General features: G+C 38.8%; 36 protein-coding genes and 1 tRNA gene. 22 read left to right on the plus strand and 15 right to left on the minus strand.

Annotation, left to right across the window (positions count from 1 at the left end; all coding sequences use genetic code 11):
* Nucleotides 1-89 precede the first annotated feature (89 nt).
* On the minus strand, nt 90-1,760 hold the full coding sequence (locus NEOC95_RS02250) for a SulP family inorganic anion transporter (protein ID WP_213151233.1): 1,671 nt from the start codon (nt 1,758-1,760) through the stop codon (nt 90-92).
* 554 nt (nt 1,761-2,314) lie between these two features.
* Nucleotides 2,315-3,799 (minus strand): RNA polymerase factor sigma-54, encoded by a 1,485-nt coding sequence (rpoN, locus tag NEOC95_RS02255; RefSeq protein ID WP_213151235.1) that lies wholly within the window; start codon nt 3,797-3,799, stop codon nt 2,315-2,317.
* Between the two features lie 407 nt (nt 3,800-4,206).
* Between rpoN and dnaB the strand changes: the two genes are divergently transcribed.
* Entirely contained in the window at nt 4,207-5,652 is a 1,446-nt protein-coding gene (gene dnaB / locus NEOC95_RS02260; protein WP_166158154.1) for a replicative DNA helicase, read from the plus strand.
* A 362-nt stretch (nt 5,653-6,014) separates the two neighbouring features.
* Here dnaB and NEOC95_RS02265 read toward each other — a convergent pair whose 3' ends face one another.
* The 4 genes from NEOC95_RS02265 to NEOC95_RS02280 form a co-directional block, all read right to left on the minus strand.
* Nucleotides 6,015-9,956, minus strand: a complete 3,942-nt coding sequence (locus tag NEOC95_RS02265; RefSeq protein WP_213151237.1) for a leucine-rich repeat domain-containing protein — start codon at nt 9,954-9,956, stop codon at nt 6,015-6,017.
* Nucleotides 9,931-12,138 carry a GTPase gene (locus NEOC95_RS02270; protein ID WP_213151239.1) on the minus strand — a complete coding sequence of 736 codons (2,208 nt, stop codon included), beginning with the start codon at nt 12,136-12,138 and terminating at the stop codon, nt 9,931-9,933. The genes NEOC95_RS02265 and NEOC95_RS02270 overlap by 26 nt, the downstream gene beginning before the upstream one ends.
* A 68-nt stretch (nt 12,139-12,206) precedes the next feature.
* Nucleotides 12,207-13,055, minus strand: coding sequence for a hypothetical protein (locus NEOC95_RS02275; RefSeq protein WP_213151241.1), 849 nt, complete (start codon nt 13,053-13,055; stop codon nt 12,207-12,209).
* Between the two features lie 101 nt (nt 13,056-13,156).
* Nucleotides 13,157-14,479, minus strand: coding sequence for a hypothetical protein (locus NEOC95_RS02280; RefSeq protein ID WP_213151243.1), 1,323 nt, complete (start codon nt 14,477-14,479; stop codon nt 13,157-13,159).
* Nucleotides 14,480-15,315: 836 nt separating this feature from the next.
* Here NEOC95_RS02280 and NEOC95_RS09580 point away from each other — a divergent pair.
* The 3 genes from NEOC95_RS09580 to NEOC95_RS02295 all read left to right on the plus strand — a co-directional run bounded on the left by NEOC95_RS09580 (nt 15,316) and on the right by NEOC95_RS02295 (nt 18,107).
* The gene (locus tag NEOC95_RS09580; protein ID WP_079979849.1) at nt 15,316-15,402 is read left to right on the plus strand and encodes an AURKAIP1/COX24 domain-containing protein; all 87 of its coding nucleotides are present in this window, start codon (nt 15,316-15,318) and stop codon (nt 15,400-15,402) included.
* A gap of 85 nt (nt 15,403-15,487) precedes the next feature.
* Nucleotides 15,488-17,383 (plus strand): tRNA uridine-5-carboxymethylaminomethyl(34) synthesis enzyme MnmG, encoded by a 1,896-nt coding sequence (gene mnmG, locus NEOC95_RS02290; protein ID WP_213151245.1) that lies wholly within the window; start codon nt 15,488-15,490, stop codon nt 17,381-17,383.
* Nucleotides 17,376-18,107, plus strand: coding sequence for a lipoate--protein ligase family protein (locus NEOC95_RS02295; protein ID WP_213151246.1), 732 nt, complete (start codon nt 17,376-17,378; stop codon nt 18,105-18,107). The genes mnmG and NEOC95_RS02295 overlap by 8 nt, the downstream gene beginning before the upstream one ends.
* A 455-nt stretch (nt 18,108-18,562) precedes the next feature.
* Here NEOC95_RS02295 and NEOC95_RS02300 read toward each other — a convergent pair whose 3' ends face one another.
* From NEOC95_RS02300 to pseB, 3 genes are all read right to left on the minus strand, one after another.
* Complete coding sequence (locus NEOC95_RS02300) at nt 18,563-20,047, minus strand: ArnT family glycosyltransferase (RefSeq protein ID WP_213151248.1); 1,485 nt, start codon at nt 20,045-20,047, stop codon at nt 18,563-18,565.
* A 180-nt stretch (nt 20,048-20,227) separates the two neighbouring features.
* Complete coding sequence (locus tag NEOC95_RS02305) at nt 20,228-21,256, minus strand: glutamyl-tRNA reductase (RefSeq protein ID WP_166158142.1); 1,029 nt, start codon at nt 21,254-21,256, stop codon at nt 20,228-20,230.
* A gap of 54 nt (nt 21,257-21,310) precedes the next feature.
* Nucleotides 21,311-22,330: a UDP-N-acetylglucosamine 4,6-dehydratase (inverting) gene (gene pseB / locus NEOC95_RS02310; protein WP_166158139.1), complete on the minus strand. Its 1,020-nt coding sequence runs from the start codon at nt 22,328-22,330 to the stop codon at nt 21,311-21,313.
* Between the two features lie 101 nt (nt 22,331-22,431).
* Here pseB and NEOC95_RS02315 point away from each other — a divergent pair, with 101 nt between their 5' ends.
* The 3 genes from NEOC95_RS02315 (at nt 22,432) to NEOC95_RS02325 (ending at nt 27,006) form a co-directional block, all read left to right on the plus strand.
* Nucleotides 22,432-24,318 carry a DNA topoisomerase IV subunit B gene (locus NEOC95_RS02315; RefSeq protein ID WP_213151250.1) on the plus strand — a complete coding sequence of 629 codons (1,887 nt, stop codon included), beginning with the start codon at nt 22,432-22,434 and terminating at the stop codon, nt 24,316-24,318.
* 164 nt (nt 24,319-24,482) lie between these two features.
* Nucleotides 24,483-26,384, plus strand: coding sequence for a DNA topoisomerase IV subunit A (locus NEOC95_RS02320; protein ID WP_213151252.1), 1,902 nt, complete (start codon nt 24,483-24,485; stop codon nt 26,382-26,384).
* Nucleotides 26,385-26,397: 13 nt separating this feature from the next.
* Entirely contained in the window at nt 26,398-27,006 is a 609-nt protein-coding gene (locus NEOC95_RS02325; RefSeq protein WP_213151254.1) for a regulatory protein RecX, read from the plus strand.
* Nucleotides 27,007-27,399: 393 nt separating this feature from the next.
* Here NEOC95_RS02325 and NEOC95_RS02330 read toward each other — a convergent pair.
* A protein-coding gene (locus tag NEOC95_RS02330; protein ID WP_249270139.1) for an IS5 family transposase occupies nt 27,400-28,253 on the minus strand; the annotation gives its coding sequence in 2 pieces (ribosomal slippage) (nt 27,400-27,848 and nt 27,848-28,253; 855 coding nt in all).
* Nucleotides 28,254-28,902: 649 nt separating this feature from the next.
* Between NEOC95_RS02330 and NEOC95_RS02335 the strand changes: the two genes are divergently transcribed.
* From NEOC95_RS02335 to NEOC95_RS02360, 6 genes are all read left to right on the plus strand, one after another.
* Complete coding sequence (locus NEOC95_RS02335) at nt 28,903-29,175, plus strand: hypothetical protein (protein WP_166158128.1); 273 nt, start codon at nt 28,903-28,905, stop codon at nt 29,173-29,175.
* A 188-nt stretch (nt 29,176-29,363) separates the two neighbouring features.
* Complete coding sequence (locus NEOC95_RS02340; RefSeq protein ID WP_213151256.1) at nt 29,364-29,633, plus strand: hypothetical protein; 270 nt, start codon at nt 29,364-29,366, stop codon at nt 29,631-29,633.
* A gap of 6 nt (nt 29,634-29,639) precedes the next feature.
* Nucleotides 29,640-29,984 (plus strand): hypothetical protein, encoded by a 345-nt coding sequence (locus NEOC95_RS02345; RefSeq protein WP_166156412.1) that lies wholly within the window; start codon nt 29,640-29,642, stop codon nt 29,982-29,984.
* 65 nt (nt 29,985-30,049) lie between these two features.
* Nucleotides 30,050-30,982: an RluA family pseudouridine synthase gene (locus NEOC95_RS02350; RefSeq protein ID WP_213151258.1), complete on the plus strand. Its 933-nt coding sequence runs from the start codon at nt 30,050-30,052 to the stop codon at nt 30,980-30,982.
* Complete coding sequence (locus tag NEOC95_RS02355; RefSeq protein WP_213151260.1) at nt 30,958-31,185, plus strand: hypothetical protein; 228 nt, start codon at nt 30,958-30,960, stop codon at nt 31,183-31,185. Before NEOC95_RS02350 ends, NEOC95_RS02355 begins: the two co-directional genes overlap by 25 nt.
* A gap of 413 nt (nt 31,186-31,598) precedes the next feature.
* Nucleotides 31,599-31,856: a KH domain-containing protein gene (locus NEOC95_RS02360; protein WP_039386287.1), complete on the plus strand. Its 258-nt coding sequence runs from the start codon at nt 31,599-31,601 to the stop codon at nt 31,854-31,856.
* A 573-nt stretch (nt 31,857-32,429) separates the two neighbouring features.
* Here the strand turns inward: NEOC95_RS02360 and NEOC95_RS02365 are convergent.
* A tRNA-Arg gene (locus tag NEOC95_RS02365) sits at nt 32,430-32,502 on the minus strand.
* Between the two features lie 667 nt (nt 32,503-33,169).
* Here NEOC95_RS02365 and NEOC95_RS02370 point away from each other — a divergent pair.
* The 6 genes from NEOC95_RS02370 to lptB all read left to right on the plus strand — a co-directional run bounded on the left by NEOC95_RS02370 (nt 33,170) and on the right by lptB (nt 39,638).
* Nucleotides 33,170-34,570 (plus strand): ATP-binding protein, encoded by a 1,401-nt coding sequence (locus NEOC95_RS02370; RefSeq protein WP_213151262.1) that lies wholly within the window; start codon nt 33,170-33,172, stop codon nt 34,568-34,570.
* A 586-nt stretch (nt 34,571-35,156) separates the two neighbouring features.
* Complete coding sequence (folK, locus tag NEOC95_RS02375; RefSeq protein WP_249270140.1) at nt 35,157-35,744, plus strand: 2-amino-4-hydroxy-6-hydroxymethyldihydropteridine diphosphokinase; 588 nt, start codon at nt 35,157-35,159, stop codon at nt 35,742-35,744.
* Nucleotides 35,693-36,514, plus strand: coding sequence for a 3-deoxy-8-phosphooctulonate synthase (gene kdsA / locus NEOC95_RS02380; protein ID WP_213151264.1), 822 nt, complete (start codon nt 35,693-35,695; stop codon nt 36,512-36,514). Before folK ends, kdsA begins: the two co-directional genes overlap by 52 nt.
* Before the next feature lie 64 nt (nt 36,515-36,578).
* Nucleotides 36,579-37,364: a hypothetical protein gene (locus NEOC95_RS02385; protein WP_213151266.1), complete on the plus strand. Its 786-nt coding sequence runs from the start codon at nt 36,579-36,581 to the stop codon at nt 37,362-37,364.
* Nucleotides 37,361-38,905 (plus strand): hypothetical protein, encoded by a 1,545-nt coding sequence (locus NEOC95_RS02390; RefSeq protein WP_213151268.1) that lies wholly within the window; start codon nt 37,361-37,363, stop codon nt 38,903-38,905. The genes NEOC95_RS02385 and NEOC95_RS02390 overlap by 4 nt, the downstream gene beginning before the upstream one ends.
* Nucleotides 38,898-39,638: an LPS export ABC transporter ATP-binding protein gene (lptB, locus tag NEOC95_RS02395; protein WP_213151270.1), complete on the plus strand. Its 741-nt coding sequence runs from the start codon at nt 38,898-38,900 to the stop codon at nt 39,636-39,638. The genes NEOC95_RS02390 and lptB overlap by 8 nt, the downstream gene beginning before the upstream one ends.
* Nucleotides 39,639-39,768: 130 nt before the next feature.
* Here lptB and ndk (NEOC95_RS02400) read toward each other — a convergent pair whose 3' ends face one another.
* Together ndk (NEOC95_RS02400) and ndk (NEOC95_RS02405) are read right to left on the minus strand one after the other, a co-directional pair.
* The gene (gene ndk, locus NEOC95_RS02400; RefSeq protein ID WP_213151280.1) at nt 39,769-40,218 is read right to left on the minus strand and encodes a nucleoside-diphosphate kinase; all 450 of its coding nucleotides are present in this window, start codon (nt 40,216-40,218) and stop codon (nt 39,769-39,771) included.
* A gap of 73 nt (nt 40,219-40,291) precedes the next feature.
* A complete protein-coding gene (ndk, locus tag NEOC95_RS02405; protein WP_166156392.1) occupies nt 40,292-40,726 on the minus strand; it encodes a nucleoside-diphosphate kinase in 435 nt (144 codons plus the stop codon).
* 97 nt (nt 40,727-40,823) lie between these two features.
* Here ndk (NEOC95_RS02405) and NEOC95_RS02410 point away from each other — a divergent pair, with 97 nt between their 5' ends.
* The 3 genes from NEOC95_RS02410 to NEOC95_RS02420 all read left to right on the plus strand — a co-directional run bounded on the left by NEOC95_RS02410 (nt 40,824) and on the right by NEOC95_RS02420 (nt 43,842).
* Complete coding sequence (locus NEOC95_RS02410) at nt 40,824-42,068, plus strand: aminopeptidase (protein ID WP_213151272.1); 1,245 nt, start codon at nt 40,824-40,826, stop codon at nt 42,066-42,068.
* 647 nt (nt 42,069-42,715) lie between these two features.
* Entirely contained in the window at nt 42,716-43,315 is a 600-nt protein-coding gene (locus NEOC95_RS02415; protein ID WP_213151274.1) for a hypothetical protein, read from the plus strand.
* 149 nt (nt 43,316-43,464) lie between these two features.
* Nucleotides 43,465-43,842 (plus strand): hypothetical protein, encoded by a 378-nt coding sequence (locus NEOC95_RS02420; RefSeq protein ID WP_166158474.1) that lies wholly within the window; start codon nt 43,465-43,467, stop codon nt 43,840-43,842.
* A 312-nt stretch (nt 43,843-44,154) separates the two neighbouring features.
* Here the strand turns inward: NEOC95_RS02420 and NEOC95_RS02425 are convergent, their stop codons facing one another.
* Nucleotides 44,155-45,678: an Ig domain-containing protein gene (locus tag NEOC95_RS02425; RefSeq protein ID WP_213151276.1), complete on the minus strand. Its 1,524-nt coding sequence runs from the start codon at nt 45,676-45,678 to the stop codon at nt 44,155-44,157.
* Between the two features lie 187 nt (nt 45,679-45,865).
* Nucleotides 45,866-46,000 carry a transposase gene (locus tag NEOC95_RS09775; protein WP_502710269.1) on the minus strand — a complete coding sequence of 45 codons (135 nt, stop codon included), beginning with the start codon at nt 45,998-46,000 and terminating at the stop codon, nt 45,866-45,868.
* Between the last annotated feature and the right edge of the window lie 723 nt (nt 46,001-46,723).

The raw sequence follows: 46,723 nt of genomic DNA on the forward strand, positions 1-46,723 counted from the left end.
CTAGAAACGAAGTTTTCTATCTACCATTAAATTTCATGGGGGCAGAGAATAATAAACGCTAAAAAATTAGGTGTAAACCATGACATTAACTATTTGCAATAAGTAAGGGCAACTTCAATGTCTTTAAATATAAGGTCTTTTCCTATGGCTTCTACTATTCCTGAGTTAATAAATAAATCATAGTTTTTATCATCGACATCAGCGAGCATAAATATTATGCCTTTCTTTTTACACTTCAGCCCAAATTGTTTAATAGCTCGTAAGCCAGTCGCGTCAATTAAGGGAGTTTTATGAAGACGTAAAATAAAAACCCGGGGGTGATAGTTTAATTGAAAAAGAACCTCATCGAGTAGATCAGCCACGCTATAGAAAAATGGCCCTCTAATCTCAAAAACTGTCACATCAGAAGGGATATCTTTTCGAAAAAGGAGCTCACCATCCGGGGGTTCTGCTATTTCATTTTTATTCTCATTCACCAAATTTTGGCAAATTTCTACGGTAGTTTTATCAGTCATGCGTTTTAGAAATAGAAGAGCTGCCAAGATAATACCGACTTGTACAGCAACTGTAAGATCTATCAACACGGTTAGCAAAAATGTGATGAGTAAAATAATTGCGTCACTCTGATGTCCTTTCAGAATTTCTATAACATGCGGCAGCTCGCTCATATTCCAAGCAACAAATGTTAGGACACCTGCAAGAGCCGCTAAGGGAATTTTGCCTGCTAGAGGAGCCAAAAAAAGCATAAGCAGAAGAAGGGTAATGGCGTGAATCATCCCGGCTACAGGCGTTTTGGCCCCCATTTTTATGTTAGCGGAGGTACGGGCAAGGGCCCCCGTTGCTGGAATGCCTCCAAAGATTACTGATCCTATATTAGCTAATCCTTGAGCCACTAGCTCCCCATTTGATTTATGTTTGGTTCCTATCATTCCGTCAGCCACAACAGCGGATAATAAAGACTCTATAGCCCCTAATAAAGCTATTGTAATGGCGTCAGGGAGCACCGCTTTAAAAAGATCATAGGAAAAGTGGGGAAGAGAGGGGCTGGGAAGCGTTCTAGGGATTCCTCCAAATTTGGATTCAATAGTTTCAATAGGAAGATCAAAAAAATAGGCAGCAGCCGTAGCTAGAGTGATTGCAATGATTGCACCTGGCCATCTAGGATGATAATGCCTTAATACAAATATTAAGGTGAGCGTCGAAAAGGCAATTAAAAAGGCCCATAGGTTCCAGGTAGGTGCGATTTCATAATAGAATTTATACTTCTCAAGGAACTCAGAAGGAACTTTATCTGCCTCTAGTCCAAAAAAATCTTTAATTTGCGAAGAAAAAATAATCAGTGCAATGCCTGTGGTAAACCCTGTGATTACAGGGTAGGGAATAAATTTAAGAAGCACACCCAAGCGTGCCAACCCCATCAATACGATCAGGATACCAGCTATGAGGGTGGCCAAAGCTAACCCTTCATATCCGTGCTTTTGTATGACCGCATCTACGATGATAACAAAAGCTCCCGTTGGACCCCCAATTTGCACACGGCTACCACCAAGCAAAGAAATGAGAAAACCGGCGATAATTGCTGTAAATAATCCTCTCTCTGGTGACACCCCTGAAGCAATGGCGAAAGCCAGAGCTAATGGAAGGGCAATGACACCTACGCTGATTCCTGCAAAAAGATCATTTAAAAAGTATTGCCTTGAATAACCTTCACGAAAACATACAAGGCTTTTGGGAATAAAATCCGTATATTTAGATTGCATAACTTGTCCTACATAATTAAATAATTCACTATACCAGCACAATAGCTTGCATGGATCAGGAAATAATTTTTTTGGCTATAAGAAAAGGTCTCTTTTTCCATGCTTCATCCATATCATACCTGCTGCTAAATCAATCCTCTAAGTTTACTGATTTGAGTCCATCATAATAGCTTATTAGCTGCTAGCAGCTTACACCGATAGGAAACGGTAAAAGGAGATGTTTTTAAAGCAAAATTATAAGCAGCGATTTCATCCTTTTCTATCTAGTGTAGCTTAAAGTGTAAGCTCATTCATGCTAAAAATAAAGCTTTGCTCTTAATTTTATAAAGTAACCAAATATTAGGTTTAATTTACCATTCCTGCTAGACGGCGTAAATTTTTTAGCTAAATCATCTTTTCTTTGTTTTTTAAGCAGTTTTTTTAGTCAGCAGGATCTCTTTCTCCCAAGTTTATCGATTGCATCAGATCTCTATTAAACTCGCTTCAAGGGTTGAAAATTGAGTAAGGATAAAAAGTAAGTCGTTAACTTTTACATATTTTTCGAAAAAAAAGCTTTAATATTGGCGCCTTTGCTGAGCATTGCCTAGCTTGAGTTCTGCTCGATATTTGGCTATTGTACGTCTAGCGCAGTCCATTCCTTTTTCCGTTAATAGCTTAGATAAATTGGCATCGGATAAAGGATGTTTTTTATCTTCTTGGCTAATTACTTCCTTTAGTAAGTTTTTTATAGTATTAGAAGAAATGCCTTCTCCTTTTTCTGATTGTAAAGCATTTGTAAAAAAAGAGCGCAAAGGCAGGATCCCGCGGGGAGTATCGATATATTTATTAGCAACTGCGCGGGCAATAGTAGATTCATGCAAGTTCAATTGTTCGGCTATTGATTTCATGGTTAAAGGCATAAGCTTGCCACCATCATCCAAAAAAAATTCCTTTTGCTGATTGGTAAGTAGTTCTAAGATTTTTAAAAGAGTGTCATTACGCTGATGTACATTTTTAAAGAGCCATTTAGCCGAGGATAACTTAGTACGAATAAACTCTTTGGCATCTGCAGAAAGGGATTCGTCCTCTAGCATCTGTAAATAACGTCTGTTAATCCGCATGGAGGGTAGAAAATCATTGTTTATGCGTACAGCTAAGTTATCATTACTTATTTCAATAGTGGCATCCGGAGTAATATATTGGACAAAATGTTTAAAATGTCCTGTTCCAGGATGCAGATCCAAGCGAGAAATATCTTTTTGCAAAGCCTTTGAGATTTCTTCCGAGGAGCATGCAAGCTTTTTGTTAATAGAAGGAATGCGATTATGAATAAGGTCCTCATAATGTTCTTCAAGAATTTTGTAGGCGAGAGTATGATGCTTTTGGCGACAACGTAATTGAATCAGCAAAGATTCTTGCATATTAGCTGCTCCAACCCCATAGGGCTCGAAAGCTTGTATTGTTTTCAAAAGGTTTTTAATTTTTTCTATAGGAAAATTATAAAGCAAAGCGATTTCTTGGACAGGGGTTTGCAAAAATCCATTCTCATCGAAGTTACCAATGATTGCTTCAGCTATTGCTCTATCTTCTTCGCAATCAAAGGATTCTTTTGCCTGTTGCATTAAATGTTCAAAAAGAGAACTTTCCGCATAAATGGAGCTTTCCTGAAATGTTTTAAGCTTCTCTTCTTCTCGTGTGCGATGGTTAGAGGGAGGAAGATCATATAGATAGTCCCGAAACTCTTCATCGAGTTTTTTCATAATCTCAAAATCATTCTCATTAAAAGTTAATTCTTTTTCAGGTTGTTGCTCGCCCTCTTCAGGAATTTCCGCATTTTCTTCTTCTAACTTTTTTAAACTAGAATGCTCTTCTTCATCCTCGATAAAGTCGAGCAAAGGGTTTTGTTGAAGTTCTTGCTCCACTGTGGCTGAAAGCTCTAGCACAGGCATTTGCAGTAAATGAATAGCCTGTTGCATTTGCGGCGACATCATCAGGCGCTGGGTTTGCTTAAGGCTTGTGGCTTGGCGAGCTAATAGGTTTAAAGAAATTGGATCACTCATACCCCCTTTATTTAAAAGATTTTTATAGAATTGACAAGAATTTTTTTAACATAGCGTCAGCTGTTGGATGAATGTCATTTTGATTTTTAATAGGTTGCAAGACAGCTTAAAAAATTAAGGCAAAGCCTGCCATTAATTCAGTACTTAAGCTACTTTCATTCCTCTTGTTTTTGCTAATAGCCGATAAATCTTAACTTATAGCATTTCTTTAATGGTGGGCTTTGATCTATGTAAATAAATATTTACTAAACTATAGATTAAATAATTTTAAGTCTTTCATATTAAAAAACTTAAGTTAAGAAAATTAAGGAGGATTAAGGGCTAAAGCTAACGAAATGAACGGCAATTTCTTGGGATAAACTAGAGGTTTATAGTATAGTTTTATCCAAATTTAATGAGATGTGGGTATGTCAGATAATCCTTCTAAAGTTCGTGTTGCTCCTAACTCTAAAGAATCAGAAATGATGGTTCTAGGGTGCATGCTTACCAGTGTCAACGGCCTTAACATTGCGGCGGATGGCCTAGATGAAGCCGATTTTTATTACACCGAGCATAAAATAATCTTCGAGGTTCTTAAGACTTCTTATAAAAATGATAAGCCTGCTGACGTGCATCTTGTTTGTGAAGAGTTAAAGCGTTTAGGTAAGCTAAAAGCTGCAGGTGGAGCTGCTTATATAACAACTTTAGCTCAATATGCTGGCACTTCCGCCTATATTGAAGAATACACCGACATTGTTCGCAACAAAGCTATTTTAAGACGCATGATTAATACGTCTCAAGTGGTTGAAAAAAAAGCCCTAGAAGAGCCACAAGATGTGCTGGGTGCTTTAGATGAGGCCCAACAACTTTTCTATCAAATAAGCCAGACTGCCAATCAGACGACAGGTAAGCTGATTAGCCAAATTTTATCGGGCGTTAAAGCTGAAACGGCTACTCCTTTTTTGAAAGCTTTAGAAGAGCGGCAGGTTCGTTATCAAGAACGTGGGCCGGAAGAAAGTGGTATTACGGGCCTTCCTACTTACTATACCGACCTGGATAAGTTAATTAATGGACTTAACAATTCTAATTTGATGATCCTTGCTGCTCGTCCCGCTATGGGTAAAACGGCCTTGGCTATCAACATTGCTGAAAATGTCTGCTTTAAGAGCAATATGCCCGTAGGGGTTTTTTCCTTAGAGATGAGTGCAGAGCAGCTCGTGCATCGAATTATTTGTTCCCAATCGGAGGTTGAGTCAGATAAAATTAAAACAGGTTCTTTAAATGGCATTGAATACCAAAGGATTGTCTCAGCTGTCAATATGATGCAAAATCATGTCATGGTCATTGATGATCAGCCAGGCCTTAAAATTACAGATTTAAGAGCACGTGCCCGACGTATGAAAGAAACTTACGGCATAGGGTTTTTAGTGATAGACTATTTGCAGTTGATTACAGGTTCTGGCTCTTTTCGAGGACAGGAAAATCGTCAGAATGAAATCTCAGAGATCTCACGCTTGCTAAAGAATTTGGCAAGAGAGCTTAATATTCCTGTCCTATGTCTCTCACAGCTATCAAGAAAAGTAGAAGAGCGTCAAGGACATCGTCCGATGATGAGTGATTTGCGTGAAAGTGGAAGCATTGAGCAAGACTCGGACATTATTTTATTCTTATTGAGGCGAGAATATTATGATCCGATGGATAAACCAGGTATGGCTGAATTGATCGTAGCTAAAAACCGCCATGGTGGAGTAGGAAGTATTAACTTCACCTATCGGAAAGAAATTGTGCAGTTTGCTAATTATATCCCTGTTAAATACGATCCCAATGCCTCTGCAGAAAAAGAGATGGCCTCCGAATTTGGCAATTTTAATTAAAGCACTCCTTGGCTTTTTCGCCTTTTTCTTTATCCAACCAGTATAAAGAAAATGATGTTAAACTAAAGAAGGGGCTTAGCTCAATAGCCCCCATTATAAATTTATTTCAAGTTATCAGCCACCTTATCTCCTATTTTTTGTGCTTTTCTTCTTAAAAATATTCAGCCTATAACTAGGAAAGTAAGATTTTATAATTAATTTATCTCTCCAAGAATGCTAATATCTTCCCTTGGCCGTTTGCGGCAACCTACTCCTAGTTGCTATACCTTTATGATAAACCCAAAGCTCTATATCTTTAAAGATTTCTATGTTTACCTCTTTGCCCTTTTAAGGCTATATAAGAGAGGGCAAATATTTTTTAGCTAGAGATTAAAACGCTTCTTTATTTTAGCTGGAATATTGCTTAGCGGATTTCCGTCTAAGGAAAGCCCCCAAAGCTTAGAAAGCTGTTCTATCTCCGCAGGAAGAGAAGTAAGCCGGTTGTTTTCTAATCTAAGGGCTCCAAGTTGTGATAGCTGGCCTATCCATGTGGGAAGGGAAGTTAGCTGGTTGTTATTTAAGAGAAGCTTGTATAGATTCGGAAGTTGTCCTATCCATGCGGGAAGGGAGGTAAGCTGGTTGTCGTCTAAGATAAGACATCCCAGGCCAGATAGCTGGCCTACTATCTCTGCAGGTAGAGATGTAAGCTTATTAATGCTTAAGTTAAAATCGTGCAGCCGAGATAGCTGTCCTATCTCCGCAGGAAGGGAAGTAAGCCCGTTTTTTACTAAGCTAAGGGTTAGCAGATGAGACAACTGCCCTATCTCCGCAGGAAGGGATGTAAGCTGGTTGTTGCCTAAATGGAGTTCTTTTAGCTTGGATAGCTGCCCTATCTCCGCAGGAAGGGAGGTAAGCTGGTTGCTGCTTAAATCAAGTTCTTTTAGCTGGGAAAGCTTCCCTATCCTTGCATGAAGAGATGTAAGCTGGTTATCTGTTAAGTTAAGCTTTTGCAAATGAGACAATTGCCCTATCTCCGCAGGAAGGGAAGTAAGCTGGTTGTTTTCTAATTCAAGGTATCGCAGATTGGATAACTGGCCTAACCCTGCAGGAAGGAAAGTAAGTTTGTTGCCTCTTAAGTCAAGCCTTTCTAGCTTCGAAAGCTGTCTTCTCCATGCGGGAAGGGAGGTAAGCTGGTTGTAGTTTAAGTAAAGAAATTGCAGACAAGTCAGCTGTCCTATCTCTGCAGGAAGGGAGGCAAGTTGGTTGCCGCCTAAGTAAAGGTATCGCAGCTTAGATAGCTGCCCTATCTTTGCAGGAAGGGAAGTAAGCCGGTTGTCTTCTAAGCCAAGGGTTAGCAGATTAGATAGCTGGCCTAACTCTGCAGGAACAGTGGTAAGTTGATTGCTGTTTAAGTAAAGGTATTGCAGCTTGGATAGCTGTCCTATCGAGGTAGGAAGGGGGGTAAGCTGGTTGTAGTTTAAGTAAAGGTATTGCAGCTTGGATAGCTGTCTTATCTCTGTAGGAAGGGAAGTGAGGCGGTTTTTTTCTAAGTTCAAGTATTGCAGCTGGGATAGCTGTCCTATCTCTGCAGGAAGAGTGGTAAGTTGATTGCCCTTTAAGTAAAGGTTTCGCAGCTGAGATAGCTGGCCTATCCATGCGGGAAGGGAGGTAAGCTGGCTGTAGTTTAAGTAAAGGTATTGCAGCTTGGATAGCTGTCTTATCTCTGTAGGAAGGGAAGTGAGATGGTTTTTTTCTAAGTTCAAGTGTTGCAGCTGGGATAGCTCTCCTATTTCTGGGGGCAAACAGGTCAAGTCCATTGCACTTAAGTCTAAATACTTAATATCTTCTCCATAGTTTTTTATCCAAACCTTAAACAGTTCTCCTTTTTTTTCTAAGGGTAGGCACTTAACTTTTTCTTCATCTAAAATTTCTTTTCCTCCAGGAATTCTTTTCCAAATCAAGAGCCTATTGGTATTTACAAGAGGAGATGATTGATCAGGCTGAGAGAGAGAAGGAGTATGTTGATCCAAATAATCTTTTATTTGTTTTTCCTTATATTGTTTTTTGCTTGTAATAAAAAAGCTTTCTAATTGATCGATGTTAATATTAGAAGGTAGGCCTGTATGACGATATTTAGCCTCAAAAGCAGGCAGAGTTCGTTTAATTTCCTCCAGCAAACTCTTTGCCCCTTCGAAATCATTTTGAGCACATTTTATTCGAAACTGTGTCTCTAATGATGTAAGCGGTAGAAGAGCTTTTTCGGCTTGATATTTATCATAATTGGCTTTGCTTGTAATAAAAAAGCTTTCTAATTCTTTGGTGTTAATGGAATGTGATAAATCTGTTTTATGGTAATCTTTTTCAAAGTTATGCACTTCTTGCTTAATTTTATCTATCGCACGCTTTGCTCCCTCCCAATCATGGGTAGCGCATTCCCGCGTAAATTGCTCCACTAAACTTTTAAGCTCCCCAAGAGCTATATTGGCTAATTTGGTGAGCTGATCTTTATCATAATTGGCTTTGCTTGTAATAAAAAAGCTTTCTAATTCTTCAGTGTTAATGGAATGTGATAAATCTGTTGTATGGTAATCTTTTTCAAAGTTATGCACTTCTTGCTTAATTTTATCTATCGCACGCCTTGCTCCCTCCCAGTCATGAATAGCGCATTCCCGTGTAAATTGCTCCACTAAACTTTTAAGCTCCCCAAGAGCTATATTGGCTAACTTGGTGAGTCGCTCTTTACCATACATTGTTTTCTTTTGAATATATTGTCTTTCTAACTTTTGAAGGTCAATCTCAGGAGAGATATTTATTTCTTGATATTCTCTTTCAAAGATACCTAATTTATATTTAATTTCCTGTAAGGAGCACTCAGCTGAGACAAAATCGTTAAGGTTGAGCTTTTCAAGAAATGTGCAGTGCAAGCCAGCGAGCTCGCGGGCTGCCTGCCCAGCCGCCTTCCTTTTTATGGAGAGAGCAAACCGCTTCTGTAAATCTTCGATATTGAATTGAGACTGAATTTGATTATCAAAATGTTGAATGCCTTTTTCTAAGCTAGCAAGGATGGCGCGTGATTCACCTTCAAGGCGATAGGATTCATCAGCACAGCAGCGATCAAACTGTTTAATCATTTCACGAAAATGCTCGGCAATGAGTTGCCTAGTCTCGGCGACTAGCTTAAAAATGCGAGGATGATCAATAATTTCTAGCTTTTGAAGATTATGTAGATAATCAGCAATTGTTTTAAAATCATTATCCGATAGGCTTGCTTTATCTAAAATAGCCTTAATATTTTTTTGGATTTGCTCAAAGATATCAATTAATTCTTTGATATCTGAATTATTCAAGGCTGTTTTAAAAATAGCCTTGGGATTTTGGATGCATTCAAGTTCAGCTATTTTGCTTAATACCTCCTCTTTAGTTAATGCCTCTGCATATTCTAACTCCTTAGGATCTACAGGATCATAAATAAAGAGGCGTTCACTTAACTCACGAAGGGTAGTTTCTTCAAATTCATTGATCAGCTTAATTTTTCTAATAATTTCTTTTAAGTCATTTAGTGAACCTTTCTCTTCATCAGGGTGAGCTGAAGGAATATGGGTGATACCTAAAAGAATAGCATTTTTGTGCTTGACGAGGTTTTCTTTTGATCCAAACAAATTACAACAAATATTAATTGCATCTTGAAGCCCACGAGCTCTGTCTGCTAATAAGCTATAATAGTTGATAAGTACTACTACTTTTACACTTTTAGCTTTCGTAAAAACCTTTCTTATATTAGTAACATTTGCGATATTGATCTCGTAGCCTCGATTATCCAAAAAGCCAGGACAATCGCAAATGCTCACATGGTTTTCTATTTCGATTAGCTGAGGCATAAAGGTTTGTGAATTGTTAGTATGACCAATCTTCATCACTTCGTCGCGAGCGCTACCTTTCTCAACGATCACCCTTGAACCTATTCCCTCTCCGCGACGTGTTGGAGCAACTTTTTTCATGGTGCAACCATACATAGCATTGCTAAAGGTGCTTTTGCCGCAGCCCGTATTGCCAATCACCATGACAAGCTCTTGGTCTTTAGCTTTCTCTGCTTCTATTTCTCCGCGTCTAATACACTCCATCAATACCGCGATACTTTCCTCGGGTGGCAATTTTTCGGAAGGATTATCGAGCTTACGAGCCAATGAATCATTGACATTAATGGTATGCGAGTCAGGTGCTAATACTTGAGCCTGCTCAGCAGGAGCGGCTAAAGAGATCGGTGTTTCAGCTCCTATAGTTGTTAAAAAAACTTGACTTTCATTGCGTTGAATGGGGGCCGCCATGATTTCCTCCTTTTTTTAATTGGAAGGTTAAAAGTTCTGCTAGTTGGCATCGTGCTTGTACATCGAATCGAATGCTCTTGCCTATGTTTTCAAGCTCTAAGCAATACATGCTTTGTTGATGTTTTTGGTAGATTTCCTGTTCTTTTTGTGATAGTTCTTGTATCGCTTGAATTTCTCTATTCCTTTGCTGCCAAGAAGCTATTTCTTGACGCATGGCTGCGGTATTTGTTTGTCGCTTTAATTCTTCTACTTGTAAAAGTTGATTGTAGAGCTGGGTCTCCTCCTTTAATTTGCCAGCATGCAATTTCATAAAGATTGCCCACTTGTGATCCTTCTGTTTTTCTACCAGCTCGTATTGCTTAGTCAAATCGTCAATCTCTAATTTTCTTGCATGGAACGCTAATTTTAGCGTCTCTTTAAGCTCTGACCCCATTTCTGTCGCTGCCTTTTTCTCTAGGCTGAGGCATTGCCAGGAAGTATCTTGGATAATCTGGAGGCTAAGCCGAGCAAAGCCAAAGAGACAATGAGCTTGTGCCATACGATTTGCTGATAGCCCTCCTTCCTTAAGCTCTTCTTCTAGCTTATCAGTAAGGGAATGTAAAGACTGGCTCAGTTGATAGGTTTGGTCTGCAAATTGTTGGGCATTAGTAAAGAGGAGCGCCCCTAATCTTTCGACCTCTGCATTTGCTGCTAAAACAATATTCATCAGCTGCTGAGAATGTTTCACATATTGTAAAGAAGTTGTTTTAAGTAATTGGGCCTGTAGGCCAATATCAGCAGAGGAGCGAAGTTCATCATCAAAAAGCTTAAGTAAACGTTCTTTTGTGCTAGAGTCAAAATGGCGTAGACCTGCATCCATATCTTTAAGAAGTTGAAAACTTTTCATATCTTCAGCCTCGTATAGGCGGCTAAACTCTTCCAGCAAATGCCGAAATTTGGCCGTTAAGATTTCTTGCAAGTTTTCCATTAACGTGGATATATGTTGATTTTCTAAAAAGTCGAGGGGCATAAGGCTTGCTAGATAAGTCGCTAACTGCTTAAAGTCATGATCGGATAACTCTGGCTTTGAGGTAATATGGGTGATTTTTTCTTTGAAGATACTTAACAATGTATCTAAGCCTTGCAAATCGCTAGGGGATAATACGACTTTGAAGTTGGAGGGATGTCCGATAGAGGGTAAATGTCTGATTCGCTGGATAATATCTTCTCTAGAACTTGCTCCTGCATTCTTCATGGGGAAAGTAGGGAGAGGGTCATAGATAAAGAGCCGCTGAGCTAATTGAGAGCAAACTTCGCGGTCTAAGGGGTCACCTACATTTGAGATAAAAGCTTTCAGGTCGTCTAATTGTTCGCTTTCTACAGAAGGGAGCTGGGTTACGCCGAGAAGGATAGAGGAGACATGCTTCAGAAGATTTTCCTTAGAACCAAAGAGATGGCTACAGAGGTACAAGAGATCAGTTAATCCTTTAGCTTTATCAGCTCTTAAACTAGCATAGCTAATTAAGATGATTACTTTTAAAGTCTGTGCTGTGTTAAAAATAGTTGGGAGAGTAACGGCTTTCGCTATGCCGATCTCATAACTATCTTGCTCTAAAAAACCCGGGAAATCGCAATATGTTGCTTGCTCATTAGTAACAAATTGAGGCAGAAAAGTTGTCTGTGAGTATCCTGAGTGCCTTATGGGTGTTATTTCATCAAGCTTCCCTCCTTGATGATGGGGCTTGACTGCGGCAACCTTGCTTAGACCGCAAAAGCCAAGCTCACGTGGTCGCTTAAAGAGTAAATCGCATCCACACAAATCATTGACCAAAGTACTTTTACCTGCTCCGGTTAATCCTATGAAGGCTACGATATGCTTATTTGCTGCTTGGCTTGCCACGTTCTGGCCATGCCGGATGCCTTCCATGAGGACAGCTAAGCTCTCTTGTTCGCTTAGTTTAAAGCTAGGATATTTAAGCTTGGCCTCCAGCAAGGTTGTTACATCACGTTGGGCTCTAGCAGAAGCTAAGGCGCCACTTCTTTGTAAATTTTCCGCTGAAGGCGATTGGCTATTTTCCAGGATGTTTCTTGCAAAGTGGGTCTGTATGTCTGTTTGGCAGGTACTTGCTTTTTGAGGTGAAGAGGGTGGGGATAGAGAAGGGCCTGAGGGCACAGATGGGTATACATTCTGAGTAGGATGCATAACTTCCTCCTAATTAAGTGAAGAGAACAGAGAAGCTCCCAAGTTTTTGAAATGAATGAAGCATGGCTTTAGTCCGAGTGTATAGGTTGAGATTGACCCAGAGGGGCTAGTCGCGGAAGAGGTGCAAGCCCCGCACTTCTCACAGAGGTAGAAGGCGGTGTACGACTTGAGTGCGTAGCTTGAGATTGACCTAGAGAGGCTAGTCGCGGAAGAGGTGTAAGCACCGAATTTCTTACAGCAGCAGAAGGGGAGCTAGAATTGGGTTGCACAGTTTGGGAATGGCCAACGGGTACTAACAGCGGGAGGGAGGTGCTTTCCCCTGTTTCGCCAGATAGATAAGGGGGACGCGGATCTGGCTGTGCAACTTGAGCGCAATGGATAGAGCTAGCTACAGCATTTACAGGAAGAGGGCTCTTTGCCTGAGGTACTGTTGGCATAGATGAGGGCGAAAGACTAGAATAAGCAGCTAATCTTGAGGAATCTGGCTCAGGAGATGGGCTACGTGCGGATGCATGAACAATAGGTTTTAAGGCAGCTTGCTTTTTTTCGAATTTCTCTTGTCTATTTTTAAATTCTCCTTCAAACTTTGCTTTATTGCTAGCTAGTTGCTTATTATGAGCTTCATCCTCTTGTTGTGCTCGGTGTCTTCGTGTTTCAATCTGCATGTGAAATTGATGCTGCTGCTCTTTTAAAGCCAGATCATGGAATACTTTTTGCCTCTCAAAGGCTTCTTTCTCTCGCTCCTGGCGTTGCTGCTGTTGGGCAGCATCTGCCTCGACTTGCCGCTGCTGTTGAAAAAACTGATCGATTTTATCGCTAGCTAACCTAATCGTTTTATTGCTCTCATTTCGATTTTGATCGATTGTATTGGCTGCTGATTGATAGGCCTTACAGATATCGGTAGGAAGATAAGTCATAACTTCACCTTTTAGTTAAGTTTCATGATAAATCCCCCTTATGCTCCTCCCTAAGACGGAAGGAGCATAAGGGTAAGTAAAACAGGTTATTCCTTATCTAACTACTGAAGGATACAAGGAGGCCTTACTATAGAAGCTACCGTTTTCAGGCGTTCGGTGCGTTCGTTCATAGCAATTTGCTTTTTTTGAATGGTAGCCTCAAGCCGATTTTTTTCCGCGGCAACTCTAGCTTCTGCTGCAATGCGCTCTGACTCTGTCCTAGCTTCTGCTGCAATTCGTTCTGCCTCATTTTTGGCTTTTTCTCGTATTTCTAACTCTTGATTCAGGGCTGCTGCCTTTTGTTCAGCTTCTTTTATAGCCGTCAATTTTTCTTCTATTTGAACAGCTTGTTTTTTTAAGTCAATTTCTGCGCTTAAGGCCTCTTTTTCGAGTTGATGCTTGTTATGGGACTCTTCTTCTTTTAGGTATTGGCCGCGAAGTTGGATTTGTTCTTCCAAATCAGCTTTTCTTGTTTCAATCTCTCGGCGTGCTTTGCCATCTGTAGCTTCCTCTTGGAGATGAATCACCTCTTTTAATTGTTGAAAAAACTGGGCGTGGTCTTTCAATTTGACCTCCTGGATCTTGAATATGAGATCAAGATCGTGTTGCTCTTGCTTTTGAAACACTTCAAGCTTTTGTGTAAACAAAGTAACTTGGGCAGCACGGGCTTTGAAAATAATATCTATAGTTCCCAAGGTTTGCTGGCTAATAGCGCTTCCTCCTTTGCTTGCCAGATCTAAAGCTGCTTCACTAGAATTTTTCATCACCACTACATTGTTAGCAGAAAACTCAACGATTAATTTAGCTTTTATTATATCATCGGGGCTGAGAGAAGCGTCATTGCTTATGGCGCGTTCAATAATAGCCTTACAATAATCGCTAATTTGGTGGTTTGCGTCTTGAACTTGTAGAGCAAATTCACGTATGGTACTGATGATGATGTCTATATTATCTGCAGTGCTCGATACTGCTTTATTTAGCGTACGGTCAACAACTCTCATTTGCTCATTATGAGTTTCAACAGACAAAGCCCCCTCAGCTTGCGCTGCATCTGCAAGGGCATTACGACTATGCTGGGTGATTTGAAGCGTTTCACTTTGACCTTCAAAAGTATTTTGTGCTAGGTTACTCCATGCCGCTAAGGCATTAGAAGGGTTATCGATAACGCTACTAGGAGAACTTGGGTTAGTCGCCGCTGTATTTCGGGTAGTCTGTAAGGCCCATCGTGAGGGGGAAGGGTTTTCTGGATTTGAGGTGTCTGCTTGGAAGTTGCTCCAAACGTTGCTTGTAGCGGCAGCAGATGCTGGTACCTGGCGAGGCAAAGAAGCTAGGCTGCTCCAGCTTGAAGAGGATGGGTTGCCCCAGCTAGTTTTTGTAGGATCCATGCTAAACCTCCTAAATGTTTTAAGAATTATATTTCACTAAGCCACCTGATATTTTAAGGATTATAGTTCAACTTTTCTCACCCAAGTGAGATGATTACCATTTTTTTAATTTATGTTTATTCTTGTCAATAATTTTTTTAAATAATTGATTCTGTAGTAATTATGAAATTTTTTATTTTTCTATTAAGTAAATTCTGTTTTTTTGTAATGCCCTTCGAAGATCTTATAGAACATTATAGCTAAAAAAGTTTTGAAAACTTTTAACATCCACATGAGGCTTAAGCTGGCACCTGTTGTTTTTGATTACGGTTGCGGCCAGGAAAGTTGCCTAAATTGGTGTAAAAATATTTTATCAAATTTAAAGCCTAAGAATAAAAAATAACCAAATTTTGTCTTAAGAGAAGGTCTTGAATGCTTCAAAAATAGGTTCCTAGGTATTAGCCTATATAATGAACAGGTTTTTTACCTCCCTCTCTATTTTGCAATCCTATACCCACTTTTAGCCACAAATTTACCTTCCTAAGAGTTGTCAATTTCAATACTTACAAGATCTTTTTCTTCTTTCTCTGTCCTTGAGCGTGTATAAATAGCGTTAGAGGTAAATTTAAATTTGGCAATGGTTGGTGTTAAAAACGCTTAAGATCAACAGAAATTCTATGTGTGTTCTTTCAATCCCCTCCAGAGCTATGAATTTTTACTTGCCGTACCAGCTGTCTTGGCTGCATCTTCTCTTCAAGATATGACTTTACTTTTTAATGCCAAATAGAGTATCATTCCCCAAATTAGCCTTTTAAGCATTTAAATTTAAAATATATAACTGTTGTTCGGGAGAAACTATGTCATCTGTAAAAAAGAAGCGCAGATACAAAATTGCAAAGCATAAGCGCAAAAAGCGTAGTAGACGTGATCGTCACAAAACCTAACCGGCTAAAATAGCTGGCAAAGTTTTAAAGAGAACCCCTGCGTTCTCTTTTGCTTCTCAAATCATTCTTTCAATCTTTAATTTTTATGTGGAAATATCCAACCAAGTATGATGTTATTATCATGGGAGCTGGCCATGCAGGTTGTGAAGCTGCTTTAGCTTCTGCTCGCCTAGGTGCAAGGACACTTCTATTAACAATGAATTTGGATACGATTGGAAAAATGAGCTGCAATCCTGCTGTAGGGGGTGTGGCTAAAGGCCATATTGTCCGGGAAATCGATGCCCTAGGTGGAGAAATGGGCAAAGCTATCGATTGTACAGGAATTCAATTTCGGATGTTGAATGCTACTAAAGGTCCTGCGGTATGGGCTCCTAGAGCGCAAGCCGATAAAGCCGCTTATCAGTTGGAGATGAAGCATCGCTTGGAGAAAACGCCTGGCTTAGAAATTAAACAAGGGACCATTGAAGAATTAATTGTTGAACAAGATCGTATCCAAGGGGTCATTACTAAGGAAGGCATTCTTTACTATTGCTCAGCTTTAGTGATTTCTTCCGGAACTTTTATGCGAGGCTTGCTGCATATTGGGGAGACTAACTATGCCGGCGGCCGTGCTGGTGACCAGCCTGCTGTGGGCTTATCAGCTAGCTTGATCAAGCTAGGTTTAAAGTTAGGGCGCCTAAAAACAGGTACTCCACCACGAGTGAACCAGCGCTCGATCGATTATAGTCACACTGAAGAGCAGCCCGGCGATCCGAATGTGAAGTTCTCTTTCGATGATGAGCCCATCAATCGCTTACCTCAAATATCTTGCTATATCACTTATACTACCGAAGAAACTAAAAAGATCATTTTAGAAAATATTCATCGCTCTCCTATGTATTCAGGTAAAATCACAGGCGTGGGCCCCCGCTATTGTCCCTCGATTGAAGATAAAATCGTGCGCTTTGCAGATAAAGAGCGCCATCAAATTTTTTTGGAGCCTGAGGGCTTAAAAACAGAAGAGGTATATGTTAATGGGGTCTCTTCTTCTCTCCCTTTTGATGTACAAATGGCTTTCATTAAAAGTATTCCTGCTTTAAGAAATGCTGAAATCATGCGTCCTGCTTATGCTATCGAATATGACTATGTAGTCAGTGGGCAAATTGATAGCTCTTTGCAATGTAAGACGATAGAAGGACTTTTTCTTGCTGGGCAAATCAATGGAACTTCAGGGTACGAAGAAGCTGCTGGACAAGGATTAATAGCAGGAATCAATGCCGCTCATCATGTACAAGCTAAACCCCCATTAATCTTGAAAAGATCGGAAGCTTATATTGGTGTAATGATCGATGATCTGGTCACTAAGGGTTTAGAGGAGCCTTATCGCATGTTTACTAGCCGAGCCGAGCACCGTCTTTTGCTCAGGCAAGATAATGCCGACCTTAGATTGCGCCACTATGGTTATGAAATTGGCCTGATAGAAGAAAAACGCTATGCTTCTCTTAAATATAAAGAAAGAATGATTCAAGAAGGCGTGAATCGACTGGAAAAAGCTTTCGTTCAGCTCAAAGGAAAAGGGTATAGCCTAGCGCAGCTTCTTTGCCGTCCAGAAAATAATTATGCAAGTTTATTAAATGATTATCCCGCTGAGATGCAGGATTACGGTATGGAAATTAACTTTCAGATTGAGCTTGCTCTAAAATATGCAGGGTATATTCAACGTCAGCATGGCGAAGTCGCTAAATTGGCTCATCTTGAGCATATTCTCATCCCTAAAGATTTCGATTTTGCCTCTATTACGGGCTTAAGAAATGAAGCTCTCCAAAAACTAGTAGATGCCCATCCCTTAAATTTAGGGCAGGCTTCACGCCTTTCAGGAGTTTCGCCAGCAGATATTTCTGTTCTAATGATTGCCTTGGTGCGATTTAATGCTAATAAAAATTCTGAGCTGGTCAATCAAGAGGCTCTTTCTTCTTTTCCTAACAGTGAAGGAAGTGAGTAACATCCTCTTGCGTCCCTCTCTTAATTTGCTGCTTTTAAGCCAATCTACTATCCTGGAGCAATTGCAGCTAGAAGAAGCTCTTTTGCGCGCCGATCAACGTAATTGGTGTTTAATCAACCCCAACCCTCCAGAAGCGATCGTTATGGGGATATCTTCTTCTCCTGAAAAAGTTATTGATCTTGAGAAATTTCGAAGGCAGCCTGTGCCGCTGATTCGCCGATTCAGTGGGGGAGGGACCGTTTTCATTGATGCGAATTCTATAATAAAGACTTTTATTTTTAATCAGGCAGATCTGGGCATTCCCTGCTATCCGCAAGCTGTTTTTCGGTGGAGCGAGATTTTTTATCGTGTGGTCTTTAAGGAGATAGAATTGCGTTTATGTGAGAATGATTATGTGATTAAAGGGAGAAAATGTGGAGGGAATGCCCAATATATGACGAAAAATCGTTGGCTCCATCATACTTCATTTTTATGGGACTACCAGGCAGAAAACATGGCTTACCTAAAAATGCCTCCTAAAATGCCTGGGTATCGTGAACAACGCTCTCATGATAATTTCCTATGCAAGTTAGGTGAGTATTTGCCAAGTAAGCAAGAAGTGGTGGATAGATTTTTAAAAACCTTAGAAGCTTATTTTAAAATTGAAATTTTCTCTCTCTCTGAAGCCTACAAAGTCACCCAAATTCCTCATCGAAAAACTTCTCAAAGAATCGATCTATTTTAAATAAGAGCAATAACCTTCTCTTTTTTTAAGGTTAAATGGATCCATGCGCTTTACTAAAAGGGCTAGCTTAAATGAAGGGCTTAAAAAAAGAGCTCAGCGAGGGTAAAAAGGCCGCTGTAAGGGGCTTGGAAAACTGCGTAATCAACACAGTCTGTATAGGTGGGTCCACTCCCTAGCGATCGATGCCTCGAATAACAGGTATTCTGACACCGAGTGGCTAGCGTCGTGATCCCCCAAAAAAATAATATCGTTGATTGGCTTTATCTTCCCAAGGAGTCCCAAACAGCAGCTAGGATATTCTGCTTTCATGGTCTCATTGTAGCGTAAAAGCTTATTAATATTCTAGATGTAAAGCTCTAAAATCGAAAAAGAAAGGGCTTTTTGTCGCCTCTCTCTTGATGATTGAGTGCTTAGAACTTATTGGCCTGCTTCTTTTTTTAAGTGTTTCTTTAAGATCAATATAACTCTGGATCAGCCGGGAGGAGGCCTTGATAATTAATACATTTAAATAAAGCCGCTTCTTTAACTTTCTGATGGCCAAGGGAGAAAAGAATTTTTTTTTCTTTAAATTCAACTGTCTGAAAATATTTGGCAAGTAAGTGGCAGTAGTGTTGGATCTGAAGATCATCCAGCTGATCAAGATGGGGACTATTCTCAGTTACAATAAAATATCCCGTTTTTCCTAGCTGCTCTTCTTTCATGCTAGGCCAAAAGGAAAATTGATTTTTTCTTGCTCCTTGTAAATTTAAAAAATAAGCTCTTTGCTGAGTTGGATTATAAAAACTTAAGAGGCTACTCATCTGGTACTTATCGCTAAATAAAAATTCCTTCGTAGGATCTACCTTTATAGTAGCCAATTCCTGACGCAAGGTGCTCCATCCTAGGTTATGCTTGAAGGGATTAATTTTATAAGGGATGTTAAAAGCAAGAGAGGGTTGCAGGGTGGGGAGTAGAAAAGCTAATAGACATAATAAAAGGGAGAGAACAAGCCCTCCTTTTAGCCAAAAAAGCATTTTTTGCGCTCGTTCACAGCAAAACCAGCAGAGACATACTATTCCTGAAGGAAAGGCAAAATCTCCCCAATTGCCTTGCAATTTTTTAAAAATAGAGAGCGTTAAAAATAGGCTAAGCAAAGAAAAGCAAAGGAAACCGCAAAAGCATAAAGCAGAAGGGAGCGTATGCCGCTCTTTGTATAATCTGTAAAGGCTAAGGAGTAAAAGTATAAAAACAACAGGCGAGAGCAAGGCTGATTGAGCTCCTAGAAACTCCCAAAAATTGCCATTGAAAAAGGTAGATTTTGCCTTTAAAGGAACTGGGGGGAGATACAGGGTAGAAAAAACATGACGAAAAGTTACCCAATCATGCTGGGCATTCCAAACTATTGAAGGAAAAAGCCCTAAAAGTGAAATAGCTAAGCCTATTAAAAAATGGCGATGGATGAGCCGAGGATAGAGAGGGAAAAGGCAAAGAATCCCTAGCCATAGAATATAGATAGGCCATTTAAAAAGAGCTCCTAATCCCACGATTAGGCCTAAAAGCCAGTAAGAAGGCGTCTGATCTCTATTTAAAACATAAGCTATCACTAGGCATGCCAAGATCCAAAAGAGCATCATCCCCCCATCCGTAATAGCAAAAAAGCTTCCTGCCATGCCTAGAGGGGTTAAAGCCATAACGAGCCCTGCCCAAAAGCATGTCTTAGGCTTTAATCCGCAACTCCATGTTAAGGAGTAAATCAAAAGAGGATAGAGGGCTGCTAAAACTACAGACATACAGCGTACCCCTAGCTCTGTATTTCCTAGCAAATGAGTGCCCAACCAGATTTGCCAAGCAATGCCGGGCGGCTTACTATAATAACCCCAACTAAGATCTTGGCTCCATGTCCAATATTGAGCCTCGTCTGGCCCCAAGCCAATAGGGCTATAGAGAATGGTTAAAATCATGATGGCAGCCTTTCCAAGGACAAGAAATAGGAGTAGGGGGAAGGTTTTTGAAGAATTTAGGATGCCTTGCATGGTAGTGCGCTCAATTTTTTTATCTCGATCATACAATAGCTTGTAAGAATTGAGAAGAAAAAATTGAATAAGCTTCTATCTAATGCGGGCAAGGAGCTTAAAAAAACTTTAAGCGCCCATTCCTACAGCTAGTAGCTGCTCTCGATAAGTTTGCTTTTGCTTAAAGAGATGGATATGCTGCTTAGTAGCTTCGATAATGCCCTGATCAGCCTTAGTCAAATGTTCGTAAAGCTTTTGCTTGCGAAAGGTAAGCATGCGATTAATTTGGTCAATATTAAGAAGAGTTATTTGAGTATGCCGAGCAACAGAAGGATCTATATTTCGAGGCACCCCTAAGTCTATCAGTAGCTTAGCTGGAATTTCTTTAAAGGGTAAGTGCGAGTAATTAATCACCGTCTGAGGAGCTTTAGTGCCACAGATAATCCAATCAAACTGATGCCATTGCGCAAGAGACTGCCAATCTAAAAGGTTAAGTTGGTAGGTCCTTGCAAGATCGATAGCATGTTTTTTTGTTCGATTACAAATCGTAATGTCGGAAAAGTTTTTACTCAGTAGAAAACGAAGAATTTTTTGATTGATAGCAGAGGCTCCCACCAAAAGGATTTTGGCCTGAGAAAGATTTTTAAAAAAATGGCTACCTGTGTTGAAGATTGCATGTTCTATATCAGGAAGAGTGCGAGTTAAAAGGTGTTGCGAGCGGATTTTTTTAGCTATCTTTAAAGACTTTTGAAAAAGATAATGCATTTCCTCGGGAAGTTGAGAAAATTGGCAAGAGATCTTGTAAGCATGCTTAACTTGGCTTTGAATTTCTGTTTCTGCCACGATAGCACTATCAAGCCCTGCCGTCACGCGCGAAAGATGATAGAAGCAATCATGCCCAAAATAAGAGTAAAGCTTTTGATCAAATTGCGTATCGACTTCATTCCTAAAAATATTAAGAAGATAGGTATGAGTATCAGCTAAATCATCTGAGCAAAAATAAATCTCGGTGCGGTTACAAGTAGAGAGAAGAATAAAGTGGTGATGGCCATGCATAGAGATTCCTGCTCCCAAGCGTTTTTGGCAAGCCTTAGCCAATAATTCTCGGAGCTTCAAATCAGCAAGCTTATAATTAATTCCCAGTACTCCAATTCGCATGGCATTCCTTAAAAGATATAAATTATGCCCTTATAAATAATTTTAAAATTATGGTCAAAGCTGGAGGATCAATTGACGCAGAGCTTCAATTCCAAGCCATTGAGAATTAGTGTTAGAAGCATAAGAAAAATCTTCGGGCAAGCGTCGCCCCTCTTCGCCTGTTAATAGCTTCTCTTGCAGTAATTCATCGTGATGGTAGATTTCCGGGATGATCACATAATGATCGGTAAATTCCCAGGTATGACGGGCATCTTCTAGGCCTATCATAAGTTCATGCAGCTTTTCACCTTCTCGAATACCGGTATAGATGTGAGAGCTTGCAGGAGCAAATGCTTGAGCTAAATCTGTGATTTTCATGCTAGGAATTTTGGGCACAAAAATTTCTCCTCCTCGGGAACGTAAAAAAGATTGAAGCACAAAATCAACAGATTGCTCAAGGGTGATCCAAAAGCGTGTCATTCTTTTATCGGTGATAGGCAATGCCTGGGCGCCTTCGGCTAATAGTTTCTTCCAAAAAGGAATAACGCTTCCTCGGCTACCAAGCACATTTCCATAGCGTACTACAGCAAAGGTAGGGTGACTACGAGCGCCTACATAGGAGTTTCCTGCTACAAAAAGTTTATCTGCACATAGCTTAGTCGCCCCGTAAAGGTTAATAGGATTGGCAGCTTTATCGGTTGATAGTGCGATAACTTTTTCCACACCACTATCGATGGCAGCATCGATTACATTCATGGCACCTATAATATTTGTTTTAATGAACTCAGTAGGATTATATTCAGCAGCAGGTACTTGCTTTAAAGCAGCCGCATGCACAATATAGTTAACTTCACTAAAAGCGCGCTTAAGGCGGGATTTATCGCGTACATCTCCTAGGAAATAGCGGATTTTAGGATGAGAAAAAATAGGAGCTGATTGACGCATCTCCCACTGCTTCCATTCATCTCTACTGAAGATAATAACTTTACGGCATTGATCTTCTAGGAGTAGACGCTTAGCTAGTGTTTGGCCAAAGCTGCCGGTGCCCCCAGTAATCAATAACGTTTTATCTTTAAAAAAATTTGTTGCATGCATTTGTGTAGGTGCTCCTGTTCAAAAACCTGGATTCAGAATTCGTTTTTATATATTCTGTTTCCATAAATCATTCAAATTCCTTTTAACATAGTGTTTAACTCATGGCAAAGCAATATGACGAAAGTAGCGTAAAAACTTTAGACGCCTTATCCCACATTCGATTGAGATCGGGGATGTACATAGGGCGTTTAGGCGATGGCTCTCATCCAGATGATGGTATCTACATCATGCTTAAAGAAATTATCGACAACAGTGTTGACGAATTTATTATGAAGCATGGGAATAAAATTGTCATTGAATTAGACGAAGAGAAAGGAATGATTGCCGTAAGAGACTATGGTCGAGGAATCCCTCTTGGTAAAGTGATTGAATGCGTAAGCCAAATCAATACGGGTGCCAAATACAATGATGATGTTTTTCAGTTTTCTGTAGGCCTAAATGGTGTGGGAACCAAAGCGGTAAATGCTCTTTCTAGCCGCTTTATAGCGCGCAGTCATCGGGATGGCCATTACCTTGAGGCCCAATTTTCTCAAGGGGTTTTAAAGCACAAAATTGAAGGGACCACGAAAGAACCTAACGGCACTTTTGTGCAATTCATTCCCGATATAGAAATTTTCAAGAAATATAGCTTTCATCAAGAATACATTATTAAACGCCTTTGGCATTATGCTTATTTGAATGCTGGCTTGGTGATTCACTTTAATGGTGAGCGTATTGAGTCCAAAAACGGTTTACTCGATCTATTAAATGCTGAAGTGGCTGTTGACGATCGCTTGTATGAGCCTTTGCATTATCGTGGCAAAATGCTTGAATTTGCTTTTCTTCATACGCAAAGTTATGGAGAGACCTACTTCTCGTTTGTGAATGGTCAATATACGGCTGATGGAGGTACACATTTATCAGCTTTTCGTGAAGGTCTTTTAAAAGGTGTCAATGAATATGCCAAAAAGAATTTCCAGGGTGTGGATGTACGGGAAGGTATAGTAGGAACAGTTCTTGTTAAGGTTAAAGATCCTCTTTTTGAATCGCAAACTAAAAATAAATTAGGCAATAATGAAGTGCGTGGGCCGGTCGTTCAAGAAGTAAAAGAAGCGGTGATCGATCTTTTATATAAAAATTCAGCGACAGCTAATCAAATTATTGAGAGAATCGCTTTTAATGAAAAGCTGCGTAAAGAGCTGGCAAATGTTAAGAAAGAAGCCAAAGAAAAGCAAAAAAAAATCTCCTTTAAAATTCCTAAGCTTCGTGATTGCAAATGTCATTTTCAAGATGGAACTGCGGATGGAGAAAAAAGCATGATTTTCCTTACGGAAGGAGATTCTGCAAGCGCTTCTATCGTAGCTGCTAGAAATCCCTTTACTCAGGCTGTTTATTCTCTACGCGGCAAGCCCTTAAACGTGCATGGCATGAAACTGGATCAACTTTATAAAAATGAAGAGTTGTTTAATCTGATGAGCGCCCTGAATGTGGAAGATGATATTTCTCAGCTTCGTTATCAGAAGGTTGTTTTAGCTACCGATGCGGATGTAGATGGCATGCATATCCGCAACCTATTGATTACTTTTTTCCTTACCTATTTTGAAGGATTAGTTTTAAATGGACACCTCTACATCCTAGAAACGCCTTTATTTAAAGTGAGGAATAAAGAAAAAACTTATTATTGCTATAGCCCTGAAGAACGTGACAAAGCAGTAGCTAAATTAAAAAAAGGAATAGAAATCACCCGTTTTAAAGGCTTGGGGGAAATTTCTCCGGGAGAATTCAAGCAGTTTATCAGCCAAGATATCCGCCTTCTTCCTGTAACCATTCATGCTTTTTCTGATATTAAAACTACGGTGCAATTTTACATGGGTAAGAATACGCCAGAACGTAAGCAATTTATCATGCGTAATTTAATTAACGAAGATGAAGATTCCTTAAAAGAAATAGCTATCCTAGCAGCAGATAACCAAGCAATAAAGAAAAATAGCCTTTCTAGCAAGAAATAAAAAGAAAATTCTACTAAAATTAGCAAACATTAAATAAAGCTTATTTCAACTGGTTTGTTAAAGTGGATTTATTATTTTTTTTATTATAATTCTTATTAAGACTATATTTTTATTGCCTATTAGCATCCCTAACCTATCTAAATAATTATTGAGTATAAAATTTTATGGACGACATTAAGCAACTCATGCAGCTTAATTATCTTAAATATGCCTCTTATGTGATTTTAGATCGCGCCATTCCTAATGTAGTAGATGGTCTTAAGCCGGTGCAGAGGCGTATCTTATTTACTTTGTGGATGATGCATGATGGCAAATTGCATAAGGTGGCCAATGTAGCTGGCCAAACAATGGCCTACCATCCCCATGGTGATGCGCCTATCGTGGAAGCTCTAGTAAACATGTCTAATAAAGGTTACCTGCTAGACCAGCAAGGAAATTTTGGTAATATGTTCACGGGAGATCCTGCAGCAGCAGCACGTTACATTGAGACGCGGCTTTCTGATTTAGCTCAAAGCACCATGTTTAATCCTGAACTCACCCAAACGATTCCTTCGTATGATGGGCGGCATCAAGAGCCCATTTCGCTTCCTGCTAAAATTCCTTTAGTGCTTATGCAGGGCGCTGATGGTATAGCAGTAGGAATGGCAACCCATATTTTACCTCACAATTTTGTAGAGCTGCTGGAAGCCGAGATTGCTATCTTAGAGGGACGCGAGTATACGATTGTGCCTGATTTTCCTACTGGCGGCATCATGGATGCTTCAGAGTATGAGAAAGGTAAGGGTAGAGTCAAGTTGCGTGCTAAGATAGAGATACGAGATCCTAAGACCTTGGTGATCACCGAGATTTGCTATGGAACTACCACAGAATCACTAATTCGCTCGATTGATGAAGCAGCCAAGAAAGGCAAAATTAAAATTGATTCAATCAATGATTACACAGCCGAAAAGGTAGAAATTGAAATCAAATTACCTCGCGGGCAGTATGCACCCGACCTTATTGATGCCTTACATGCCTATACTGAATGTGAAATAATATTGAATTCTTCCCTGGTGGTCATTAAGGATAATTTACCTTGGGAGCCTACTGTTAATGAAGTCTTAGAGTATCATACCGAATTGCTACAAGGTTATCTATCTCAAGAGCTAGAAATTGAGCGTAAAAAACTTTATGAGAAAATTTTTAATAAGACTTTGGAACAAATCTTTATTGAAAATCGCCTTTACAAAACAATAGAGAATATCTCTTCCTACGATAAAATTCATGGAGCGATAGAATTAAGCTTAGAGCCTTTCCATCCCCAACTTTCTCGTGTCCCTACTTATGAAGATCGCGAAGCTTTGCTGAATATTCCCATTCGACGTATTTCTCGTTTCGACTTAAATAAAAACCAAGAAGAAATTGCTGCTACACGCAAGCAACTAGCAAAAGTAGAAAAAGATCTTAAAGATATTAAAAAGTTTACGATTAATTACATTCGAGGAATAATTAACAAATATGGCAAAGCTTATCCGCGTACAACACAGCTACAAGCTATCCAACAAGTAGATAAGCGTGCTATGACTCTACGCAATGTTAAAGTAGGGTTTGATCCTGTTTCAGGATTTATTGGCACTAAAGTAAGCAGCAGTAATCTTTTTGAATGTACAAATTTTGATAAAATTTTGCTTATGTTTAAAGATGGTACCTACACTGTTATTAATATACCTGAAAAGCAATATGTTCATCAGGACGGCAATAAAGTCGTGTATGCCGGTATTGCTGATAAGAAAACCGTTATAAATGTAGCCTACAAAAACCCTCAAACTCATATTTGTTTTGCTAAACGCTTCATTATTACTCAGTTTATTTTGGATAAAGTCTATACTTATATTGAAAAAGGAATGGAGCTACAGTATATTTCTACTGCAGAGCAAGCCCATGTAGAATTGCAACTTATTCCTAAAATTAACCAGAAGCAATCTAAAGTCCTATTTGATTTTGCTAACACCACCGTTAAAAGCGTTTCTTCTAAAGGAATCCGTATGGATCAAAGGCCTGTAAAAAAGATCGTTCTCATGAAGTGAGTAGGGGAGCCCCATGAAAATTAGTTGCTTGCCCAAAGAAGGATCTCGCTTGCTAATGACGGTACTTATTGAAGAGGAACCTTGGCGAGATATCCATACCAAAATATTCGGGCGCCAACCCTTGCTTCCAAAAAGCGATAGCTTAGCAGCCTTTCAAGAAAAATTTAAAAAGTTAGAATATGTCAAAGCTAAAAAATATGCTTTAGATTGCCTAGCCATGCGCAGTTATCTATCTATTCAAATGAAAAAATTGCTAAAAAGAAATCTAGTTTCAGAGGAAACTATAGAAGAAATCTTGCAAGAGTGTACAAGCCTAGGCTATTTAAATGATAATGATTGGCTTGAAGGATTTGTTAAAAGGCAATTGGCTCGTCATACAGGGCCTCAACGAATTATCTGTCAGTTGATGAATAAAGGAATATCTCGTTTAGAAGCCCATAGATATGTAGAAATGTATGCCCAAGCCAATGCTTCTCAGCAAAGTATTCAGCATTTAATAAATACTAAATATAAAACACGCAATCTGGCTGATTATAGAGAAAAACAAAAAGTTTTTGCCGCCCTTATCCGTAAAGGGTTTGATATTCAAGCGGTAAAAGATGCATTAAAAGTAGAAGAATAATAAGAAATTTTCTTGAAGATCAAACCTTTAAGCACTTGTTGCTCTTCTCTCTCATCTTACCCCTTGCCTTGACAAGTCTCGGACGCTTGATAAGCTCTTCCCAAAAGAAAGGCTTGCGTCCTCACTCCCATCCATCCTAAAAAAATCTCCTGGCTACCCATCCCACGTTTATGTTTAAGGAATAGGGCTAAATTGTATGTCTAATTTTTCGGAAGAGCATGACGCCTCCATCAAAGCGGAGCCCCCTTATCTTCTCGAAGGGGAATGTAACACGAATCTCTGAGGAGATATAGCATAAGAACTCTGAAATGTTTTGCTCAGATGCCAACTAATCTTTAAAGCAAGAATTCAAAACTTTTCAATAGGCTTCTTGAGTAATTAGATTTCAATTTCCTAGTTGTAGATCATCGCAATAAGATTAAAGCGCAAACCAAACCTTCTTCTTCGATTTCTGTATCTATCGCTTATGATTTTAAATCCTTTCAAACTCCCAATCACATTTTCGTTTATTACTCTTTCCGAAGATATTGCTTGGTTTTGCTTTTTTTCTTCCTGAGTTAACGCTTTTCTCTTTCTAGATTTTTTTGATAGCCTAGAGTTTCTTCGAAGTTTTTTTATACCTGTATATTCACTATCGGTTATCGCGCAGCGGTTATCAGTCCAGCGCACCTTAATTTCTTTAAACAACTTATAATCATGCTTTTTACCATTGCTAAAGGCCGTACAAATAACTTTCCTACTCTTCTTATCGACCACCACCTGACTTTTTAGGGTATGCCTTTTCTTTTTTCCTGAATAGAAATGCTGCTGCTTGTTGTTGCGATTCCTTATCTTTTTTTTCCTTTAACTCTCCTCTTAGGTCGCTCTACAGGTGATTCTGATGCATCTATAAGCACTCCTTCGTATTCATTATCCTTTTCCAGAAGAGCTTTCTTTCCAGGAAGCGAAAATTCCCCACTTTTAATTAATGTGTCTTTCACCCATCTACATGCTCGATAACAACCACTTTCGCTCAATCTATAACTTCTACCTAAATGAAAATAAGTTCGATATTCTCTTAAATACTCCAACGCCATCAAAAGTTTGTCTTGGATACTTAGCCCGCCTCTTCTTCCTGCTCTTCTGTATCTTCTGTTTTGTGCTTCTATTAAAACCTCGACCATTCTTTCAAATGTTTCACGCTTTACTCCTGTCAGCCTTCTAAATTGTTCGGCAGACAGTACTTTAAGCTTCTCATATTTTTCCATATCTTTTTCCTTAGTTTAAAGGATAAGAAAATAGCAAAAATTTATTTAAGCAAGAAGTCTAATTTTTAAAAAGTTGGCGGGTAGGGGGAATGAATTTCATTTAGCACATGAGTATTTCATGCTGAATCTTCCTTAATTAGTCCTCGTGGCCTGGCTGTTTTTGCGGAAACAATATAATGATTCCAAGAATCACGCCATTAGATCTATCTATTTGATCAAGCTCAATCCGCCCCCATATTCTTTCTAAAAGAAAAGTTTTCGTTCAACTTGAGATAAAAGATGACTCTCGTTCACTTTTTGAACGTCCTTATCTTAAAAGCAAGAGTTTGTATTTGGGGGCCAGCAAATTTCATATTTTTTCTTCTTTCTTTTTCGCGCTAGTGCCTATAAAAAAAATTACTATCTTCATCTTCAAGGATTTATGTGGAAAAGTGACGAAGTTAAGGAAAAAGCTTCCGGAAGAGCCTTGAATCTAATGGTTAATCAATTTTTATTTTTTACTGCAAGATTATTAAACGTAACAATTTGCGCAATTATTAAGATGTTCCCTATCTTATATAATTTAATTTTCTTACAAAGAGATGAATGTAAAATAATAATTTGTTATAATAAATATTAGAAAGATAAAACTTTTTCCGGAAGGTACACTATGAGTGAGACTATCATAAATTCTAACTCTGCTGCAGTGTCTTCAGCAATAGTAAGCTCTGCTACTCCCTCTTCGGCTGGGTCTGAGAATAATGCCTCTACAGGCGTTCAATCAGGGAATATCAGCAGCTTGTCAGATTTAAAAGAGCAATCCCCTGAAGTTTATTCTGCCATGATGCAAGGAATTGCGATGAATATATGCAGTAGAATGGCCCAACAGCAAGCCCATTTAAAGCAGATACAAGAAGAAGCTCGCCGTGCCTCAGAAGGCTAAGAGCGGGCAGGCGCAGCATAAGCTAGCTCGATTTTTAAAATTTTTTATCGCTTAAATTTTTTAGCATGGTTAATTAGGCACTTATATTAAACTTAAGAAAGTTTAATGCTAATTTGTTTGGTAAATTCTTCATTCTTTTGCTATAATTATGAATTAGGAAAGATAAACTTAAATTTTTAAGGAGAAATATGGGAGTAGAAAAATCCGAGGCAGCCCCTAGTGCCCCTGCTGCAGAGGCTATGAATACTTCTTCCTCTACCACACCTTCCTCTATGGGCGCCTCCCCACAAAATAGTGAGCGATTTGCAACTATTAGCAGCATGTCTGATCTTAAAGAAAAGGCTCCAGAGATGCATAAGGCTATGATGCAAGGCTTAGCCATGAACATCTGCAATAGCATGCAAAAACACCAACAGCGTTTTAAAGAGATTCTTAGAAAAGGCCGCAGCCAACAATAAATAATAATGAGTTTTATTATCCCCTCACTTTTTCTTGGCTTTTTAATAGATGATGCCTTGGCAAGGGCCTTAGAAAAAAATACTCCTGAATACCTTCATTTCTTCCTTCAGCCAGGCAGTGGATATCTAGAAGAAGTCACTTATCAAGAAGAGCGCTATATAGGCAAATTCGTTAGTAACGAACAGAATGTCGGGCAATTAGAGCTTTTAGAAGCTCATATTTTTAGCCTCTTAAAGAAGCTAGCCCCTGATTACCATTATACTCCTTCTAATCTAGTCTTATTTGCCCTTCCTCAAAAGGAAGTCACCCCGCCGGTTATTTCTTATAAGAACAAAAAAAGGAAAGCTTAAAAAAAAGCTATAGAAATTTTCATTAGCTGTTAAGGCGATTTTCCTCCAATAAATATAAGTTTCGCATGAAAAACGATGAAAGTGAATGTATTATAATCCGCGAGGAGGAAAAGGGAGAACGTTTGGATAAAATTCTTTCCCAGCGTTTTTTAGGCGTACATTCTCGGACATATTTTCAATATTTAATAGAACAGGGAAGAATTTTTGTTAATGGCGAAGTAGTCAAAAAACGTTATCGACCCTCAGTAGATGACGAAATCCATATCCATTATATCCTTACTCCTGAAATTGGACTGCAACCTGAAGCTATTCCTTTAGATATTATTTTCGAAGATAAAGATTTGATTGTGGTCAATAAACCGGCAGGTATGGTTGTACATCCTGCCCCTGGTCATCCTACTGGTACCTTCGTACATGCCCTCATTTATCATTGCCAGAATCTACCAAAAAATCAGGTAGAGGAGCTTTATCCTCGTCCGGGTATCGTTCATCGCTTGGATAAGGACACTTCCGGCTTACTAGTGGCTGCCAAAACTACTGAGGCTCATACCCGTTTAATTGAAATGTTTTCTAATCGAGAAATTTATAAAGAATATTTAGCTATCTGCTTAGGTAATCCTGGTAGTCAGGAAATTAAAAACTTTATTGGACGACATCCTATTTTCCGACAAAAGATGAAGGTTCTAGAAGAGGGAGGACGTCTGGCCATTAGCGTGTGTGAAACCAAAAATCATTCCGGTCCTTTTAGCTTAGTACAGGTCAATTTAAAAACCGGCAGGACGCATCAAATACGGGTTCACCTGCAACATGTAGGCGCTCCTATTTTGGGTGATCCTATCTATGGAAACCTTCCGATAAATAAAAAATATGGCGTTGATAGACAACTTCTTCATGCCCATATTCTTCAATTTAAGCACCCCATTAAAGGCCACTTTTTAAGTTTTAAAGCAGACATACCTTCGGATATGAGAGTGTGGGTGGAAAAATTAATGAAATAAGCAGGGGTGGGGAAAACTGCGACTGTAGAGAGCCGAAAAAGCTAGCATCAAAACTTAAGAGAAAAATGGCTAGAAAATTTAAAAAGAACATGGGCTTCGACTCACCCATTAAAATGATTGAAGTAAATAAAACAGCTGGCAGGCAAATTTACCTTCTAAGAGGCTTTAAGGTAAAAGGGGAGAAAAAATCGTTAACTAGTTAACTATCAAGAAGAAAGCTTTAATGATTAGCTAGTTTGCTGTCTATAGAGATTACAAAAAAAGTAGAAGGCCAGCTTTTCTAAGGCCGCTTCTTTGCCTTCAGCAAAAATTTCTTTATGAAAACTTTCTAGCTAAAATAAGAAAGGAAAAGGGATAGATGTTCAACCCTTTAAAGTTGGCAATCGCAAGCCAATTAATTTAATTAAGGAGAGGCTCATTTTTAGCGAAGAGGCGCTTTCTTAGGAGGGGGTAATCAAAGCTTTTTTTATAAATTACTCCTTTAATAGATATACAAGTTTTATGTAGATTTATAAAAATAATTGGGATACCCTAAATGTAAGGGCAGAATAAGGGCCATGCAAGTCTAAATTTGGAAAACTTTTGTCAAATATACATATTGAAAAAGGATCGAACTATGAAAGAATTTGTAGCATACATAGTCAAGAATCTGGTCGACCATCCTGACAAGGTAAAAATTAATGAGATTGGTGGAACACAAACTTTGATTATTGAACTATCGGTTGAAAAATCTGATATAGGAAAAATCATTGGTAAAAAAGGTAAAACGATTAATGCCATTCGTACTCTTTTAATGTCTGTGGCTAGCCGCAATGGTATTCGTGTGAATCTGGAAATACTTGAAGATGGTAATCCAGTTAAGCAGGAAGGCTAAAGAAAAGGTGGAGGGTAAGTTTGTTATATGGGCTATCCCTCCTTTACTCGGCATCATCCGCTTTAGCTAGCAGTAAAAGCAAATGTTTCTTTATTTTTGCAAAGATTTATTAGCTGAATCTTTTCGCTTTACTCACGATTGTTTTTTAAACTTATCTAACAGGCTTTCTGAGATTTTGCCTTCACAATTTCTCCTCTACTTCAATTAGGCGCTTGCTTGCCACTCTGCTAGGATTATCCTTAAACTATACGTTTTAAGAAAACTTAGTCTGCATGCCCACCTTTCTGAAAGATGTCCCTTTGCCAAACAAAAGGGGCCTTGTAAAGTATGTGGCTGCATAAAGAGTAGATTATATCCTTTAAAGAAACTACGTCTACATAACCAAAAAAGAAATTAGCCTTTTTCCAGGCTGACTCTACCCGTAAAAACAAGCTTTTTATCAAGTATATGATTACATAAAGAGTTGCTCGAAAGCGTATTAGTAAAAAATCATTGCCTAAAATTCAAAATGCTTGTTTACAAAGCTTATCATGCAATCAAAGATTCAAGAAAAATGGAGAGGGGGAGTAAGATTGGACCGAGTAGGATTCGAACCTACGACCACCCGCTTAGAAGGCGGGTGCTCTATCCACTGAGCTATCAGTCCAAAACAAGTAATAAAACAATACAGCAATCTCTACCTTATTTTCAAGTTCAAATGGATAAAACGTCAAATAAAGATAGGAAAAAGTGTGTGGTAAAAGCCCTTATTTTTTTCTCCATACCTCTCATCTATAGAACCAGGTCTTTTGCACTTTTTATGGCAAGGAATATAAGCTTAGAGAAATAGCTTAATTGAAAAGAGAGGGAGTGGCATGCTTTTGAGTTACTCCTGATGCACCCCCCTCCTTTATAAAATACTTTTTGTTAAGCAGAGAGGCAGCTTTTAGAGGGTTGGGTATGCAGGCTAGATTTTTTAAAGCGTATCATATGTTTTTCTTTCATCAGCAAAAAACTTTTTAAAGAAAAGTATAGATGTGTGTTTTAGACATTCTCTTTAAGGCGAAATTTTTTATAAAGGAGCCAGAAGAGAGAAGGATTATCCTCCCTATCATTTTTTATATGACTGATTTTACAATTTTTTGTCGTAAAAAGTGTCATAAAAATGTCGTAAAAGATCATTCTAGGCAGGGGTTAATTCTATAATGGGTAGCTTTTTTGATCCCTTCCTGTAAAATCAGCCTTATTTCTAAAGGGAATAAATAGGTGTTGAAAAATTATGTTATTAAACATTATGTTTTTAAGCATAATGTTTAATAAGCAAAAGAGTGGATATGAAATTTATTAATCGGCAGCAAGAGCTGTCTCGCTTGGATCGCTTAGCTAATAGCGAGGAAGCAGCAATGGCCGTTATTTGGGGAAGAAGGCGGGTGGGAAAGACGCGTCTACTTTTAGAATGGGCTCATAAATACCAGGGTGTTTACTATACAGCAGACGAATCAGCTCCCGCCATCCAAAGAAAATATTTTGCTTTAGCCCTTCAGCAAGCTTTACCAGACTTTGCAGCCGTTGAATATTCAGATTGGCATTCTTTATTCATGCGATTAGCTAAAGAGGCGATGTATACAGGCTGGCGCGGTCCCTTAATAATTGATGAACTTCCTTATCTTATCTCCTCATCTCCTGAATTGGCTAGCGTTCTGCAAAAATTTATTGATCATGAAGGGAAAAAAGCAAAAATAATTGTGGCACTAGCAGGCTCAAGTCAACGCATGATGCAAGGCGCCGTATTAGATGCTTCTGCGCCTTTGTTTGGTAGAGCTAGCGAAATTATCAAGCTGGGGCCTATAGCTGCAGGGTATATGGCAGAAGGGTTAGATATCAAAAATCCTCGTGAAGTGGTAGAAACATATTCTATTTGGGGAGGCATCCCCCGTTATTGGGAACTAGCAAATAACAATAAAGGATCATTTTTTGAAAATATTGATCAGCTGGTTTTAGATCCTCTGGGAGCCCTAAACGATGAGCCTAATCACTTGCTTTTAGAAGAAGCTGCCATAAGTTTAAGGCCTATTTTAGACGCCATGGGCCTAGGAGCCCATCGTCTATCAGAGATTGCTGCTCGCATTGGGCAGCCTGTCACTTCTTTTATGCGCCATATTCAACGCTTATTAGAACTGGATTTAATTGAGCGAGAGATTTCTTTTGGTTCTACTGAATATAATTCTAAACGTACTCTTTATAAAATAAAAGATCCTTTCCTGCGCTTTTGGTTTGAAATCGTAGCTCCTCAACGCAGCTATTTTACTCAGATTAGCTCGGCCCAACGTCAAGCCTATCTTAAAAATTCCTTTCAGCATATATTTTCTGTGGCATGGGAAGACCTTTGTCGAGCTGCGGTTCCACGTTTTCCCTATCAATTGAGCAATATTGCTTTTGGAGGGGCAAGCCGTTATTGGCATAAGCAAGATTCAGAATGGGATATATTAGCTAATTCAGTCGAAGGTAAAGCTTTATTTATTGGAGAAGCAAAATGGATAGCAAAACCCCCTTCGGCTCAGTGGATTTATAAAACTATTGAAGAGTTAAAATATAAAGGTCTTCCACCTACAGCTAGGCAATCTAATAAGCAAGTTGTTTACGGATTATTTATTCCCGAAAAGCCTAAGGACTTAGACTTACCTGAAAATATACAAGTAATTGATGCTAATGAAGTGCTACAAGTTTTAAAGTAGGCATGAGGGGGTTTAACAAGTTAGGAAAAGAGAAACTTTCGCCTCCTTTTTTTCTGCACCAAAAAAACTCAAAACTTAGCTTTATTCATTGATCATCCCCGCCACATCAGCACTGAATGTGGCTGGCGAGCCATTTCCATCTTCCTGCCATTTACCCCGTATTGATAAGGCCGCACATCTTGATCTCTCTTTTGGCCTTTTAAGAAAATCATCCCACGGTATTCTATAGTCAAAATCCAAAATAAGTGGCTACAAATCTTTTTTGGATCGTATAAGACTTTTCCTTTAAAATTTTTGGAGGGCTTTCTGGTAAAAAGAAGAGGTAAAATCTATCATTGCATCTATAAGTCCTTCAAGTCGCCTTGGCAAGAGCATTCCCCTGTTTAAAAAAGAAGAATATCTATCATGCAAAAAATCCTTCAACACTATGCGGATAGGTTCAAGATTTATAATTTGTAGCAGTATTTTAAAGCCTTTGGGTAAAATCCATTTTATTCCTCATTAGAAAAGTATTTTTGCTGGATAAATTTAAGGGAGATCCTTATGATGAGAGGACAATAAATTTTCTAAAGCCATTAAGGTTGAAATGCATCTGCCAGAAGTTTTTGTGGGCTTAGGAGGCAATGTGGGAGATAGCTATGCGATTTTATGCCATGCTATAGAAAAAATGGCTGCTCTTTCTAGCATTTACGATTTAGAGGTTTCTCGCTTTTATTGTACAACACCTGTAAGCTCTATCTCTCAAAGATTTTATATCAACGCTGTTTGTCGCTTTAAAACAACTCTTTTACCTCAAGAACTGTTAAGACAGTTGCAGTCTATTGAGATAAGCTTAGGCAAGCAAGCAAAACCTAAAGAAGCTCCTCGAATAGTGGACTTAGATATTTTATTTTATGGAAGGGAAATAGTGAATGAACCCGATCTACAAATTCCTCATCCTTATTGGCAGGAAAGACTTTTCGTTATAGCTCCTTTAGCTGACCTGGTTACTCACTTATTTGTTCCTCAACTGGGCCATTCTCAATCTCTAGAGCCCTTTAATGTAAGGAAATATCTTCAAAAATTTCCTAATATTCATCAAGAAACTGTCACCCCACTTTTAGAAATTTCAAGGAAAAATTTATGCAGACTATACCCTTTAAAAAATTCTCTATCGGTAAAGGACAACCCTTAGCTATTTTGTCAGGCCCTTGCGTTATTGAAAGCGAAGAGCATTGCTTAGCAACGGCAGAAGCACTTAAAAACTTATTTTCTAAGCACAATATTAATCTTATTTATAAGTCTAGCTATGATAAGGCCAACCGCTCTTCTTACCAATCTTTTCGCGGACCAGGATTGGAAGAAGGTTTACGCATTTTAGAAAAAGTGAAAAAAGAACTCGATTTACCCATTGTGACCGATGTGCATTCGCCCCAAGAAGCAAAGGCAGCAGGTCAAGTGTGTGATCTAATTCAGATTCCTGCTTTTTTGTGTAGACAAACCGATCTTATTAACGCAGCTGCCCAAACAGGAATTCCTGTTACTGTAAAAAAAGGGCAGTTTATGGCTCCTTGGGATATGCTTAATGTGGTAGAAAAATTCCGTGCGGCTGGCAATGAAAACATTATCTTAACTGAGCGCGGAGCTACATTTGGCTATAACAATCTAGTCTGCGATATGCGAGCGATCCCTATCATGCAGGGATTTGGGGTGCCCGTGTGTTTTGACGCTACCCATGCAGTACAATTGCCTGGAGGGTTAGGAAATCAATCAGGGGGACAAAGAGAGTTTATTCCTATCTTAGCCAAAGCTGCTATCAGTGCAGGTGCTAATTGCTTATTTATGGAATCTCATCCTCATCCCATGGAGGCAAAAAGTGATGCTTCTTCTGTGTTAGATTTTAAAGATTTGCCTGCTTTGCTAACTATACTAGAAAAATTATATGATTTGATCCAGGGCAACTAAATCTTATTGCTTAAGCATGCCAAAAAAGCTTTTAAAGCTCATATCAATTAAAGAAACTTAAGTCATGGTCAAAAAACATTCTTTTTCTCCTCTTGCATTCTCACCTAAATGTCAGCATGTCTCTTTGCTTTCTCCTCAGTTTGCGTTGATAATCTTGCTTATGGTAGCCTTATTAAGCGGAATAGCCTGGCAAATAGGGCATGTGAATGAAAAAGACGAGCTAGAATATCATCAACTGCTTGCTGCCTCTCAATCTTCTAAGTCTGCCATGCAGCTAAATTCTTATACAGCACGCCAAGAAAGAGAAGGTGTTCAAAAGGATATCTATTTTTACAAAAGAGGCGAGCGTTTACACATGCGTTTAATAGCGGATGCCGCTCAGCTGGTTTTAAAGCAACAAGATCTTCATCCTCAGGTAGTAGAGCATATGCAAAATGTTAAATGCTTGATGCAAGAAGAGCTTTATTACCTTCTTCCTGATGGGGGTGAAGCTATTTTACAACCTGATGGGCAATTATGTTTACGTTCCGCTCCTGTCTCTCCTCTTTCCTCTTCCTATTGCCCAGAAAGTAGGTTGGAATGGCGTCCTATGCAACTTTTACGCTTCATAGAAGCAGAGACAGCCGAGTATCATTATAAAAAAGATCTTCTAATAGCTAAAAAAGTAAAAATGAAGCGGTATGCGATAGCGGGTCATCAACTAAAAGAATTAGTAGGACAGGAAAAAATTTTAATGCAAGGAACAGCAAACAAAGTCGAATTTTCTTTGAAGGGCAAGGAAGAAGCTTTTCATTTAAAGGCCTATCATTTTAAAGCTAAACTTTTTGATCAAAACGGTAGGATTTTATGAGAAAATATTTCTTCTTATTTTGCCTTCTTTTCAATTGCCTGCTTGCTGAAGAATCAACACCTTGGAGTGTTGAAGCAGAAAGTGTCCATTACAATGGAGAATTAGCTCATCTATGCGGCAAAGTGCTCCTTGAACATGAATTAGGAAAGGTGAATGCTCAAGAGATAATTATTTTTCCCGCAGAAGAGGCTAAGAAAAGGAGTGTTTCCAGCCTTAAAATGGTCCAAGGCGCTGAAATTGCCTTGCAAGATGGTGGTCAGATGAGCTGCTCGGAAGCCGAAATAGACGCTCAAAACTTGGTAGGAAAATTTTTGAATGGGCCCAACCATGAATATGTTGTTTATAAAGAAAACATTCAAGAAAAAGCTTCCCTTCTTACTAAACCTCTAGAAATTAAAAGCCATCAGCTGACCATCTATCTGCAACGGCAGGAACAAGAGGGGAAATCTTTTCTTGCTATAAGTGAAATTTCCGCCTCTCCTAACGTGACTATCAGTTACAATCATGAAATTTTCGCACAAGCTGATTATGGAACCTATAAAAGAACAAAGTCACCCTTTGTTCTAGATAAGCTGAACACCGCGCAAACTAAGAGGGTGGGGGTCATATCTTTGCAAGCTGATAAATCATCAGGAATTTGTCGCCTAAGTAATCCCAAAGGAGATTTTATCAATGCTCAGAAAATTGACTGGGATGTTTTTAGGCGGCAATTAGAGTTTGATAAACCTAGCGGCTCTCTTTATACAGGCACAGCCAATGAGCCTGCCCATAGAATAAATTTTTCCTGTGCGGCCATGAGCTGGGATGAGCAACAAGATATTCTTACTTTATATCAGCAAATTGAAATTGATTATTTAGGTTTAGGCAAATTGACAACCCCTGAAAAGGTTTATATATCCAGACAATCAATAGATGCAAGCAAGCAAGTCAGTTTAATTGAATGTAGAGGTCCTTCGGTTTTAAATTACCAAGACCAGACAAAAAGCCTAGAGTATACTCTTTCTACTTATCATAAGCTTACAGTGGATCGAAAGTTAAGACAGGCTCATCTGGAAAGTCCACGGGATGCTAATGCCCACGTTATGAAGGGCCAGCAGGTGCATCTTACAGGCGCTATGGGTGAGATATATGCGGATGAAGCTTTTATTTATTATGATGAAATTGCCCAGCAGCTAAAGCCAGTAAAATTATTTCTTAAAGGTAACATTTGGTTACTTAAACGCAAGGTTAATGACAAAGAAAAGCAAGAGCAATTTTCCCATCTAGCCCTATCGGATCGTTTAGAATATAATATAGAGACCCAAGAAATGTTGTTTTTGTCGGATTATGGGAAACGGGTGCTTTGTATTGATGGGTCTAATCATTTGCAGATTAGCGCGCCTTCTGTAAAAGTGCTAAAAGATCCTCATACGAAAAAAGATAGGGTGCAAGGAATAGGCGATGTTCGTTTTAATTTGATAGAAAAGGAATGCAAGATGTTGCAAGAACGGTTTCCAACTTTTGAAGCAAAAATAGGTATAGGTATCTTAAGTCATGCATAATAACGAGCATAACATATGTTTGGATGTTCAGAATCTTCAGAAAAGTTATAATGGGCGTAAAGTCGTTAATGGCCTATCTTTCTATGTTAAAAAAGGAGAAATCGTAGGACTTGTAGGTCCTAATGGGGCAGGTAAGACCACGGCTTTTTATATGACTGTAGGGCTTATTCGTCCTGATGCAGGCACTGTATCCTTTAATAAATATGATGTCACCCGTTCTGCTATGCATATGCGCGCACGTATGGGAATGGGCTATCTAGCTCAGGAGCCTTCTGTTTTTCGTTACCTAACTGTTGAAGAAAACATTATGTGCATTTTAGAGTGCTTGCCCTTAACTAAAGCAGAGCGTAAATTACGCTTGGAAAAGTTGTTACAAGAACTTCATCTTGAGTCTTTAGCCAAGAAAAAAGCTATAGCCCTCTCAGGCGGGGAAAGACGTCGCTTAGAAATTACTCGAGCCCTTGTGACCGATCCTACCCTTTTAATGCTCGATGAGCCTTTTGCGAATATTGATCCTTTATCGGTTCAAGAAGTCAAACAGATGGTTTCACATCTAGCGCAGAAAAATATCAGCATTTTAATTACAGACCATAATGCACGTGAGATTTTTTCTATTGTCGATCGTAGCTATCTAGTGAGCGAGGGAAAAGTCATCCTATCCGGAACAGTCGATACTTTAGTTAATGATCAGCAGGCCCGCCGTACCTACCTTGGAGACGATTTTAAATTATAAAAGGCCGATAGAGCTGCTAGGCATTAAATTTTAAAAAAAGGGCAGCGGGGAAAAAAGGATAAAACGCCAGGTTTGACCCTTCTATCTCCGCTTTTAATTTCTTACCCTTATTGTAAAAGTCTATAGATGCTTACTTAATAGGATTGACAATCTCTTCGTGTTTAAAGAAGAAAGCAATTTCTAGTTTAGCATTTTCTACTGAATCTGACCCATGGACAGTATTTTCTGTGACGGATTTAGAAAAATCTGCACGAATAGTGGAAGCAGCAGCTTTAGAAGGGTCAGTGGCACCCATTAATTGACGATTTTTAGCTATAGCATCTTCGCCTTCTAGTACCATCACCATGACAGGCCCGGAGCTCATCATGTTGATAAGATCTTGGTAAAAAGGGCGATCTTTATGGACTGCATAAAATTGACCCGCTTGCTCGGCAGTCAAATGGAGCATTTTTGCAGCTGAAATTTGTAAGCCATTTTTCTCAAAACGTGCAATAATTTCACCTACATGCTTATTCGCGATACCATCAGGCTTTATCATAGATAAAGTCTGTTGAGGAGAAGGATTAACATCCGCAGCCATTAGCGAAAAAGGAGTTAAACAAGCAAATAGAAAAAATAGGGTCGTCCTTAACATAGTGAATGTCCTTATAGTTTTAACGGGTATGAGGGCAGATTTCAGTGCTTTTAAAGAAATAGTTAATTTCGGTTTGAGCATTTTCAGCAGAATCTGAACCATGTACGCAATTTTCATCGATGGAGTGGGCAAAATCTGCACGAATAGTGCCTGGAGAGGCTTTCTTGGGATCAGTAGCTCCCATAATTTCTCGGTTTTTAAGGACAGCCTGGTTACCTTCTAATACCGTAATGAGTACAGGACCTGAAATCATAAAGCTAACAAGGTCTTTAAAAAAAGGACGCTCTTTATGAATAGCATAAAAACCCTCGGCTTCCTGCTGGCTTAAATGTTTCATTTTAGCAGCCACAATCTTTAACCCATTTTTTTCAAAGCGAGCAAGGATTTCACCTATCTGATTTTTACCTACAGCATCTGGCTTAATGATGGAGAGTGTGCGTTCTTGTGATGTCATTCTTCTTTATTTCCTCCTTTAAAGGTTATTAAATAAAAGGTAGTATAGCAAACTTGAAAAAAATACACACTATTAAACCATTTTGAGGCTTAAAAAAATGATGGATTTTAAACAAAAACTCTATACTTATGCCCAGTTACTGATAGAACATGGCTTAAATGTACAAAAAGGACAGATTGTTAACATTACAGCAGAAATTTGCCATCGTGAGCTTACCCATCTGCTTTGCCAAATAGCTTATCGCCGAGGAGCCAAGCATGTGAATGTAGATTTTATTGAGCCGCGTTTAATAAGAACTCGCCTCTTGGATTCGATAGAAGACGATGATCTAGCGTATGTGCCTCACTATCTTAGCCAAAAATATGAAGAATTTGTAAAAGAAGGAGCTGCTGTCTTACGATTGATTGGTAGTGAACTTCCTGATAACCTTACCGATTTAAATCCTCAAAAAATTAACACTCTCTCCAATAGTAATTTTAAAGCTCTTAAAAAATATTATACTGAGGGGGTAAGTAAGTCGAAAGTTCAGTGGACAGTTGCCGCAGCAGCTACGCCACAATGGGGAAAAAAAGTTTTTCCTGAACTTGAGGAAGAAAAAGCTTGTGAAGCATTATGGGAGCAGATTTTCAAAATTTGCCGGGCTGATCAGCCTAACTGCCTTGAATTGTGGAAAAAACATAATAGTATCTTGCAAACACGTGCCAAGCACCTGACTAAAATGAAAATTCGCGAATTGCATTTTACAGGCCCAGATACCGATTTAAAGGTTTTTTTAAGCCCGCAAGCTCTTTTTGTGGGAGGGGGAAGCCAAGGACCTAGAGGGGAATTTGAGCCTAATATTCCCACAGAAGAGTGCTTCACTACGCCTGATTATCGTCTAACCACTGGTAAAGTAAAAGTTACGCGTCCTGTGCTTGTGAATGGTAAAATAGTTAAAGATTTGCATTTGGAATTTAAAGAAGGCAAGCTTGTTCATTTTGAGTCTAGTGAAGGGAAAGAAAATTTTGCAAGATACATCGATAACGATGCAGGCTCTCGCTTTTTGGGCGAGGTGGCTTTAGTAGGGACAGACTCTCCGATATTCCAAACGGGTAAGATATTTGAAGAAATTTTGTACGATGAAAATGCCGCCTGCCATATTGCCGTGGGTTTTGCCTATAGTATGTGTATAGATGGAGGCCCTTTAATGTCCCCTGATCAGCTTGCAGGTATAGGATGTAATGTAAGTACCGTACATGTCGACATGATGATCTCGGATGAGCATGTAGATGTTGAGGCAACTACCTATGAAGGTAAAAAGGTTAAGTTGATCTGCAAAGGGCAATGGCTGCAAGGGTTGTAAATGGGTAGCCGCCAATCTAAATTAAGAGAGAGGAATAGCAAGAATTTATGTTTGACATTTGATAGAAAAGGTTTAAAACTTTTCCTTAAGTTATCTTTTGTAAAATGTAAAACTAAGCAAGAAAAATAACAAAAAAGGATAAGCTAGCAACTTTAAATAGAAATTTTACTTTCGTTTTTTTGGCGGTTTTAGCCTTCCTAGCTTACAGGGCTTTTTTACATGGATGCAGAGTAACCGCAGTGAGCTATTCTGAATAGATTAAATGAAGAGGTTTATCCTGAATGTTTTTTTCTAGCAGAGCCTTGCAGCTGTTATATTTCATTCACTTTGCTAAATTTTTGCTTTTTCGCAAATAGAGCTTTTTTTCCACCAGCATTTATTTATAATTTTAGCGACAACTTTGTTTTTAAATTTTTTTAAAATTTCCTAGGTAAAAGTTTACTAGGTGACTTGTAATAAATTTTTGTTAACGCATTAGAATAATATAGTTCGATTTCTTCATTACTTGAATGAAAAATAATTAATTTTCTCATTAAAGCAATTTTTTTTCTTGAAATTAATATTTCTATTCTTTATCTTTTTGTTTTAAAATACCTATTAGGTTAAGTTTAGTAATCAATATTTTTAAAAGATTGAGGGAATAGAATATGGTAGTTAATATAAATATGACAGCATTTACCGATGCCGCAGGGCAAACTTCCAATGTGCTCAATACGGGGGATATTACCTCAGTAATCAACCATATTGACGCCTCTAACGCTACTCTTACAAATAAATTCATCGCTTGTATGCAATGTCTTTCTCAAACGCTTAATAGTGATGGGCCTTTTCAAGGAAAGTGTGAAAGCAATTTAAAGGAAAAAATTTTTGATCTAGCTAAGAAAAAACCTGCCGAGGCGCAAGAAGCCATCAAGGATAGTACGATTAGATATGATGAGAAGCTTTCTTCCACAATTAAAAAAGTGAAGTATTTATCAGCTGGCGTCTGTGGGATCCCTGGGGGCAACTATGCGAGAAAACTTTGTCATCATATCTTTGAGACCTATGGGAATAATAGGAATTTGGGTACTACCTACCTTTTAGCAGGTGCAACTGTTACCTTTACTCGAGGTGTATCTTCCATATTTGCTTTAAATGCTACCGATGGCGGGCAAGGAGCTGGCAGCGCTGATATGTTCATAGGAACAAGCCTTATGGCCTTTCCCCTATTAAACTCTATTATTAAAGCGAGGGGGGATGAACCTTAAAACTTTTGATAGACTGCCTTTGCAAAAAAGAATATGATAGTTTTAACTCCAGCGTGTAATGAAAGAGCAATTTCTAGTTTCTTAGCTAAAAAGAGTAGAGTTTTGCTCTAATATTTTTATTCATTAACCTATAAAAAAGAGAGGAAATAATGAATTATATTTTTAGTTTATTTACTTCATGTGGAGTCCACTCTTATCAAGAGTATGAGGTCTTAGAAAAAAAAGATGAAGATAGAGGAATAGAAGAACTGCGCCAATGGATAGAGACTCATCCTGTTAATTCTTCCATTAAAATGTTAGAAAGCGCCAAAAAGCTTGATAAGTATACGAATGAATTAATGAAAAGCTTAAAAGAAGTACCTTTGACTAATTCTAACATTGACTTATTGAAAGATCACTTGATTCTTCTTGCTAAGGAAAATGATAGTGTAAGACGAAGATTAATAGACAAAATTTCTAATCTTAAAGGCGAAAAATCTCTCCTCGAAGATTTGCAAGTTAAATTGATTTTTACATGTGCTCATTGAAAAGGAGGGGGAAGGGAGTGGGCTAATACTTATAGCCGGCCCATGCCTAAGCAATAATTTAAACGGACAATTTTGTATTGAGGCATAAAAAATCTCTACTTCCCGGCTCTTTCTCAAACCTTCCTATTCTCCTATCTATCCTCTTTTTTTATTTCTTTCTATAAACTTTTTCATTGTGAGACGGGGCCATAGCGATTTAAGAGATGAAGGCGAGACGCCCCCTGCTAAAGGGGGCGATGCCCATTATTCTTTACCCTCTTGTATGCTTTTTTCCAACATTTAATTTTTAGCTTATCAAGCTAAAATTCCTGCTTAAGCTGAATAAAATGTTAGAACAAAGCTTTGGCTGGTTGAACCACAGGGCGTAGTTCCTGTAATGGTCACCTTAAATGTAGGTCCCGATCCTTTTGAAAGCCCTGTGATTACCCCTGTTGTGGGATTAATGGATGAGTCAGAAGGTAGTCCTGTAGCCGTAAAGGTGAAGGGCTCACCGTTTGGACTAAAAAAATGTCCGGTGACTTGATTTAAGGTATAGGGGTCACCGCTAAGTACAGCCAAATTTATTGGATTCTCCAGGGGGGTGGAGGTAGGCGGAACACAAGGAAAGTCAATGGTAAAAGATTGGCTTACACTTGCACAAGCATCACTAGCTGTAGCCGTGATGACGATGTTATATACCTGATTGTCTTGTAAACCTATCCCTGAGATGAGTCCTGTTGTTGGATTAATACTTGCTCCTGTCGGTAATCCGGAGGCACTAAACGTTAAAGCTCCTCCACTGGGATTGCTAAAATAAGGGCTGATATCAAAGCTATAAAGCTCATTACCTGAAAAACTAAAATTAGGGATAGGGGAATGATTCAATTCATGGCAGGAGGGAGGCACAATTATTTTCTTTCTTTTTTCTTCCGCAATCGCTAGCACTTCAGGCATATAAACTGCAGGTGCACTCACCCAGCTTGCTAAAGCAGGGTCACAATAGCAGGGAGTGCAGGCGTTGTCATCCATCTGTTTGTATGCTCCAAAAGCGTAGGTAAGCTCGATACCTGCAGTAGTAAGGTTGGGAAGGTGAGATTTTCCTCGCGTATGAGCACCAAATAATCCTACGGTCAATCCTGTCCATTCCGGCTGAGACCAGCTTAAACGTACTTTTCCATAATTATAAGGGCGTTTAAATTCGGCTAAGAGATCAAGAAGAAAATGGGAAGCAATTTGCTGCTGATAGCCAAAGCTTGCCCCCAAGCCAGATAGATGTTTTCTAGATCTATATTTTCGGCGGTAGCTTACCCTATCAAAATCTGCATCTACCTGAAAGCGGCCGGAATACCAAGGGGTTATGGTTATCCCTAGGGAGCCTCCATAGCTGCTAGAGCCAGCAATACGGCGCCAGTAAAGAAAATCTTCACATCTCTTAGGCTTTAAATTGTGAGATGTAGCATAAGAATAATAGGTTGTTGCTTCCAATTTATTGAAAAACTGATGATAAAAATCATGCTGATATTTAGCGCCAAGAGCATATTGATGCATCCAACGTTCTTTTTTTCCGGTAGAAAAACGATAGCCTAATCTTTGTGTTAAATATTCAGCTGAAAGCTTGAATCGATCTTCATGGCTGTAGAGCCAACCTACTGTTCCATTGGCACGATAATTCCTCCTGCCTACTTCTCCAAAAAATGCTATAGCCGTTTCATCGGTGGTAGGACGAGGCGCCAAGGCTAATTTAAAAGTAGGAATCAAGGCGTTTTGGGTTCTTCCTCTAGCATGATCACAGCTTTGGCTGTATAAATGGCTATAAGCTGCCATGATCACCAGCAAAAATGTTAAAAATTTTTTCATTTTTTTATCCCTTATTTTTTTGGAATTTTCCTTTTAGAGTATTTTTGTTTTTGGCGTCAAAGTTTTTTCTTAATAAAAGTTTACTTAACACGAGTTATCGGATAAGAAAGCACTTTAAGTTTGCTTCAATTCTATCTAAGCTCTAAGCCAATTCATTAAACATTTTGCCAAAAATGTTTTAGATAAATCAGAGACAGGGGTCTTGGATCCTCACATCTCCTGGCGCTAGCATATAAGTAAAAATTTTTCCTTTATCATTAACAATTAAATGTAGTTTGAACCCACAGAAGTGCCTGGTAGAGGCTTTTCCTCTTTTGGCTATTTTTTTTAACTTGGAAGGGAATGGATGCGACGATTATGGCATACTATCAATAGAATAAAATCGATAAATGAGATGCCTCTATACTCTCTTTAAGCAAGCTTGCGAATAAACAAAAAGGAGAAATGAGCATGTTTTCATTAAAGTGATGAACTTATGGTAGGAAAGAACATGCGGAAAATATTTCTTCAGCATTTCCTTATCCGATAACTCGCGTTAATTAAAGAAGTAGGAAGAGTGCGCCTGGTACTAAAAGTTATATCCAAGAAAATATGGGCAGTAGGCGTTTTTACCCCTCGATACACCATATTTTCGTCAGAAATCTCCCCAATGTGTTGTAAGATAAAGGAGCCCTGCAACTAATCTTATAGGCCTAACTGGTGGGCCTATTTTTCTGCAAACACCTTATCAAATTCTTCCTCTGGCTGCTTCCATACAATCAACTTAAGATAGCTTAAATAAGAGAATGATTTTGATTGAGTTCGCGGCTAAGGCGTAATTCAAAAAGGTGGCCCTATGGGTCATCTAAATTGTGTGGTTTTATTGTAAACTTTGCAAGAAATTAAGAGCTTTGTACAGGGTTAACGCATTTAATTTTACTTGATAAGTAAAAATATTTTCCTCACAACTTTTCCTTTAATACAGGAGAAGCCATGTCAGAGGATAACACCGTCATTATGGGATTTTTAAAAATTGTCCCGGACCCAAGAATAGAACGATGCAAAA

Origin of the sequence: Neochlamydia sp. AcF95 (assembly GCF_018342455.1) — a bacterium.
Taxonomy (GTDB): Bacteria; Chlamydiota; Chlamydiia; order Chlamydiales; family Parachlamydiaceae; genus Neochlamydia.

What these genes read in the sequence shown, in the direction of transcription:
- NEOC95_RS02250 (WP_213151233.1), bottom strand. Translation starts at nt 1,760, where the DNA reads ATGCAATCTAAATATACGGATTTTATTCCCAAAAGCCTTGTATGTTTT.
- rpoN (WP_213151235.1), bottom strand. Translation starts at nt 3,799, where the DNA reads ATGAGTGATCCAATTTCTTTAAACCTATTAGCTCGCCAAGCCACAAGC.
- dnaB (WP_166158154.1), top strand. Translation starts at nt 4,207, where the DNA reads ATGTCAGATAATCCTTCTAAAGTTCGTGTTGCTCCTAACTCTAAAGAA.
- NEOC95_RS02265 (WP_213151237.1), bottom strand. Translation starts at nt 9,956, where the DNA reads ATGGCGGCCCCCATTCAACGCAATGAAAGTCAAGTTTTTTTAACAACT.
- NEOC95_RS02270 (WP_213151239.1), bottom strand. Translation starts at nt 12,138, where the DNA reads ATGCATCCTACTCAGAATGTATACCCATCTGTGCCCTCAGGCCCTTCT.
- NEOC95_RS02275 (WP_213151241.1), bottom strand. Translation starts at nt 13,055, where the DNA reads ATGACTTATCTTCCTACCGATATCTGTAAGGCCTATCAATCAGCAGCC.
- NEOC95_RS02280 (WP_213151243.1), bottom strand. Translation starts at nt 14,479, where the DNA reads ATGGATCCTACAAAAACTAGCTGGGGCAACCCATCCTCTTCAAGCTGG.
- NEOC95_RS09580 (WP_079979849.1), top strand. Translation starts at nt 15,316, where the DNA reads ATGTCATCTGTAAAAAAGAAGCGCAGATACAAAATTGCAAAGCATAAG.
- mnmG (WP_213151245.1), top strand. Translation starts at nt 15,488, where the DNA reads ATGTGGAAATATCCAACCAAGTATGATGTTATTATCATGGGAGCTGGC.
- NEOC95_RS02300 (WP_213151248.1), bottom strand. Translation starts at nt 20,047, where the DNA reads ATGATTTTAACCATTCTCTATAGCCCTATTGGCTTGGGGCCAGACGAG.
- NEOC95_RS02305 (WP_166158142.1), bottom strand. Translation starts at nt 21,256, where the DNA reads ATGCGAATTGGAGTACTGGGAATTAATTATAAGCTTGCTGATTTGAAG.
- pseB (WP_166158139.1), bottom strand. Translation starts at nt 22,330, where the DNA reads ATGCATGCAACAAATTTTTTTAAAGATAAAACGTTATTGATTACTGGG.
- NEOC95_RS02315 (WP_213151250.1), top strand. Translation starts at nt 22,432, where the DNA reads ATGGCAAAGCAATATGACGAAAGTAGCGTAAAAACTTTAGACGCCTTA.
- NEOC95_RS02320 (WP_213151252.1), top strand. Translation starts at nt 24,483, where the DNA reads ATGGACGACATTAAGCAACTCATGCAGCTTAATTATCTTAAATATGCC.
- NEOC95_RS02325 (WP_213151254.1), top strand. Translation starts at nt 26,398, where the DNA reads ATGAAAATTAGTTGCTTGCCCAAAGAAGGATCTCGCTTGCTAATGACG.
- NEOC95_RS02335 (WP_166158128.1), top strand. Translation starts at nt 28,903, where the DNA reads ATGAGTGAGACTATCATAAATTCTAACTCTGCTGCAGTGTCTTCAGCA.
- NEOC95_RS02340 (WP_213151256.1), top strand. Translation starts at nt 29,364, where the DNA reads ATGGGAGTAGAAAAATCCGAGGCAGCCCCTAGTGCCCCTGCTGCAGAG.
- NEOC95_RS02345 (WP_166156412.1), top strand. Translation starts at nt 29,640, where the DNA reads ATGAGTTTTATTATCCCCTCACTTTTTCTTGGCTTTTTAATAGATGAT.
- NEOC95_RS02350 (WP_213151258.1), top strand. Translation starts at nt 30,050, where the DNA reads ATGAAAAACGATGAAAGTGAATGTATTATAATCCGCGAGGAGGAAAAG.
- NEOC95_RS02360 (WP_039386287.1), top strand. Translation starts at nt 31,599, where the DNA reads ATGAAAGAATTTGTAGCATACATAGTCAAGAATCTGGTCGACCATCCT.
- NEOC95_RS02370 (WP_213151262.1), top strand. Translation starts at nt 33,170, where the DNA reads ATGAAATTTATTAATCGGCAGCAAGAGCTGTCTCGCTTGGATCGCTTA.
- folK (WP_249270140.1), top strand. Translation starts at nt 35,157, where the DNA reads ATGCATCTGCCAGAAGTTTTTGTGGGCTTAGGAGGCAATGTGGGAGAT.
- kdsA (WP_213151264.1), top strand. Translation starts at nt 35,693, where the DNA reads ATGCAGACTATACCCTTTAAAAAATTCTCTATCGGTAAAGGACAACCC.
- NEOC95_RS02385 (WP_213151266.1), top strand. Translation starts at nt 36,579, where the DNA reads ATGGTCAAAAAACATTCTTTTTCTCCTCTTGCATTCTCACCTAAATGT.
- NEOC95_RS02390 (WP_213151268.1), top strand. Translation starts at nt 37,361, where the DNA reads ATGAGAAAATATTTCTTCTTATTTTGCCTTCTTTTCAATTGCCTGCTT.
- lptB (WP_213151270.1), top strand. Translation starts at nt 38,898, where the DNA reads ATGCATAATAACGAGCATAACATATGTTTGGATGTTCAGAATCTTCAG.
- ndk (WP_213151280.1), bottom strand. Translation starts at nt 40,218, where the DNA reads ATGGCTGCGGATGTTAATCCTTCTCCTCAACAGACTTTATCTATGATA.
- ndk (WP_166156392.1), bottom strand. Translation starts at nt 40,726, where the DNA reads ATGACATCACAAGAACGCACACTCTCCATCATTAAGCCAGATGCTGTA.
- NEOC95_RS02410 (WP_213151272.1), top strand. Translation starts at nt 40,824, where the DNA reads ATGATGGATTTTAAACAAAAACTCTATACTTATGCCCAGTTACTGATA.
- NEOC95_RS02415 (WP_213151274.1), top strand. Translation starts at nt 42,716, where the DNA reads ATGGTAGTTAATATAAATATGACAGCATTTACCGATGCCGCAGGGCAA.
- NEOC95_RS02420 (WP_166158474.1), top strand. Translation starts at nt 43,465, where the DNA reads ATGAATTATATTTTTAGTTTATTTACTTCATGTGGAGTCCACTCTTAT.
- NEOC95_RS02425 (WP_213151276.1), bottom strand. Translation starts at nt 45,678, where the DNA reads ATGAAAAAATTTTTAACATTTTTGCTGGTGATCATGGCAGCTTATAGC.